This is a genomic window from Kitasatospora sp. NPDC127111 (genome assembly GCF_042677465.1).
In the GTDB taxonomy this organism is placed as follows: Bacteria; Actinomycetota; Actinomycetes; order Streptomycetales; family Streptomycetaceae; genus Kitasatospora.
Genome location: NZ_JBHXTG010000015.1, coordinates 1 through 57281 on the forward strand (window position 1 = coordinate 1; position 57281 = coordinate 57281).

Annotated in this window: 48 protein-coding genes and 1 pseudogene (1 of these 49 running past the window's edge); 21 read left to right on the forward strand and 28 right to left on the reverse strand. The window is 74.8% G+C overall.

Features of this window, described 5'->3' with window-relative positions:
* The 3 genes and pseudogenes from ACFVHB_RS12465 to rpe form a co-directional block, all read right to left on the reverse strand.
* Positions 1-212, reverse strand: a pseudogene (locus tag ACFVHB_RS12465) (pirin family protein); the annotation flags it as partial.
* 169 nt (positions 213-381) lie between these two features.
* Positions 382-1461, reverse strand: coding sequence for an alpha/beta hydrolase (locus ACFVHB_RS12470; RefSeq protein ID WP_380319357.1), 1080 nt, complete (start codon positions 1459-1461; stop codon positions 382-384).
* 244 nt (positions 1462-1705) lie between these two features.
* A complete protein-coding gene (gene rpe / locus ACFVHB_RS12475; RefSeq protein WP_380319360.1) occupies positions 1706-2389 on the reverse strand; it encodes a ribulose-phosphate 3-epimerase in 684 nt (227 codons plus the stop codon).
* A 388-nt stretch (positions 2390-2777) separates the two neighbouring features.
* Here rpe and ACFVHB_RS12480 point away from each other — a divergent pair, with 388 nt between their 5' ends.
* The gene (locus ACFVHB_RS12480) at positions 2778-3635 is read left to right on the forward strand and encodes a hypothetical protein (RefSeq protein WP_380319363.1); all 858 of its coding nucleotides are present in this window, start codon (positions 2778-2780) and stop codon (positions 3633-3635) included.
* Between the two features lie 108 nt (positions 3636-3743).
* Here the strand turns inward: ACFVHB_RS12480 and ACFVHB_RS12485 are convergent, their stop codons facing one another.
* Positions 3744-4424 carry a C39 family peptidase gene (locus tag ACFVHB_RS12485; RefSeq protein WP_380319366.1) on the reverse strand — a complete coding sequence of 227 codons (681 nt, stop codon included), beginning with the start codon at positions 4422-4424 and terminating at the stop codon, positions 3744-3746.
* A 381-nt stretch (positions 4425-4805) separates the two neighbouring features.
* On the opposite strand from ACFVHB_RS12485, the gene ACFVHB_RS12490 reads away from it, so the two are divergent.
* Positions 4806-6023, forward strand: a complete 1218-nt coding sequence (locus ACFVHB_RS12490; RefSeq protein ID WP_380319369.1) for an SUKH-4 family immunity protein — start codon at positions 4806-4808, stop codon at positions 6021-6023.
* Between the two features lie 29 nt (positions 6024-6052).
* On the opposite strand, the gene ACFVHB_RS12495 is transcribed toward ACFVHB_RS12490, so the two are convergent.
* Together ACFVHB_RS12495 and ACFVHB_RS12500 are read right to left on the reverse strand one after the other, a co-directional pair.
* Entirely contained in the window at positions 6053-6622 is a 570-nt protein-coding gene (locus ACFVHB_RS12495; protein ID WP_380319372.1) for a DUF4188 domain-containing protein, read from the reverse strand.
* 98 nt (positions 6623-6720) lie between these two features.
* Entirely contained in the window at positions 6721-7323 is a 603-nt protein-coding gene (locus ACFVHB_RS12500; protein WP_380319375.1) for a TetR/AcrR family transcriptional regulator, read from the reverse strand.
* A 267-nt stretch (positions 7324-7590) separates the two neighbouring features.
* On the opposite strand from ACFVHB_RS12500, the gene ACFVHB_RS12505 reads away from it, so the two are divergent.
* The 3 genes from ACFVHB_RS12505 (at position 7591) to ACFVHB_RS12515 (ending at position 11732) form a co-directional block, all read left to right on the forward strand.
* Entirely contained in the window at positions 7591-9036 is a 1446-nt protein-coding gene (locus ACFVHB_RS12505) for a hypothetical protein (protein WP_380319378.1), read from the forward strand.
* Between the two features lie 81 nt (positions 9037-9117).
* Positions 9118-10413, forward strand: a complete 1296-nt coding sequence (locus ACFVHB_RS12510) for an AAA family ATPase (RefSeq protein ID WP_380319381.1) — start codon at positions 9118-9120, stop codon at positions 10411-10413.
* Positions 10410-11732, forward strand: a complete 1323-nt coding sequence (locus ACFVHB_RS12515; protein ID WP_380319384.1) for a VWA-like domain-containing protein — start codon at positions 10410-10412, stop codon at positions 11730-11732. The genes ACFVHB_RS12510 and ACFVHB_RS12515 overlap by 4 nt, the downstream gene beginning before the upstream one ends.
* A 201-nt stretch (positions 11733-11933) precedes the next feature.
* Here the strand turns inward: ACFVHB_RS12515 and ACFVHB_RS12520 are convergent, their stop codons facing one another.
* Together ACFVHB_RS12520 and ACFVHB_RS12525 are read right to left on the reverse strand one after the other, a co-directional pair.
* Positions 11934-12920: an aldo/keto reductase gene (locus ACFVHB_RS12520; protein ID WP_380319387.1), complete on the reverse strand. Its 987-nt coding sequence runs from the start codon at positions 12918-12920 to the stop codon at positions 11934-11936.
* 234 nt (positions 12921-13154) lie between these two features.
* Positions 13155-14693, reverse strand: coding sequence for a protein kinase (locus ACFVHB_RS12525; RefSeq protein ID WP_380319390.1), 1539 nt, complete (start codon positions 14691-14693; stop codon positions 13155-13157).
* A 175-nt stretch (positions 14694-14868) separates the two neighbouring features.
* On the opposite strand from ACFVHB_RS12525, the gene ACFVHB_RS12530 reads away from it, so the two are divergent.
* On the forward strand, positions 14869-16014 hold the full coding sequence (locus ACFVHB_RS12530; RefSeq protein WP_380319393.1) for a serine hydrolase domain-containing protein: 1146 nt from the start codon (positions 14869-14871) through the stop codon (positions 16012-16014).
* 65 nt (positions 16015-16079) lie between these two features.
* Here ACFVHB_RS12530 and ACFVHB_RS12535 read toward each other — a convergent pair whose 3' ends face one another.
* The gene (locus ACFVHB_RS12535; protein ID WP_380319396.1) at positions 16080-16889 is read right to left on the reverse strand and encodes an alpha/beta fold hydrolase; all 810 of its coding nucleotides are present in this window, start codon (positions 16887-16889) and stop codon (positions 16080-16082) included.
* A 476-nt stretch (positions 16890-17365) separates the two neighbouring features.
* On the opposite strand from ACFVHB_RS12535, the gene ACFVHB_RS12540 reads away from it, so the two are divergent.
* Positions 17366-17869, forward strand: coding sequence for a hypothetical protein (locus tag ACFVHB_RS12540; RefSeq protein ID WP_380319399.1), 504 nt, complete (start codon positions 17366-17368; stop codon positions 17867-17869).
* A 78-nt stretch (positions 17870-17947) separates the two neighbouring features.
* Here the strand turns inward: ACFVHB_RS12540 and ACFVHB_RS12545 are convergent, their stop codons facing one another.
* The gene (locus tag ACFVHB_RS12545) at positions 17948-18823 is read right to left on the reverse strand and encodes a LysR family transcriptional regulator (protein ID WP_380319402.1); all 876 of its coding nucleotides are present in this window, start codon (positions 18821-18823) and stop codon (positions 17948-17950) included.
* 185 nt (positions 18824-19008) lie between these two features.
* On the opposite strand from ACFVHB_RS12545, the gene ACFVHB_RS12550 reads away from it, so the two are divergent.
* Entirely contained in the window at positions 19009-19842 is an 834-nt protein-coding gene (locus ACFVHB_RS12550; RefSeq protein ID WP_380319675.1) for an EamA family transporter, read from the forward strand.
* A gap of 166 nt (positions 19843-20008) precedes the next feature.
* Positions 20009-20242 carry a hypothetical protein gene (locus ACFVHB_RS12555; protein WP_380319405.1) on the forward strand — a complete coding sequence of 78 codons (234 nt, stop codon included), beginning with the start codon at positions 20009-20011 and terminating at the stop codon, positions 20240-20242.
* 141 nt (positions 20243-20383) lie between these two features.
* On the opposite strand, the gene helR is transcribed toward ACFVHB_RS12555, so the two are convergent.
* Positions 20384-22534, reverse strand: coding sequence for an RNA polymerase recycling motor ATPase HelR (helR, locus tag ACFVHB_RS12560; protein WP_380319408.1), 2151 nt, complete (start codon positions 22532-22534; stop codon positions 20384-20386).
* Between the two features lie 1037 nt (positions 22535-23571).
* Here helR and ACFVHB_RS12565 point away from each other — a divergent pair.
* The 9 genes from ACFVHB_RS12565 to fxsT all read left to right on the forward strand — a co-directional run bounded on the left by ACFVHB_RS12565 (position 23572) and on the right by fxsT (position 33378).
* Positions 23572-24699 carry a phytanoyl-CoA dioxygenase family protein gene (locus ACFVHB_RS12565; RefSeq protein ID WP_380319411.1) on the forward strand — a complete coding sequence of 376 codons (1128 nt, stop codon included), beginning with the start codon at positions 23572-23574 and terminating at the stop codon, positions 24697-24699.
* Positions 24700-24713: 14 nt separating this feature from the next.
* Positions 24714-26027, forward strand: coding sequence for a DUF6271 family protein (locus tag ACFVHB_RS12570; protein WP_380319678.1), 1314 nt, complete (start codon positions 24714-24716; stop codon positions 26025-26027).
* Between the two features lie 27 nt (positions 26028-26054).
* Positions 26055-27248, forward strand: coding sequence for a type III PLP-dependent enzyme (locus ACFVHB_RS12575; protein ID WP_380319414.1), 1194 nt, complete (start codon positions 26055-26057; stop codon positions 27246-27248).
* On the forward strand, positions 27249-27842 hold the full coding sequence (locus ACFVHB_RS12580) for a GNAT family N-acetyltransferase (RefSeq protein WP_380319417.1): 594 nt from the start codon (positions 27249-27251) through the stop codon (positions 27840-27842). It abuts the gene before it with no gap.
* Positions 27842-29122 carry an MFS transporter gene (locus tag ACFVHB_RS12585; protein WP_380319420.1) on the forward strand — a complete coding sequence of 427 codons (1281 nt, stop codon included), beginning with the start codon at positions 27842-27844 and terminating at the stop codon, positions 29120-29122. The genes ACFVHB_RS12580 and ACFVHB_RS12585 overlap by 1 nt, the downstream gene beginning before the upstream one ends.
* A 272-nt stretch (positions 29123-29394) precedes the next feature.
* A complete protein-coding gene (locus ACFVHB_RS12590) occupies positions 29395-29979 on the forward strand; it encodes a cysteine hydrolase family protein (RefSeq protein ID WP_380319423.1) in 585 nt (194 codons plus the stop codon).
* Positions 29976-30881 carry a GlxA family transcriptional regulator gene (locus ACFVHB_RS12595; RefSeq protein ID WP_380319426.1) on the forward strand — a complete coding sequence of 302 codons (906 nt, stop codon included), beginning with the start codon at positions 29976-29978 and terminating at the stop codon, positions 30879-30881. Before ACFVHB_RS12590 ends, ACFVHB_RS12595 begins: the two co-directional genes overlap by 4 nt.
* A 98-nt stretch (positions 30882-30979) precedes the next feature.
* Positions 30980-31408 (forward strand): hypothetical protein, encoded by a 429-nt coding sequence (locus ACFVHB_RS12600; protein WP_380319429.1) that lies wholly within the window; start codon positions 30980-30982, stop codon positions 31406-31408.
* Positions 31405-33378, forward strand: coding sequence for an FxSxx-COOH system tetratricopeptide repeat protein (gene fxsT, locus ACFVHB_RS12605; protein ID WP_380319431.1), 1974 nt, complete (start codon positions 31405-31407; stop codon positions 33376-33378). Before ACFVHB_RS12600 ends, fxsT begins: the two co-directional genes overlap by 4 nt.
* On the opposite strand, the gene ACFVHB_RS12610 is transcribed toward fxsT, so the two are convergent.
* Complete coding sequence (locus ACFVHB_RS12610; protein WP_380319434.1) at positions 33359-34627, reverse strand: MFS transporter; 1269 nt, start codon at positions 34625-34627, stop codon at positions 33359-33361. The two genes, fxsT and ACFVHB_RS12610, sit on opposite strands and share 20 nt — an antisense overlap.
* Positions 34628-34683: 56 nt before the next feature.
* Here ACFVHB_RS12610 and ACFVHB_RS12615 point away from each other — a divergent pair, with 56 nt between their 5' ends.
* The gene (locus tag ACFVHB_RS12615; protein WP_380319437.1) at positions 34684-35679 is read left to right on the forward strand and encodes a helix-turn-helix domain-containing protein; all 996 of its coding nucleotides are present in this window, start codon (positions 34684-34686) and stop codon (positions 35677-35679) included.
* Between the two features lie 575 nt (positions 35680-36254).
* On the opposite strand, the gene ACFVHB_RS12620 is transcribed toward ACFVHB_RS12615, so the two are convergent.
* On the reverse strand, positions 36255-37700 hold the full coding sequence (locus tag ACFVHB_RS12620) for an RsmB/NOP family class I SAM-dependent RNA methyltransferase (RefSeq protein ID WP_380319440.1): 1446 nt from the start codon (positions 37698-37700) through the stop codon (positions 36255-36257).
* Positions 37701-37934: 234 nt separating this feature from the next.
* Between ACFVHB_RS12620 and ACFVHB_RS12625 the strand changes: the two genes are divergently transcribed.
* Positions 37935-39197, forward strand: a complete 1263-nt coding sequence (locus ACFVHB_RS12625) for a PQQ-binding-like beta-propeller repeat protein (protein WP_380319443.1) — start codon at positions 37935-37937, stop codon at positions 39195-39197.
* 146 nt (positions 39198-39343) lie between these two features.
* On the opposite strand, the gene fmt is transcribed toward ACFVHB_RS12625, so the two are convergent.
* Together fmt and def are read right to left on the reverse strand one after the other, a co-directional pair.
* Complete coding sequence (gene fmt / locus ACFVHB_RS12630) at positions 39344-40291, reverse strand: methionyl-tRNA formyltransferase (RefSeq protein WP_380319446.1); 948 nt, start codon at positions 40289-40291, stop codon at positions 39344-39346.
* A 60-nt stretch (positions 40292-40351) separates the two neighbouring features.
* Positions 40352-40897: a peptide deformylase gene (gene def, locus ACFVHB_RS12635; protein WP_380319449.1), complete on the reverse strand. Its 546-nt coding sequence runs from the start codon at positions 40895-40897 to the stop codon at positions 40352-40354.
* Positions 40898-41198: 301 nt separating this feature from the next.
* On the opposite strand from def, the gene ACFVHB_RS12640 reads away from it, so the two are divergent.
* Positions 41199-41750, forward strand: coding sequence for a hypothetical protein (locus ACFVHB_RS12640; protein ID WP_380319452.1), 552 nt, complete (start codon positions 41199-41201; stop codon positions 41748-41750).
* A 282-nt stretch (positions 41751-42032) separates the two neighbouring features.
* Here ACFVHB_RS12640 and ACFVHB_RS12645 read toward each other — a convergent pair whose 3' ends face one another.
* The 13 genes from ACFVHB_RS12645 to ACFVHB_RS12705 all read right to left on the reverse strand — a co-directional run.
* Positions 42033-44111 carry a primosomal protein N' gene (locus ACFVHB_RS12645; protein WP_380319455.1) on the reverse strand — a complete coding sequence of 693 codons (2079 nt, stop codon included), beginning with the start codon at positions 44109-44111 and terminating at the stop codon, positions 42033-42035.
* A gap of 119 nt (positions 44112-44230) precedes the next feature.
* On the reverse strand, positions 44231-45439 hold the full coding sequence (gene metK, locus ACFVHB_RS12650) for a methionine adenosyltransferase (protein WP_380319458.1): 1209 nt from the start codon (positions 45437-45439) through the stop codon (positions 44231-44233).
* 150 nt (positions 45440-45589) lie between these two features.
* The gene (gene coaBC, locus ACFVHB_RS12655) at positions 45590-46849 is read right to left on the reverse strand and encodes a bifunctional phosphopantothenoylcysteine decarboxylase/phosphopantothenate--cysteine ligase CoaBC (protein ID WP_380319461.1); all 1260 of its coding nucleotides are present in this window, start codon (positions 46847-46849) and stop codon (positions 45590-45592) included.
* A 173-nt stretch (positions 46850-47022) separates the two neighbouring features.
* The gene (gene rpoZ, locus ACFVHB_RS12660; RefSeq protein ID WP_030056185.1) at positions 47023-47289 is read right to left on the reverse strand and encodes a DNA-directed RNA polymerase subunit omega; all 267 of its coding nucleotides are present in this window, start codon (positions 47287-47289) and stop codon (positions 47023-47025) included.
* Between the two features lie 37 nt (positions 47290-47326).
* Entirely contained in the window at positions 47327-47884 is a 558-nt protein-coding gene (gmk, locus tag ACFVHB_RS12665; protein ID WP_380319466.1) for a guanylate kinase, read from the reverse strand.
* 49 nt (positions 47885-47933) lie between these two features.
* Positions 47934-48260: an integration host factor, actinobacterial type gene (gene mihF, locus ACFVHB_RS12670; RefSeq protein WP_380319469.1), complete on the reverse strand. Its 327-nt coding sequence runs from the start codon at positions 48258-48260 to the stop codon at positions 47934-47936.
* Positions 48261-48669: 409 nt separating this feature from the next.
* Entirely contained in the window at positions 48670-49503 is an 834-nt protein-coding gene (gene pyrF / locus ACFVHB_RS12675) for an orotidine-5'-phosphate decarboxylase (protein ID WP_380319681.1), read from the reverse strand.
* Between the two features lie 29 nt (positions 49504-49532).
* Positions 49533-50645 carry a quinone-dependent dihydroorotate dehydrogenase gene (locus ACFVHB_RS12680; protein ID WP_380319472.1) on the reverse strand — a complete coding sequence of 371 codons (1113 nt, stop codon included), beginning with the start codon at positions 50643-50645 and terminating at the stop codon, positions 49533-49535.
* A gap of 65 nt (positions 50646-50710) precedes the next feature.
* On the reverse strand, positions 50711-54019 hold the full coding sequence (gene carB, locus ACFVHB_RS12685) for a carbamoyl-phosphate synthase large subunit (RefSeq protein ID WP_380319475.1): 3309 nt from the start codon (positions 54017-54019) through the stop codon (positions 50711-50713).
* Positions 54012-55202: a glutamine-hydrolyzing carbamoyl-phosphate synthase small subunit gene (gene carA / locus ACFVHB_RS12690; RefSeq protein WP_380319478.1), complete on the reverse strand. Its 1191-nt coding sequence runs from the start codon at positions 55200-55202 to the stop codon at positions 54012-54014. Before carA ends, carB begins: the two co-directional genes overlap by 8 nt.
* Positions 55199-55762 (reverse strand): hypothetical protein, encoded by a 564-nt coding sequence (locus ACFVHB_RS12695; RefSeq protein ID WP_380319481.1) that lies wholly within the window; start codon positions 55760-55762, stop codon positions 55199-55201. The genes carA and ACFVHB_RS12695 overlap by 4 nt, the downstream gene beginning before the upstream one ends.
* Positions 55759-57063 (reverse strand): dihydroorotase, encoded by a 1305-nt coding sequence (locus ACFVHB_RS12700; protein ID WP_380319484.1) that lies wholly within the window; start codon positions 57061-57063, stop codon positions 55759-55761. Before ACFVHB_RS12700 ends, ACFVHB_RS12695 begins: the two co-directional genes overlap by 4 nt.
* Positions 57060-57281, reverse strand: partial view of an aspartate carbamoyltransferase catalytic subunit gene (locus ACFVHB_RS12705; protein WP_380319487.1) — the final stretch only. 780 nt of this gene lie beyond the right edge of the window; only the last 222 of its 1002 coding nucleotides appear in the window; its start codon lies off the right edge, out of view — the gene reads right to left on this strand; its stop codon occupies positions 57060-57062. Before ACFVHB_RS12705 ends, ACFVHB_RS12700 begins: the two co-directional genes overlap by 4 nt.

Here is a 57281-nt window from a genome sequence, read left to right on the forward strand (position 1 = left end):
ATGCCCGGCTCGTCCGCGATGTCGTCCGGACCGTAGTGGTCCACGAAGCACCACGCCCCCACCATCCGACGCCCCAGGTTCGGCAACAGGCGGCGCACCACCGTGCTCTCGCCGAGCTTGACCTGACGGGGCGTCAGCAGTTCGTGGACCGGGCCGGTGCCGGCCTCGCCGCCGCAGCGGGTCGGTGCGGGCTTGAGATCGAGGTTGCTCATGGCGCGGATCCACCACCGTACGGTCGGGGCCGGGGGCGTCGGTCACGACGGCGGGGGTCGTCGTGACCGGCGGGAGGGCCGTCGGTCACGATCATCCACCACCCCGGCGCGTTCCTCCACCGCAGCGGGCGCGCCCGGGGGGGCCGAGGGCCGCCCCGGGCCGCCGCGGTCAGCCCGTGCCGCGGTTGGCCAGGGCGTGGCCGAGGAAGGAGACCGCGTCCGGCAGGACCTTCTTCCAGTACGCGGCGTCGTGCGCGCCCGGGGTGAAGCGGGCCTGGACGGTGTCGCCGGCCAGCTTGCGGGCGGCGTCGCAGAACGGGTCCTCGGTGCCGCACCAGACGCCGGTGGGGCGGCCGTGCGGCTGGTCCTGGTGGAGCAGCGGCTCGTGTTCGCGCCAGTCGGCCTCGTCCTTGAAGACGCCGACCGCCTTGGCGTCCCCCCAGCTGCGGAACAGTGCCGGGCTGAGGGCGGCCACCGGGCCGAAGGCCGCGCCGCGGTTGCGGGCGTAGCGGAGCGAGCCGAAGCCGCCCATCGAGATGCCCATCGCGGCGTCGGGCGCGCGCAGGCCCTGCTTGGCGAGCCAGCCGGGCAGCTCCTCCAGCAGCATCTTCTGCGGGTCGTCGCCGGACGGCGTGCGCCGCCAGTACGTCGCGTCGCCGCCGTCGACGGCGACCACCGCGAACGGGGGGACGCCGGCCGCGATGGCGGAGACCAGGACCTGCGGCAGGCCGAGGTCGGTCCAGGCCTGGGCGGTGGCGCCGCGGCCGTGCAGGGCGACACAGACCGGCAGGTCGGCCGGCCGGGCGATGCCCTCCGGGATGATCGTGATCATCTTGACGGCGACGCCGCCGCGGGCCGCCGAGTGCTGCTCCTCGTTGCGGAGCGAGGGGACGACGGCGGCGGAGGGGCTCGCCGACGGCGTAGCGGAGGGGGCGGGCGAGGGCGGCGCGGTGGTTGCGCCGGGGCCGGCCGGGGTGGCCGGGTCCGGCGAGCCGCCGCGCAGGGCGACCGCCGCGCCGATGCCGACGGCGGTGAGCCCGCCGAGCCCGAGACCGGCCTTCAGCAGGCCGCGCCGCCCGAGCAGCCCGGACAGTGCCGGCCCGGGCGCGGCCGCGCCGATCACCGGCGGCGTCGCGGGCGGTGGCGGGGCCGAGGGCAGCGGCGGCGCCGCGGGCGGTGGCGGCACCACCACCGCGCGCGGGCCGGCGCCGGCTCCGGTATAGCCACTCCCCTGGTGGTCCAGGTCCACGCTTCTCCCCTCCGAAAGTCAGCGAGCACTGTACGTCGAAACCGCTCGCCACTTCGCACCGCACCCGTCACAGCCGATCGGCAACCGATCACGACCGGTCATCACCGGGCGCGCTCAACCCCGGTCGGCCGTCCCCGTGAGCAGCCGTCCCCCTCGCGGGCGCTCCCGTACGCGGGCGCTCCCGTGCGCAGCCGTAGCCGTACGCGGCCGCCGCCCCTTCCGCGGCGGCCGTCCCCGAACGCGATCAGTGCCGGCAGGCCCACCAGGCGTCCGCCGTCGCCGCGTCGGCGAGCGCGCGCAGCTTGGCGACCGCCTCGCCCGGGTCCTCCGCCCCGTACACGGCCGAACCGGCCACGAAGACGTCCGCGCCGGCCTCGGCGCAGCGCTCGATGGTGCTCGCCGCGACGCCGCCGTCGACCTGCAGCCACAGCTCCAGCCCGTGCTTGTCGATCAGCTCCCGGGTGCGGCGGATCTTCGGCAGCATGATGTCGAGGAAGGCCTGGCCGCCGAAGCCCGGCTCGACCGTCATGATCAGCAGCATGTCCAGCTCGGGCAGCAGGTCCTCGTACGGCTCGATCGGCGTGCCCGGCTTGAGCGCCATGGACGCGCGGGCACCCTTGGCCCGGATCTCGCGGGCGAGCCGGACGGGCGCGGCGGCGGCCTCGACGTGGAAGGTGACGGAGCCGGCACCGGCCTCGACGTACTGGGGAGCCCAGCGGTCCGGGTCCTCGATCATCAGGTGGCAGTCGAGCGGGATGTCGGTGGCGCGGGCCAGCGACTCCACGACCGGGATCCCCAGCGTCAGGTTGGGCACGAAGTGGTTGTCCATCACGTCGACGTGCAGCCAGTCCGAGCCCCTGACGGCCTCGGCCTCGTCGGCGAGCCGGGCGAAGTCCGCGGACAGGATGCTGGGGTTGATCTGCGCCATTACCGATGCCTTCGAACGAGGGTTCCGGTGCCGGGAGGGGGCACCTCGCCCCATCATCTCGCGGGGAACGGGCCGGGCCGAAACCCGGCGGGGCCCGGACCGCGCGACCTCCCCGTGACCCTCATCACACCCCGGGCGGGGTTACCGGGACCGCCGCCGTGGTCATCAGCCCTGTGCGGCGCCGGTGTCGGCCCGTCGTCGCCGCGTCGTCGGCCGGTCGTCGGCCGCCGGTGCGCGGGACGCCGTCCGCACCGCCCGCTCCGCGCACACGCACCACCCACACCCGGCGCCACACAACCCGCACCGCACCTCCGCAGCTCCGAGCTCCGCACCACGCGTCGCTCCCCGCACTCCCCGCACTCCGTGCCCGCCCGAGGAAGGCCCTCCGTTGACCGAACTGGTCCATCCCGCCCGCGCCCTGTGGTGGCTCTTCGAGCCGGTGCACGCCGTCACCTACTTCTCCCCCGAGGGCCGCGCCGCCTTCGAGGCCGCCGGACTGCGCGGCACCTGGCGCGGCTACTTCGGCGGCCGGTCCGCGCCGCTGGGCGCGGTGGACGCGCCACCGGTGATCGCCGCGTTCTTCAACTTCGCCCCCGCCATGGTCGAGCGCGCGCTGCCGGAGCTGTGGAAGCTCGCGGCCCCGGAGACCGCGCTGGCCGCCCGGGTCGACGGCGCCTCGGCGGCCCTCGCCCGGCTGCTGGAGCACGTCGGGCCGGAGCGGGTCGAGCTGGTCGCCGACCTGCTGGAACAGGCCGTCACCCGGCTGGACTGCGCCGGCCGGGTGCTGGCCGCCGCCAACGCCGCGCTCCCCCGCCCGACCGACCCGTACGGGCGGCTCTGGCAGGCCGCCACCGTGATGCGCGAGCACCGGGGCGACGGCCACGTCGCCGCGCTGGTCGCGGCCGGCCTGGACGGCTGCGAGGCGCTGGTGGTGCGCTGCGCGCTGGACGTCCGCCGCGAGGCGCTGCAGCCCTTCCGCGGCTGGACCGACGACGAGTGGGACGCGGCCACCGCCCGCCTGGCGGAACGCGGTTGGCTGACCGAGCGCGGCACGATCACCGAGAGCGGACGGCTGCGTCACCAAGCCCTGGAGGCCGCCACCGACCTGGCCGCGGCCCGCGTCTGGGAGAACCACCCGCGCGCCGAACTCGACCGGCTCGCCGCCGCGCTGAAGCCGATCTCGGCGCTCTGTCGCGGCGCGCTGCCCCCGATCAACCCGATCGGACTGCCCGCCACCACCGCCTGACCCTCGCCGCCGTCCGACCGCGCCGTCGTCCCACCACGCCGCCGCCCGCCCGACCGCGCGACGGGCGGGCGTCGGTCGGACGACGGTCGGGCGGGCGACGGGCCGGGGTCACGCACCGCCGGGGACGGTGCCGCCGCTCCCGGGCGGCCCGAGCACGATCCCCCGGCCGGCGTAGAACCGTTCGAACCGCCCCCACGGCACGTGCGCGTAGGCCTGCGACTCGCCCGCGAAGCCGGACGGGTTGTGGATCACCAGCGCCGTGCCCGTGGTGCCCACGGCCAGCACCAGGTGCCCGCCGCGCCGCTGGGGGTCGGGCCCCTCCGGGTGGCGGATCGCCGGGTGCACCGACAGCATCGCCAGCCGCCCGCCGGCCAGCTCCGCCGCCACCTCCCCGGGCGTCAACTCGCGGGCCCGGGCGGCCAGCCCCCACCGCTCACGGACGTACCCGGCGAACGGCGTGTGGATCAGGCCGCGCAACCGCTCGCCGTCCCGTTCGTACGCACCGGCCTCCAGGCACTCCCCGGCCAGCTGCATCGCGGTCGGCGCCACGCCCCACCAGTGGTCCAGCGCCATCCGCAGGCACGCCACCCCGCACAGCCGCCACGACCAGTACTCGTACTCCTCCGGCGTGGTCGCCCCCGACTCGCTCCAGCGCGGGTCGTCCGCCGCGCTCACCGCGCCGCCCACGATCTCCCGGACCAGCCCGGGCGACTCCCACTGCGCGTAGTACGGCACCTCGTGCACCACGGCCGCCCCGCCGCCGCTCTCCTGCTCCTCCACCGTCCCCATCCCCCGACGCTCTCACGCCCGCGGGCCACAGCCGTCCCACGACACTCCTGTCCCCGCGCCACTTCCCCGGCCCGGTCCCCCTCCGGCGTCGCCCCCGCCCCCCGCCGCCGGATGTCGGACCAGCCCGCGCCCCACCGCCCGCGCCGCCGCACCCCCCGTCCCCGCCGACGAGCGACCCCACCCCCGCCCCCCGCCGTCGGGCTGTCGGGCCCACCCGCGCCCCCACCGCCCTCCACCCCCCTCCCCAGCCCCGCACCCCCGTCCCCGCCGACGAGCGGCGCCCCTCATCCCCACCCCCGCCCCCCGCCGTCGGGCTGTCGGACCCGCCCGCTATGGTCGGTCCGGGTCACCAAGATCAAGGACGTCGACACGGGGGCGGGCATGGGCATCGAGCAGGACTGGGACGCGCGCCTGCAACTCACGCCCGAGCAGTTGCCCGCAGGGCTGTCGCACGGGCCCAGCCGGGAGTTCCTGATCCACGAGGGTCTCCCCGAAGCCGTGGCCTTCCTGGACTTCTACGCCCTCGGCGCGCCCGTACTGGAGCCCTTCACCTCCGAGGACGATGGCGACGGGGAGCGGCTCTTCGTCCTCGGCGAGACCACCTACACCGCCCACACCGCCATCGAGGGCGACGCCGTGGTCCTCGACGGCCTGACCGGCGAGGTCTTCCTCGCCTCCCGCCGCCGCGGGGCGCTCCGCCGGGACCTGCTCGCCACCGGGCTGCCCGCCCTGGTCGAGCTGATGCGCGAGGTCGACGTGGTGGCCCTGGCGGCCGAGGAGCCGGACGCGATCGAGGGGGCACGCGGACCGGCGATCGTCGCGGAGGTGGTCGGGCTGGTCCGGGCGCGGCTGCGCGCGATCGACCCGGCGCTGTTCGAGGGGTACGGCGACGCCGTCCCCCCGCACTGGGAGACGGCGCTGCTGGTCCGCTCGCTCGCCTGGGGCGCGCTGCCCGGCGAGCCGGGCGGGCTCGCGTACCAGGTCGGGCCGGAGCTGGTGGCGGACCTCGCCGCGCTCGCCGCCGACGGTCGGGTCCGCCGCTACCGTCCGGAGGAGCTGCCGGACGGGCTCACCCACGCGCCGACCCGCCGGCTGCTGACGGAGGTCGGCCTGCCGCTCGGCGGTGCCATGCTGGGCGTCCACGCGGACGGGCCGCTGATCACCATGGCCGAGGCCTACCCCGACTACTTCGCCCCCGCCGACGGTCCCGCTCCCGATCCGCAGAAGTGGGAGCGCGACCACCAGCGCCACCACTTCGCCCTGGCCGGCTGGCCGCACGACCTGGAGATAGCCCTCGACGGCGCCACCGGCCGGCTGGAGCTCCCGGCCTGGAACGACCCGGGCATGCCCGAGGCCTACCTCAACCGGGACGTCTCCGCCCTCGTCTACGCCGTCTGGACGTGCGAGCGGCTGCGCGCCGAACGGCGGTGGTGGGACCACGGCCGGGCCAAGGACGTCTGGCACGTGTTCGACCCGTCGTCACTCCTCGACGGCGTGGCCGTGGGCGTGCTCGCGGCGCTCGACCCGGAGGCGTTCGCCGGCCCGGACCACTCCTGGCAACTCCTCGCCGACGACGACCACATGGGCGGCCTGCTCTAACGCACCTCTTCCACCGGCCCCCGCGCCTCCTACGCCGTCCGTCCCGGTTCCGCCGTCTCCGCCGCCTCGGCAGGAGCGCCGGGAGCGTCAGGAGCGGCAGCCGCCTTCGATCGGTAGGCGAACCGGTCCGCCGCCCGGCGCCCGCGGCGCTCGATCGGCAGCGAGCCGGTGGCCGCGGCGAGGCCGAACGGCGGCATGTCGAAGTAGATCGCCTCGTAGGAGCCCTCCGGCACGACGTACGTCTCGTGCCAGAGCCCGACGTGCTGCCGGGTCTTCCCGGCCTTCAGCTTGCGGTTGACGATGCCCCAGGCCTTGCGGTGGAAGGCGTCCGGCGCGGCGGCGTACCGGTAGAGCTTCTCCTTGGACTCCCAGTACTGGACCACGTAGTAGGTGCGCGGCGAGGCGGTCAGCAGGATGCGTCCGCGCAGCCCGCGGGACGGGTCCTTGGCCAGCTCGTGCAGCATCCGGAACATCGCGGCCATCACCGGCGCCCAGTGGTGCGCGGCCCAGAAGCGGTTGATGCGCATCCCGATCAGCAGCACCACGGTGTCGCCGGTGGCGGCCGCGGTGGTGCGGCCCGGAATCGGTTTCGCTGACACGTCGGCCTCCACCTGTCCCCTCGCCCCTATGTAATCGGTGATTACATCAACGGCCGACAGTCCGGTCAAGGCTTCGCGCAAGCCCAAGTACCCATCGGCTAAGGGCGGTTGGCGATCCCCTGACCGAAGGTGTCCAGCACCTGCCCGGCCAGCTCCTCCGCCTTCTCCGGCGGCAGGTACCCGTCGACGATCATCTGCGCGAGCCCGTACACCAGCGCCTGCCCGGCCAGCCCGACCAACGCCGGATCCCCGGGCTTCAGCAGGCCCGCCTCCTGGTCGGCGACGATGACACAGGTGAGCGCCTCGTCGATCCCGGACAGCCGCTCCTGCCACTCCGGCTGCCAGGACGACGGGAACACCCGCGACCGGAGCAGCTCGAACCGGTGCGGGTGGCGCAGCACGTACCGCACCACCCCCAGCCCGATCGCCCGCATCGCCGAACCCTCGCCCCGCTCGGCCGAGGCCACCTGCCACCGCGCGAAGTCGGCCAGCACCCGGTCCGCCAGGGCCGTCAACAGGGCCTGCCGGTCGGCGAAGTGCCGGAACGGCGCCCCGGCCGACACCCCCGCCCGCCGGGCCACCTCCCGCATGCCGACCGCGTCCGGCCCGGCCTCGTCCAGTACCTGGAGCGCCGCCGTGACCAGCGCCTCGGGGAGCGAACCGTGGTGATAACTGCCCCTCCGGGCAGGCCTCTCCGTCATGTCAGCAAGTGCTACCACAGCGCGCCGGGACGGCACCCGTCACGCGACGCGCTTCGCAGGGCCGGGCCGCGCGGAACGTCGGTGCACGGGCGGAATCAACGACGTGGGGCGGCACGGCCGCGACGCCGGCCGCCATCGCGCCGTGCCGCCGGCGGCGGGGCGGGAGAAAACCCCTGGCGGATCACCATCACCGCCGCTACGCTCGCCCGCGATGACGACTCACTCCCTCTCACGATTGGGGGCCCGTTCCGCGCAAGGTGAGTGCTGATGCCCACTCACACCGCGAACGGGGATTCCCGACTGTCCTTCTGGCTGCGCGTGCGCGAGTTCGCCGTGCCGCCCTCCATGATCGAAACCGCGACCGCCCGCCGAACCGTCGGGGACTGGGCGGGGGCGTGCGCCGCCGCGGGCTTCGACGTCGACCTCGATCCGCGTGCCGTGGCGCGCACCCGGGGCCGCGACCTCGCCGCGCGGGTCCGGGCCGATCTGCGCCGGCTGGCTCCCGACCTGCTGCGCTGGCACCTGCCGAGGATCGCCCCCGACGGGCTGCTGCGCCCGGGCCTGACCGTCACGCTCGCGCGCTACGACACCGGCGCGGGCGACCGGGCAGGCCCGCTGCACCTGGTGGCCCGGACGCCGCCGGCCTGGGCGGACGCCGGCCAGCGGGTCAGCCTCGCGCTGTGGGACGGTTCCCGCGGCGACCCGGGCACCCGCCACCACCCGCACCCCCGCCCCCACCGGCGGTTCCGCCTCGACCTGCACCGCCACCTGTGGGACGCGCACCGCTCCGGCGAGCTGCGGGTCCGCTCCGGGGCGGACCGACTGCCCGCCGGTGGAGCCTCGGCGGACGCTCCGGGCGCCCTCGGGACGCTGGCGCAGCGGGGGCCCTGGGCCGTCGGCCGGTGGGCGGCCGAGGCGCGCATCCTGCTCCGGGCCGAGGGCCGGCCCTCCGGTCCCGTCGCCGTCCGGCTGGGCGGCCGGCAGTGGCTGGTGCTGGACCCGGACGTGGGCCCCGACGCGGACGGGAGTCCGGACGGCGGCCTTGACGGCGGCGCCGACGGGCTGCCCGGCCTGCGCAGGGCGCCGGCCGAGGCCGCCGCGCTGCCGGTCCTCCCCGACGCGGCGACCTGGGTGCTGCCCGACCTCGAACTGCTCCGCACCGGCGCGATCGAGGCCGGGCGGCTGCACCCGCTGGTCGCCGCGGCCCTGGCGCCGGACCACCCGCCGGCCGGCCCGTCCGCGGTCCCCGTTCCGGACGCCGCCGGACAACCGCGGTTCGTGGACTGCCGGGGCGCCCGGCACCGGATCGGGCTGGTCGACGGCGTCCTGGCGCCACTGGACCACGATCCGCCCGAGCTCCGCCGCGAGGAGCTGCTGGCCGCCCTGGGCGGCACGCCGCTGCCCTGTCTCCAGGCCGTCGACCAGGCGCACCGCCGGCCGGAATGCCTCAGCGGGGTCCGCGAACGCCTCGACCACGGCGACACCGCCGGTGCGCTCGCCGTCGTCGAGGGCCTGCTCGGCCCGGACGCGGTGCTGCGCGGCGGCGCCCTGCAGGACGAGCTGCGGGTGGCCGCGGAGCGGCGGATCGTGCACGGGCTGTTCCGGGCCGGCCTGATCGATCCCGGCTCCGTCCCCGGCCCGGTCCCGCGGCCGCCGGTGCTCTGGGCCCGCGCCCGCGGCCGGTCCCGTCGGCGCCACGCCACCTTCCGCTGACCCTCCGCGCCCGCGCCGGCGCACCCGCGCACGGCGCGCCGCACCGTCATGCCCGCTCCACGAACCCAAAGGTGATCACCCATGCCCACGACCACCCTGCCCACCACCGCGCCGACGCCCGTCACCGCGCCCGCGCCCGCGCCCGCGCCCGTCACAGCGCCCGCGCCCGCCCAACTCGACGTCGCCGGAGCCCTGCTGGACCTGCTGCGCGACACCGCCACCGAGCCGCGCGCCGACCTCCAACTGGAGGCCCTGACCCTCGCCGTGGCCGCCGACCTGCCGGTCCTGCTCTGGGGCGAACCCGGCATCGGCAAGACCGCGGCGCTCACCCAGCTCGCCGCCTCCCTGGACCTCCCGCTCACCACGGTGATCGCCAGCGTGCACGAGCCGTCCGACTTCTCGGGGCTGCCGGTCCTCGGCGACGATCCGGCCGAACAGGGCGTCCCGATGGCCCCGCCGGACTGGGCGGTCCGGCTGGTCCGGGCCGGCCGGGGGCTGCTGTTCCTGGACGAGTTGTCCACCGCCCCGCCGGCCGTGCAGGCCGCGCTGCTCCGCCTCGTCCTGGAGCGGCGGATCGGCTCCCTGCGACTGCCGCCCGGAGTCCGGATCGTGGCCGCCGCCAACCCGCGCGCTTCGGCGGCGGACGGCTGGGAGCTGAGCCCGCCGCTGGCCAACCGGTTCGTCCACCTGCAGTGGACGCACGACCACGAGGTCGTGGTGCGCGGCCTCGGCGGTACCTGGCCCCGGGCCACGCTGCCCCGGCTGGACCCGGAGCGGCTGCCGGAGGCGGTGGCCTTCGCCCGCCGGGCGGTGTGCGGGCTGCTCACCGCCCGCCCCGCGCTGGTGCACCGGATGCCCGGCAACGAGAGCCGCCGGGGCGGCGCCTGGCCGTCGCCGCGGAGCTGGGACATGACGCTCTCCCTGATCGCCTTCGCGACCGCGGCCGGCTCCTCCCGGGAGGTCCTCTCCCTGCTGGTCCGGGGCACCGTCGGGGACGGCCCGGGGCTGGAACTGCTGGCGAGCCTGGACCGGATGGACCTGCCCGACCCCGAGGCGCTGCTCGCCGACCCGGCGGCCGCCGACCTGCCCGAGCGCGGGGACCTGCGGCAGGCCGTGCTCGACGGTGTGGTGGCCGCGGTCCGCGAACGCCCGGAGCGGGCCCGGTGGGACGCGGCCTGGGCGCTGCTGGTCCGGGCGCTGGAGACGGGCGCCCCGGACCTCGTGGTCGTCCCCGCGACCACGCTCGCCTCGCTGCGGCGGGAGGACTGGGACGTCCCGGCGGCGATCGAGCGGCTCGCCGGGGCGGTGGCCCTGTCCACGCGCGCGGACCGGGCGGCGGCCCGGGTCGAGGCGGCCGCCGCCAAGGCGGGCCGATGAGCCGGCAGGCGGCGGCCGGTCCGGACGCGGCGGTGGTCCCGGACGCGGCGGCCAGCCCCGACGTCGCCGGGTCACCCGCGGGCCCAGGGGCGCCCGACCGGGAGAAGCTCTTCGCCGCCCGGCTGCACGCCGCCCGGGCCCGGCCCTACCTGGCGACCGCGCTGTTCGCCCTGCACCCCGTCGAGTCCCGGCGGGTCCCGACGATGGCCGTCGACCGGCACTGGCGTTGCTACGTCTCGCCGGCGTTCGTCGCGCGGACGCCGGTGGAGGACCTCGCCGGCGTCTGGGTGCACGAGGTGTCGCACCTGCTGCGCGACCACCACGGGCGCAGCGACCGGGTGGCCCGCGAGCGCGGGCTGACCGGCCCGGCGGAACGGCTCCGGATGAACATCGCCGCGGACTTCGAGATCAACGACGACGCGTTCGGCGACGGGCTGGTCACGCCCCAGGACGCCGCCGTACCAGGGCTGTTGGGCCTGCCGGACGGCGAGCTGATGGAGGACTACCTGCGCCGGTTCCGGCTCGGGACCCACACCGAGCCGCTGGCCTGGCTGGACTGCGGCAGCGGCGCCGACGGGCTGGACCGGGAGTGGGACCTCGGCCCGGACGGCGCGCACGGCCTCAGCGCGCAGGAACGGGACGCCGTCCGGTTCCGGGTGGCGCAGGGCATCACCGGCCGCCCGGGGTCGGCCTCGAAGGGGTGGCGGCGCTGGGCCGAGGAGGTGTTCCACCCGCCGCAGCCGTGGCGGGAGTTGCTGGGGGCGGCGGTCCGCTCGGCGGTGTCCGGCTCCGGCGCGGGCGAGGACTACAGCTACGGCCGGCCCGCGCGGCGCTCGGCGGCGGTGCCCGGGGCCGTGCTGCCGAGCCTGCGGCGCAGGCCGCCCCGGGTCGCGGTGGTGGTCGACACCTCGGGCTCGGTCAGCGACGCCGAACTGGGCAGCGCGCTGCTGGAGGTGGCCGCGATCTCCCGGGCCGTGGGCGGCCGTCGCGACCTGGTCACCGTGCTGCCCTGCGACGCGGCGGCCCGGGTCGTGCACCCGCTCTGCCGTGCGGAGGGGATCCCGCTGGTGGGCGGCGGGGGCACCAACCTGCGCGCGGGCTTCACCAGGGCCCTCGGCCTCCGGCCCCGGCCGGACGTCGTGGTGGTGCTGACCGACGGCCAGACCCGCTGGCCGGACTCCCGGCCGCCGTGCCGGACGGTCATCGGCCTGTTCCCGCGGCGGTCCGGAGTCCCGTCCTGGGCCGAGGACGATCCGGACTACCGGCCGGACCTGCCGCCGGAGTGGGCGCGGGTGGTGGAGATCGGGTCGGCCTCCTGACGAGCGCCGCGGGGCGGGCGCCCGCCAGGTGAGCCTGGCCGGGCGGGCGCCGTCACGCAGGCCCGGCAAGGTGGGCGCCCGCCATGCGGGCCCGGCCGGGTGGGGCCCGCCATGTGGGCCCGGCCCCCGCCGGGCGGGGCGGGGGCCAGCGGGAGCCGGGCCTCGCGCGGGCCCGGCCCCGCCGCGGCCGGTCGGGCGGGCCTACCAGGCGTAGTCCTCCGGGGCCGGCTTGTGGCCGGGGAAGAGCTCGTCCAGCCGGTCCAGGGTCTTCTGGTCGAGCTCGACGTCGAGCGCGGCCTCCGCCGTGTCGAGGTGGGCCAGGGTCCGGGGGCCGACGATCGGCGCGGTGACGGCCGGCCGACCGAGCAGCCAGGCGAGGCCGAGGACGGCCGGGTCGAGGCCGAGTTCGTCGGCGAGGTCCTCGTAGGCCTGGATCCGCTCGCGGTTGGCCTCCAGGATCTGGCCGGCGTGGCCGCTGACGCTGCGCACGGCGAGGCCCTCGCGCTCCTTGCGCAGGACGCCGCCGAGCAGCCCGCTGCGGAGCGGGCCCCAGGGCAGCAGGCCCAGGCCGTAGTGCTGGAGCGCGGGGATGACCTCCAGTTCGACGGTGCGGTCGATCAGGTTGTAGAGCGACTGCTCGCTGACCAGCCCGAGGAAGTGCCGGGCGCGGGCGGCCTCCTGGGCCTGGGCGACGTGCCAGCCGGCGAAATTGCTGGAGCCGACGTAGATGACCTTGCCCTGGGCGACCAGGACCTCCATCGCCTGCCAGATCTCCTCCCAGGGCGTGTCCCGGTCGATGTGGTGCATCTGGAGGAGGTCGATGTGGTCGGTGTTGAGGCGGCGCAGGCTCCCTTCCACGGCCCGCCGGACGGCGAGTGCGGAGAGCCGCCCCTCGTTGGGCCAGTCGCCCATCGGCGCGTACGCCTTGGTGGCGAGCACGGTCCGCTCGCGGCGGCCGCCGCCCTGGGCGAACCATCTGCCGATGATCTCCTCGGTGCGGCCCTTCAGGTTGCCCTCGCTGTCGCGGCCGTACGCGTTGGCGGTGTCGAAGAAGTTGATGCCCCGGTCGTGGGCGCTGTCCATGATCAGGTGGGCGTCCGACTCTTCGGTGTGCGGGCCGAAGTTCATGGTGCCCAGGCAGAGTCGGGAGACGGTCAGGCCGGTGCGGCCGAGGTGGGTGAACTCCATGCCGCCCACCTTCGGCCGCCCCGCCGCCGCTGTCCAGCGCATTCCGCCGACCGGACCGGCACCGGGCGAAGATCGTCCGAAACGAGGGACCACGGCGCGAATCCGGCGGGTTCGGCCCCGCCCGAGCACGCCGCACCGCTGAACCCCGGCGCGGCGGACAAGACCACAGCTCGGCACGGCGGTTCGCTCACCACCGCCACATCGGCACCGGCATCGCAGTGAATTGACGATCCGTCAGATCCGCTGAGCCGCAGCCGTCGGGCGACGGCTGCCGGGCACCAGGAGCCAGAGCAACCAGGCGCCGGTACCGAGGATCAGCATGTTGACCGCGATCTGCCACGGAGCTTCGCCGAAGCCCGTGTCCCAGCCACCCAGCCACGCCTCCATCAGCGAGCCGGTCAGGAACCAGAGGCCCAGGTCCGCGATGACCACCGTCGCCCACACCGCCATCGGGTGCCAGCGCGGCCAGGGCACCGCGTGCAGCACGGCGAGCACGGCCGTGGTGCCGAGGGCGATCGGCAGCAGCTCGTCCTGCACCCGGTCCAGGTAGTTCCACGGCAGGACGGTGCCGGTGAGCCAGATCAGTGCGAAGCACCCGAGGAAGCGCACCAGCACGGCAGCCGCCAGCTGCGGCGCCGGCCGCTCGGGGACCGGTGCCACGGCCGGCGCCCCCACCGGAGCCACCGTGGTCGGCACACCGGCCGGCTGCCCGGGAAACGCCCCGGGGTGGCCGGCCGGCCCGGACGACGGAACCGGCGCGAACGACGGCGGCGCGAACGACGGCACCGGCGGGACCGGAGCGGTCTGCGGCAATGGCGACGGCGACGGCGACGGCGTCACGGGCACTCCCGCCCCGCCCTGCGCCGGGACCCACGCCCCGCCGCCACCCGGCACGTCCGGCACCGTCGGCGCCGACGGGCCGAACGCCCCCGCGCCGACCCCCGCCGCGACACCCGTCCGCGCCACCGCGTCCAGCGCCGCCAGCGCCTGCTCCGCCGACGCCCGCTGCGCCGGATCCTTGGCCAGCAGCGCGGCCAGCAGCGGCGCCAGCGCGCCCGCGCGGACCGCCGGTCGCGGATCCTTGGTCACCACGGCCACGCACAGCGCCCCGAAGGTGTCGCCGCTGAACGGCATCTCGCCCTCGACCGCCGCGTACAGCGTCGCGCCGAGCGACCAGAGGTCGTTGGCGGGCGCCGCCGGCCTCCCCTCCAGCTGTTCGGGGGCCATGTACGCGGGCGTGCCGATCACCGTGCCGGTCCGGGTGAGCGCCGTGGTGGCGTCCGCCATGTGCGCGATGCCGAAGTCGGTCAGGATCACCCGCTCGCCCATCAGCAGGACGTTGTCCGGCTTGAGGTCGCGGTGGACGATGCCCGCCGCGTGCGCCTCGCGGAGCGCCTTGACCATCGCCACGCCGATCTCCGCGACCCGCGCCACCGGCAGCGCGCCGTCCCGGGCGACGGCGGCGCCCAGCGAGATCCCGGTGACGAACTCCATCACGATGACCGGCGCCCCCTCGTGCTCGGCCACGTCGTGGACGGTGATGATCCCGGGGTGGTTGAGCCGTGCGGCGGCCCGAGCCTCGCGCAGCACGCGCTGGACGAGCTGCTCGCGCTCGGCCTCGGTGACGCCCTGCGGGACCAGCACCTCCTTCACGGCGACGTCGCGCCCCAGGGTGGTGTCCCGGCCGCGCCAGACCCGCCCCATGCCGCCCTGACCGATCAGCTCCTGGAGCTGGTAACGGCCCCCGATCAGTGCCCCGTTCACCCCTGTCACGGGGCTCACCCTAGCGTCACGGCACCGCGCCGGGACTGGCGCCCCGTCAAATCGGTTCCGCCCCAGGGACGCCACCCCGTACGGTGGGCACGCCAACGATCAAGGTCGCGGCGCAGCCGTGCCGGTCCGAAGCGTCGCACCCGAAGAACCCCACCCCGAGAACAGGACGACTACCGTGAAGCACCTCCACGGCTGGGCCGACGAGCGGTTCGGCGCCGTCGCCGACGCCTTCGCCCGCAACCACGCCGACTTCCCCGAACTCGGCTCCGCCGTCACGGTGTTCGCCGACGGGCGGAAGGTCGCCGAGCTGTGGGGCGGAGTGGCGGACGAACGCACCGGGCGCGCCTGGCAGCAGGACACCCTCGTCCCGGTCTTCTCCTGCGCCAAGGGACTGGTCGCCGTCTGTGCCCACCTGCTGGCCCAGCAGGGCCGGCTGGACCTCGACGCCCCGGTGAGCCGTTACTGGCCGGAGTTCGCGCAGCACGGCAAGGAGGCCGTCACCTGCCGGATGGTGCTCGGCCACCGCGCGGGCATCCCCGCCCTGGACGCGGTGCTCGGCTTCGAGGAGATCGCCGCCTGGACGCCCGTCGTCCGCGCGATCGAGGCGCAGCGACTCCTCTGGGAGCCCGGGACGACGTACGAGTACCACGGCCACGTGCTCGGCTTCCTGGTCGGCGAGGTGATCCGGCGGATCACCGGCCTGACCCCGGGGGCGTTCTTCCGCCGGGAGATCGGCGGGCCGCTGGGCCTGGACGCCTGGATCGGCCTGCCCGGCACCGAGCTCGGCCGACTGGCCCGGCTGGCGGAGGCCGAGGGACGCCGCCCGATGCCCGGCCCCGAGCACCTGCTGACCCGGATCGTCACCATGAACGGCGCCCTGGCCTTCCCCGGCCTGGAGGAGCCGCACGGCTGGAACGACCCCGACCTGCACGCGATCGAGCTGCCCGGCGCGGGTGCCGTCGCCTCCGCGACCGGCCTGGCCGGCGTGTACGCGGCGGCGGTGACCGGAGTGGACGGCGGCGAGCGCCTGCTCTCCCCCGCCACCGTGACCGACGCCGTTCGCGAACTCTCCTCCGGCGCCGGCTTCCTGGGCTTCGACATGGGTGCCCGCTGGGGCTCCGGCGTGCTGCTGGACTCGCCGTCGTTCCGCCCGCTGCTCGGCGCGCGCAGCTTCGGCAACGACGGCGCCGGCGGCCAGTTCGCCTTCGGTGACGACGAGTTCGGCGTCGGCTTCGCCTACGTCGCCAACCGCATGATCGGCCACGGCGACGCCCGCGCCAACCGGCTGATCGACGCGGTCCGCACCTCCCTCGGCGGCTGAGCCCCAGGGCCGGACCGCGAGCACGCCCGACCCACGCCGGACCCGCGCCCGGTGCGCCCCGCGCGTCACCCCAGGATGCGCGGCAGGGTCACCCGCACCCACTCCTCCGGCTGCGACAGGTGCGGAGCGTGACCGCCGCCCTCGTACAGGTGCCGCTCGGCCTTCGGCAGCGCGAGGTCGATCAGGTCGAGCACCTCGCCGTACATCGGCGCGCTGTCGTCGCTCTGGGTGAGCAGGGCGGGCTCGGTGAAGCGGGCGAGCGCGGCGAGGTCGAGGTCCAGCGCGTCCGGGTCCCGCAGCTCGTCCAGGTAGGTCGGCGCGTTGCGGATGTACGTGTGCCGGATCGGTGCGGGCAGCTGGGCCCACGCCCCCGGCCCGTACGCGAGCGTCTCGACGTACGTTTCCGCCGCGGCCGCCGACTCCGCCTGTTCCAGCAGCTCCCGGACGGCGGCGACCCGCGCGGCGTAGGCGGTCCCGATCGGCCGCAGGTCGGGGTCGGCGAGCAGCAGCGACGTCGCCGGCGGCTCGTGCGCCGCGAGGCCGCGCAGCAGGTCCGGCCGGGCGGCGGCCAGCCGGAGCGCGATCAGCGAGCCGTAGGCGTCCCCGCAGACGAAGGCGGGCGCGAGGCCGAGTGCCTGGATCAGGCCGGCCAGGTCGGCCGCGTCCTCGTGCACCGACCCCTGGGTGAGCAGGTCCTCGCTGCGGCTGTGCCCGCGCCGGTCGTACGCGACGACGCCGGCCTGCTCGGCCAGGCCGGGCACCACCCGCGCCCAGCTGTCGGCGTCGCTCCAGGACCCGTGCACCAGCACCACCCCGGGCCCGGACCCCCGGGCCTCGTAGTACAGCGACACCCCGTTCACCCTGATCTCGGCCATCGTGAGCCTCCCGACCTCGGTCGTGCTCCAGCCCCTTCCCCACCAGCCTGACACACGCCCGTGGGGACCGGCCGGATCCGGCGGACCGCGCTCCCGCCCGGCTCTCACGCCCCCGCCACGGGTGGTGACGCAGTGCTGTCCCCCGGCTCGCGGTGGACTCCTCGCAGGACGGCACGGAGGCCGGCGCGAACCGGGTCCTCACCCGCCCGATCCGCCGGCCGAGCACCCGCGGGGGGCGGCGGAGCGTGACGGGGAGGCAGCTGCGCTCACCCCGGGACGGCGGTCGTTCCCCCCAGCGACCCGCCCCTGCGGCCGGGGCCCTGCCGCGCACCGCGCGGCGTCCGGCGTCGGCCGGCCCCGCGCAACCGGGCGCACTGCGAGCGCTTCCCAACCCCACCGGGGGGAAGGTGCATTGACGACAACGGAACGCCGGGACGCCCACCAGGGGCACCGGCGACGGGCGAGGGGGCTGCGAGGTGGCGTCGGAAGCCGAGGGAACCCCGGGGGGAGAGCCGGACGACCGGCGACACGACGAGTGGCTCTCCCCGGCCGAGGTCGAACGGCTGTGGCCGCAGATCTCCCCGGGTTGCGTCAGGAGCGTGGCGCAGGCCAACGGCGTCCGGACCGAGATCGCGTCCGCACACCCGCTCCCGGACGCCCCGCGCTACCGGGCGGACGACGTGCACGCCGTGGCCGCACTGATCGCCGACGGCGACGCCGAGGTGGAGCCGTGGCAGCGCACCGACACCCCGGAGGGCCGCGCCGCCCAGGCCGATCTGGACCGACTGCGGCACGAGGTTCCGCTCCGATGGATGCGGCTCCCGCTCGAAACCCCGGCGCACCCGCTGTTCCTGTTCCTCGCGCTCCTCGGGGTGATGGCCCTGGTGGCCGCCCTGGGCGTGTGGATCCTGGAGCTCGTGGAGGGCCCGGTACCGCCCGCGCCCCCGGGCGCCCCGGACTGCGGGACGTGCGGCAGGTGACGGCGTGCGGAGTCCAGGTCGACAGGGGCCGCCGGCAGGCCCTCGGGCCTGCGCCGACGGTCGGCGCGGGCCCGGGGCTCACCCGCCGTCCGGACCGAGCAGGCCGAGGAAGGCCGCCGCGGCCGGCGTGCTGCCGACGCGGTTCCGGACGACGTACTCGACCCGGGCCGGCGCGTCGGTGACCTCGACGGTGGTCACGCCGGTGAGTTGCGGCACGAAGGCGGCGGGGAGCATCGCGACGCCGAGGCCTTGCGCGACCAGCCGGACGATGAAGTCCGCGGTGCTCACTTCGAACGCGACGTCACGGCCCAGACCGGCGGCCGCGAAGGCCTGGTCGGACTGGACGCGCCCGGCCGTCCCGGCCGGCAGGTCCACGAACACCTCCGTGGACAGCCTGCGGAGGTCGACCGCCGGCTCGCCGGCGAGCGGATGGTCCGGCGCGACCACCGCGACCAGCCGGTCCCGCAGGAGCTCGCGGGCGGCGAGGCCGGGGAGCCGCGCCGTGGTCGGCAGCCCGAGGAAGGCCACGTCGAGGACGCCCTCCCGGACCTGCTCCATGAGCTCGTCGCTCGCCCCGACCCGCAGGCTGACGCGCACGTGCGGGTACCGCGCGCGGAAGTCGCGCAGCGCCCCCGGGACGTCGGCCGCCGTGACCGTCGGGATCAGCCCGACCGCGAGCCGCCCCCGCACCTCGCCCACCGCCGCCGCCACCTCGGCGGCCGCCCGTTCGGCGGCGTCCAGGCACTGCCGGGCGGCCGGGAGGAACGCCGCACCGGCCGGCGTCAGCCGCACCCGCCGGCTGGTGCGCTCGAACAGCCGAGCGCCCAGCTCCCGTTCCAGGCGCGCGATCTGGTGGCTGAGCGCGGACTGGACCACCAGACACCGCTCGGCGGCCCGGGTGAAGCTGTTCGTCTCGGCGACGGCGACGACGTACCGCATCTGCTGAAGCTCCATGGATCCATCGTGGATCGCGATCGATGGACTGACAAACATGTCTTGGACTCATCGATCGCTGCCGGGCGAGACTTCGAGCCATGACGAGTCAGACCGCCCTCAGGGCCTCCGGCGACACCACCGGCATCCGCCCCGGAACCCGCGGCCCCCTCCCCCGCACCGCCCTGACGGCGCTCGCTCCCGCGGTGTGGGGCACGACCTACGTCGTCACCACGGAGTTCCTCCCGCCCGGGCACCCGCTGTTCGCCGGGCTCCTGCGCGCACTGCCCGCCGGCCTGATCGCACTCGCCGTGACCCGGACGCTGCCGCGCGGAGCCTGGTGGGGCAAGGCCGCGGTGCTCGGCGTGCTCAACATCGGTCTGTTCATGCCGCCCCTCTTCCTCGCGGCCGAACGCCTGCCGGGCGGCGTCGCCGCCACCCTGTCCGCGGCCCAGCCCCTCGTCGTCACCCTCCTGGCCGTCACGGTGCTCCACGAACGCCTCTCCGCCCGGCGTCTCGGCTGGGGGCTGACGGGCCTCGTCGGCGTCGGCCTCGTCGTGATCGGACCGAACGCGGCCCTCGACACCGTCGGCATCGCGGCGGGCCTGGCCGGTGCGGTCACGATGGGGCTCGGCGTCACGCTCACCAAGCGCTGGGGACGCCCCGCCGGGGTCGGCCCCCTGGCGTTCGCCGGCTGGCAACTCACCGCCGGAGGCCTCTTCCTGGCCCCGGTCACCGCCCTGGCCGAGGGCGCACCGCCCGCGATCGACTCCCGGGCCGCCCTCGGCTACCTCTGGCTGGGCCTGGTCGGCGGCCTGCTCACCTACCTCCTCTGGTTCCAGGGCATCGCCACCCTGCCGGTGACCTCGGTCGCGGTACTCGGCCTGCTCTCCCCGCTGGTCGCCGCCGCCCTCGGCGCCGTGCTCCTCGGGCAGACGCTCGGCCCGGTCCAGCTGCTGGGCTTCGGCCTCTCACTCGCCGCGATCGTCGCCGGACAGCTCCCTCCCCGCGCTCCCGCCCCGGCAGGCCGCACCGAGTAAATCACCTCACGATGGCGCCAATCTCCATGGTTTCAGAGGCGATTGGCCACAGTGACGCCATATTCCAGAGGGTCGATGGTCATTGACACAAGATCACTTGGGTTAGAGTTACTGACGGGTAGTCAACCGCGGTTGCGCCCGTCCCATCCCTCTTCGAAGGAGAACCATGCTTCGACGCCTTTCGACCGCCGCCGTCGCCGCCACCATCGCGGCCGGCGCCCTGCTGGCCGTCGCCCCCGCGCAGAGCGCCTCCGCCGGGACCGTCACCTGCGACGTCAACGCGATGCGGAACCGCGCCCACCAGCTGCGCAGCCAGGGCTACGACCGGCAGGCCAACATCCTCGACGCCCAGGCCCAGGCCTGCGAGGACGCCGAGAACAACATGCACCGCTGGGGCTGAGCCCACTCGGTCACCGGTGATCCTGGCCGGTCCGCCCTCGGCGGGCCGGCCAGGTCCGCTCACCGCGCCAGGTCCGCTCACCTCGCGCCGGGGCCGGGCCCGCGTCCGTTGCGGGATCGCCCGGCCCGGCCCCGGCGGGCGTCAGGAGCTGGTGAGGACCACGAGCCGCCCGGTCGCCCGGGTCATCGCCACGTAGCGGTCGACCGCCCCCGCGACCCCCGCGCCGAAGTTCTCCGGGTCGACGAGGACGACCAGGTCGAACTCGAGGCCCTTCGACAGCTCCGGAGTCAGCGAGCGCACCCGCGGCGTCGGCCGGAACTCCGCGTCGCCGATGACGCAGGCGACCCCGTCGGCGTGCGCGGCGAGCCAGCCGTCGAGGACGGCGTCCAGCTCGGACACGTCCCCGTGCACGACGGGGAGACCACTGCTGCGGACGGACGTCGGCACGTTGGCGTCCGGGAGCACCGCCCGGATGACCGGCTCGGCCTCCGCCATGACCTCCGCCGGCGTCCGGTAGTTGATGCCCAGCGAGGTCACGGTGATCCGGTCGAGGCCGATCCGCTCCAGGCGTTCCCGCCACGACTCGGTGAACCCGTGCCGGGACTGGGCGCGGTCCCCGACGACGGTGAAGCTCCGGGACGGGCAGCGGAGCAGCAGCATCTGCCACTCGGCGTCGGTCAGTTCCTGTGCCTCGTCCACGACGATGTGCGCGAACGGGCCGGCCAGCCGGTCCGGGTCGACGGTGGGCAGCGCGGTCCCGTCGACCAGACTGTCCCTCAGGTCCTGTCCACGCAGCATCGTGACCGCGCCCTCGCCGTCGTCGTCGGCCTGGAGCAGGTGGTCGATGACGTCGGCCATCCGCGCGCGTTCGGCGGCGACGGCGGCGTCGTGCCGGCGCTTCCGGCGCGCCGCCTCCGGGTCGCCGAGCCGCTGCCGGGCCGCGTCGAGGAGCGGCAGGTCGGACACCGTCCAGGCCTGGGCGTCCGCGCGCCGCAGCTTCCGGACCTCGTCGGGACCGAGCCAGGGCGCGCACAGCCGCAGGTAGGCGGGCACCGTCCACAGGTCGCCGACCAGGTCGGCCGCCTCGATCAGCGGCCACGCGCGGTGGAGGGTCGTGACCAGCTCCTCGTCCCGCATCAGCGCCCGGCGGAACTCCTCGGGCGGGACGTCCTCGTCGTCCTGCTTGTCCATCAGGATGGTGACCAGCTCGTCCCAGATCTGCTCACGCGCCGCGTTGTGCGGGGTGCCGGGTTCCGGGGCGTCGAAGGCCTCGGCCCAGTCCTCGGCGCTCAGCCAGAGGTCGGACCAGTCGGTGGAGACCGTCATCCCCTCGGTGGGCGGCTCCTCGTAGATCCGGACGGCCCGCTCGATCGCCTTCACCATGTCCGCGGTCGACTTCAGGCGGGCGACCTCCGGGTCGCTCTCGACCGCCGCCCCGGCCCCCTCCGCGACGAGGTCCCGCACGGTGCAGGTCTGCACGCCCTCCTCGCCCAGGCTGGGCAGGACGTCGGCGACGTAGGCCAGGTAGGGCTGGTGCGGGCCGACGAACAGCACGCCGCCGCGCCGGTGACCGAGGCGGGGGTCGGAGTAGAGCAGGTGGGCGGAGCGGTGCAGGGCGACGACGGTCTTCCCCGTTCCCGGGCCGCCGTCCACGACGAGGGCGCCGCGCGAGCCCGCCCGGATGATCGCGTCCTGGTCGGCCTGGATGGTGGCGAGCACGTCCCGCATCCGGGTCGACCGGCTGCCGCCCAGGCTGGCGATGAAGGCGGACTGGTCGTCGAGCGCGGCGCGCCCCTCCAGCCCGTCGGCGGTGAACACCTCGTCCCAGTAGTCGCTGATCCGGCCGCGGGTCCAACGGTACCGGCGCCGGCTCGTCAGACCCATCGGGTTGGCGTGGGTGGCCGCGAAGAACGGCTCGGCGGCGGGGGAACGCCAGTCGACCAGCAGTCGGCGGCCCTCACTGTCGGTGAGGCCGAGCCGTCCGATGTACACGGGCTCGGCATCCTCCGCGCCGACGATGTGGCCGAGGCAGAGGTCCAGGCCGAAGCGCCGCAGGGCGCGCAGGCGACCGGTCAGCCGGTGGACCTCCGCGTCCCGGTCCATCGCCTCCCGGCCGGCCCCGCCGGGCGCCCTGCGCACGGCGTCGAGGCGGTCGGACAGGTCGGCGATCGACAGCTCCAGGCTCTCCGCGATGGCCGCGAAGTGCCGCTCGTCGCCGGCGATCAGCAGGGGGTCGGCCTTGGGAGCGAGGCGGTCGGGGAGGTCGAACGCACTGGTGGCCAAGGGGTTCATATCACCGGTTCCGATCTCACAGGTGCGCATGCATGTCGCGAATGCTCATTTTTTTCCGCGGGTTCTGCCGTAGGCCGACGATTCTCCGCCGCCCCTGGGGCCTTGCCGCAAGGCCCCGGGTGCGCTATAGGTTGGTAGTGGCGGGAGATGTGTACGCGCCGTCCCCGCCGACCACGTCGCCGAAGAAGTGCGCCGGTTCACCGCTGAGTTCGCCGCGGTGACCTCGGAGCCCGCGGCAGCCGATCACCTCGAACCCCTGGCCCCGGGCCGACCCCCGCCCCGGCCGCCGTGCCCGAGCGGGCAGCGGGCGCTGCCCTTCCGGGCACACCCGCCGCCGAGCCCCGGGGCCCGGATCCCTTGCGGCGCCTCCGGTGCAGGTCACCACCCTTCCGCACGTCCGTGCCGTCGCCGTCCGGCCTCCGTGGAACAAGGGTTGACACCAGAAGTTGGTCTAGTCCACGGTAGGGGAAAGCAAGTTCGAGAACACCGGAAGTCCTGGCCAGACGCCCTGCCGGGCAGGCGAGTTGGCCACCGTCGCCGCGTGTCCGCCGGGCGCGTCAACGACCCGCGAGGGGCGCGCAGCAGCAGAAGGAGGAAGGAATCCCGGCCCCGGCTCCGGCCCCGGCCCTGGCTCCGGCTCCGGCCCCGGCTCCACGGCGGACCGCACCGATCGCCCGGCCGGGCGAGACCACCGGGAACCGCCGTCACCCGCGACCTCCCTCGTCACCCGGCAGCCCCGCCACCCGCACCGTTCCCCGTTCCCCGTTCCCCTTTCCCCGTCCGGACGATGCCGTTGCCGTCCGGACAGCCCCGGCATCCCTCGTCCGGCGCCCGTTCGGTTCACGACACCAGACCGGAGCGGCCCCCGGACCTCCACGTCACCGATCCGAGCCGCCGCCGCGCCCTGCCCGCACACGCGCCCCCGTCCAGCGGGCGCCGCGCACCGACCCCCGCACCGCCACTGCCCCACCACCCCACCGCCAGGCCGCAGTTGCCCACCTGGCCGCACGAAGTCTTCCGATCCTTGGAGTGATCGCATGCCCGCCCCTGACGGATATCTCTACCGGGCCGCGTCGGAGCGCCCCTACTTCAGCAACGACGGCGAGTCCTACCTCGCCCGGACGCCGCTGAAGGACATCGAGAAGTCACGGCCGCTGCGCGTGCTGTCCGAGGAGGACTTCGCCTTCTGGCAGACGTACGGCTACGTGGTCGTGCCGCAGGCGATCCCCGCCGAGGCGGCCGAGCGGCTGCTCGACTTCGCGTGGGACTTCCAGGGGCTGGACCGGGAGGATCCGGAAACCTGGTACGAGGAGCGCGAGTTCCGCGACGAGCTGGACCAGCACCTGCACGTCTACGGGTTCGTGGAGGCCTACCAGCACCAGCTGATCTGGGACAGCCGGCAGGCGCAGCGGGTCTACGACGCCTTCGTGGACGTCTGGGACTGCGAGGAGCTGTGGGTCACGCTGGACCGGCTCAACCTCAACCCGCCGAACGTCAGGAACCGCGACCGCGCGCTGATCGAGCCGACCGACCGGGGCTTCGACATCGAGCTGCACTGGGACGTCGACACCACGCTCGGCATGCTGCCGCAGCGCGTCCAGGGCATCATCGCGCTCAACGACACCCGGCCGGACCACGGCGGCTTCCAGTGCAACCCGGAGCTGTTCCGGCGGTTCAACGCGTGGCAGGCGGCCCAGCCGGCCGACCGGGACCCGATCCGGCCCGCCGTCGACCGCGCCGAGTTCCCGGTGGTGCGACCCGAGTTGAAGGCGGGCGACCTGCTGATCTGGAACGGCCTGCTGGCCCACGGCGTCGCCCGGAACACCTCGGCGGACGGCGTCCGGGCGGTGCAGTACCTGTCGATGATGCCGGCGCTGGAGGAGCACGAGGAGCTGCGGCGCTCGCGGATCGCGTCCTGGCGCGACCTCTCCACCCCGACCTGGAACAGGACGCTGCTCGGCGACGCGCGCCGGCACGAGTCCCTGCGGTACGGCCGGGCGGAGCTGAACGGGCTCGGCGCGAAGCTGCTCGGTCTGGAGTCGTGGCACGGGCCCGACCGCGAGCACCCGGACGCGCGCCCGGAACAGCGCGCCGACGAACGCACGACTCGGCGCACGGCCCGGCACGCCGACCGGCCCACGGACGAGCAGGACGCCGAACGGTGAACCGGAAGACCGGCATGCGCAAGATCTGCCTGACCCTGCCCACCAACCGGCCCTGCGCCGACACCATCGCGGCGATCGGCGAAGAGGCGGCGTACGCGGCGGGACGGTTCGGCGCCGACGTCCACCTGCTGATCCTGGACTCCTCCGACGCACCGACCTTCGCCGTGCACGCCAAGGCCGCCGCCGCCCTTCCCCCCCAAGCCGGCGTCACCGTCCACCACCTGGACGAGGAGCGGCAGCGCGCCTTCCTCCGCACGGTGATCCGCCGCTCCGGCGCCGCCGGACCGGACGACCTGCTCGACCTGATGCTCCCGGACGCCGTCTCCTACGGCGCCTGCACCAACCGCGCGTTCCTGCTCGCCGCCGCCCTCGGCTGCACCTCCGTCCACCGCCGCGACTCCGACAGCGCCTACCAACTCCTCGACGGCGAACCGGTGTTCCCGATCCACCACGAACTGCTCTCCCTCGGCAGACGCGCCGCCGACGCCGCCGCCGGCGTCACCGAGACGCTGCTCGACCCGGTGCACGCGGAGAAGCCGGTGGCGATGGTCGGCAGCTCCTTCGTCGGTGAACTCTCCGTCGACATCGGCGAGATCCGCGAGCTGGACGAGGAGCTCTACTACAAGGTGGTGGGCCTCTGGGCCCCGGCCGGTGCCTCGGAGGAGGAGCGGCGCGAGCTGGTGGACGACTCCTTCGTCGGCGCGGGCACCGAGCCCTTCACGGCCGACCGTTCCGTCCTGGACCTGCCGGACATCTGGCGGGTGGACATGTGCAACATCGGCCTCGACCACGAGGTCTACGAGCGGATCCCGCTGCCGCCCGCGACCGACACCATCGGCAGCGACTACTTCCTGCTGCACGTGGTCCGCGACGCGACGCTCCCCGGCGTCGTGCACAACCGCAACATCGTGAACTACTACACCCCCGAGCGGCGGACCGGCCCCGGCTTCACCGCCTACCAGCTGCGGTTCACCAAGTTCCTGCTGTCGATGCTCTACCTCTACCCGGTCTACTCCGACCTGGAGGAGGCGCTCGGCGACCTGCTGGACGAGCGGCACCGCGTCCGGGTCGACGCCGTGCTGGACTCGGTGCGGCGCAGCACCGGCGCCGACCGCGCCGAGAACCACCGGCGGCTGGCCGTCCTCGACGACTGCTACCGCCGGCTCGGCGGCAAGTACGCCGAGTTCGCCGACCACCTGGCGCCCCGGCGGGCACGGCTGCTGGACGAGGCGCAGGCGGACGCCGAGTCGTTCGCCCGGCTCATCGAGGCGTGGGGCCCGCTGGTCGCGGCCGCCCGCGACACCGGCCTCGACCGGCCGCAGCGGTAACCGGGCGGGTTCACGACGATGCTGACGATGCGTCACACCACCACGCTGCGGGCCGCCCTGGCCGCCTCCACCCACGACCGGATCGTCTACGACCTCGACGGGATCGAGGGCCAGTACGCCGCGCTGCTGCGCGAACTGCCCGGCGTCTCCGTCCGGTTCGCCATGAAGGCGTGCCCGGTGGACGAGGTGCTCGCCGCCCTGGCGCGGGTCGGCGCCGGCTGCGACGCGGCCAGTCCGCACGAGATCGCCCAGGCGCTGCGCGCGGGCGTCCCGGCCGGGCGGATCCACTACGGCAACACCGTCAAGTCCGACCGGAACATCGCCGAGGCGTACCGGCTCGGCGTCCGGGACTTCGCGACCGACAGCCTGGCGGACGTGGCGGCGCTGGCCGTCCACGCCCCCGGGGCGCGGGTGTTCTGCCGGCTCGCGACCAGCGGCGAGGGGGCGCTCTGGGGCCTCAGCCGGAAGTTCGGCTGCTCGCCGGAGGACGCCGTGCTGGTCCTGGAGGCGGCGCGGGCGGCGGGGCTCACCCCGTCCGGTCTCTCCGTCCACGTCGGCTCGCAGCAGATGACGTCCGAGGCCTGGCAGCGCGCGCTGGACGAACTGGCCGCGGTGACCGAGGCGTTGAACCGGCGGGGGATCCTCCTGGACCACGTCAACCTGGGCGGCGGCCTGCCCGCCCTCGGCGTCCTGGACAAGCGGGGCCGGCCGCTCGACCCGCCGCTGGACAAGATGTTCGCCGTGCTCCGGGCGGGCATGCAACGCCTGCGGGAGGTGTCGGCCTCGCCGCTGGACTTCCTCCTGGAGCCGGGCCGCCACCTGGTGGCCGACCACGGCGCGATCCGGGCCCACGTCTCGCGGCTTTCCGCGCGGCGGCAGCTCTCCGGCGAGCGGCAGCACTGGCTCTACCTGAGCTGCGGCAAGTTCAACGGCCTCTACGAGATGGACGAGCTGCAGTACCGGCTGGAGTTCCCCACCCACCCGGACCCGCCGTACGTGCCGGCCGTCGTCGCCGGTCCGACCTGCGACAGCGACGACGCGTACGCCGACGAGGGCGGCCTGGTCCCGGTGCCGGCCGCCGCCGCCTCCGGGGACCCGGTCTGGATCTTCTCCTGCGGCGCGTACGCCACCGCCTACACGACCCAGGGCTTCAACGGCTTCCAGCCGCTTCCGTACACCTGCATCCGCGGTGGCGGCCTCTCCACGGGAGGTACCGAGTAGATGTCCGACGACATCCGCATCCGCCGGCTGGCCGCCGGCGACTGGGACGACGTGGTCGCGCTGGAGGAGCGCGCCTACGCCGCGAGCGGCCTGTCCGAGGGCCGGGCCGCCCTGGAGTCCCGCGGCCGGGCCTCGCCCGACACCTGCTTCGCGCTGGAGCACCGGGGGCGGTTCGGCGGCTACCTGCTGGCCCTGCCCTACCCGCTGTTCCACTGCCCGGACCTGAGCCGGGCGGAGGCGACCGGGGCGGCACCCGCCGGCCGGGAGAGCAACATGCACGCGCACGACCTCGTCATCGCCGAGGAGCTGCGCGGCCGGGGCCTGGCGCCGGTCATGCTCGCCCACCTGGCCGAGACGGCCCGGGAGCGGGGCTTCGCCACCATCTCGCTGGTGGCCGTCCGCGGCAGCGACGTCCTGTGGACCCCGCTCGGCTACCGAGCCGACCCCGGGGTCGTACTCCCGGCGAGCTACGGCGACCGCGCGGTCTACATGTCGATGCCGCTGCGGCCGAGCGAGCCGCTCCCCCTCGTCCGCGCCGTCGCGGACACCGACGACCCGCTGGCCGGGTCACCACCGAAGGTCGAAGTGGGCTGATGCACCTGTTCCGCGTTCGCGACGACTACCGCCGGGCACAACTGGCCATCGCGGCACTGTTCCTCTTCCTCGGCTTCCAGTACGCGACCTGGGTCTCGCGGCTCCCCGCGCTGCGCACCCGGCTCGGCCTGGGCGAGGCCGAGGTCGGCCTGCTGCTGATGGTCTGCGGCATCGGCGCCGCCGTCTCCTTCCCGCTCGTCGCGGTGCTGATGAAGCGGCTGGGCTCGCGCGTGCTGGCCACCGTCTCGGCGCTCGCGCTGGGCGCCGTCCTGCTCGCGCTCTCCGTGGTGCCGGACTACCCGGTCGCGCTGCTGGTCGTGTTCTGCGACGGCGTCGCGGTCGGCTGCCTGAACGTCGCGATGAACGCGCAGGGCGCCGCGCTGGAGGAGCGGTTCGGGCGGACCGCGATGTCCCGGCTGCACGCGACGTTCAGCGGCGGCTCGCTGCTGGCCGCCCTGCTCGCCTCCGGCGTCACCGCGTTCACCACCACGCTCGCGGTCCACTTCGGCCTCGCCGTCGCGCTGCTGGTGCTGGTGCTCGGCCTCGCCCAGCCGGGGCTGCTGCGGGAGGACCGGGCCGCCGGGGCACCGGCCGAGGGGCCCGCCGAGGCGCCGGCCGGGAGGAAGCGCCGCAGGCTCTCCCTCCCCTCCCGGGTGACGCTCTGGATGGGCCTCGCCATGGTGTTCGGCACCGTGACCGAGGGCGCGATGAACGACTGGTCGGCGCTCTACCTCAAGGACGTCGTGCACGCGGCGCCGTCGTTGGCGCCGATGGGCATCGCGGTCGTGTCGGTCATGATGGTGCTGGCCCGGATCTTCGCCGACGGCTGGCGCAGCCGCCTCGGCGACGGCCTGATCGTCCGGGCCGGCAGCCTGCTGGCGGGCGGCGGCCTGGCGCTCGCCCTGCTCGTCGGCGGCCTGGTGCCGACGCTGCTCGGCTTCGCGTGCGTCGGTGTGGGCGTCGCCGCCGTCACCCCCTGCGTGTACGTGGCCGCGGCCCGGCAGGGCTCCGACGCCCTGTCGCTGGTGGCCGCCATGGGCACCACCGGCCTGCTGGCCGGGCCGGCGGTGATCGGCTTCATCGCCAACGGCAGCAGCCTGACCTGGGGCATGGGCGCGGTGGCCGCCTCGGCGGCGATCGTCTCGCTCTGCGCCACCCGGATCCGCTGGCCCGTCCTCCGGCAGGCACCCGCCGACGAACCGTCCGCCACCGACGCCACCCCCACCGGCCCCGCCCCCGTCGGCTCGGCCCCCGCCGACGCCGCCCTGCACGAGGCCTGAGCCACTCCCCACGGTCCGTGCGTCCCTCCCCCGAGCCGCACGGCCCCGGGCCCCCATCCCGTCCCCCGGGTGGGGGCCCGTCACCCTCCCCCGGCGGGGGCGGCGGACAAGGCGGGTGAAAACCCGGTGCACCCCGCGACCCCACCGGCTCCTCCCGCCTCCCGCCTCCCGCCTCCCGCCTCCCGCCTCCCGCCTCCCGCTGACCGGATCGTTCCGCACCCGGCCCCGATGGTGCCTTCCGGCCACGCCCCCGCGCCGCCCATGATCGAAGCATGAACAGCGCACTCGTCGTCATCGACGTCCAGGAGTCCTTCCGGCAGCGGGCCGACTGGGCGGCCGTCTCCGATCCCGACATCGTCGCCAAGGTGAACCGCCTGGTCGAGCACACCCGCGCCAACGGCGACCTCGTGGTCTGGGTCCTGCACAGCGATCCGGGCACCGGCACCGTCTTCGACCCCGCGAACGGGCACGTCCACCTGATCGAGGGCCTGGAGCCGGCCACCGGCGAGCCCGTCATCACCAAGACCTCGCACAACGCGTTCACCACCACCAACCTGCAGCAGTTGCTCACCGCGCGCGGCATCCGCGAGGTGGTGATCGGCGGCATCCGCACCGAGCAGTGCTGCGAGACCACCACCCGGGTCGCCGCGGACCTCGGCTACGACGTCGTCTTCGTCACCGACGCCACCGCGACCCACCCCATCGAGCACCGCGACGCCCCGCCCGGCCGCAGCCTCGCCGAGATCCTCGCCGACCCGCGCACCCTCTCCACCGACGAGATCATCGCCCGCACCGAGTACGCTCTGGCCGGGCGGTTCGCCCGGATCGCCACCGTCGAGGAGCTGACCGGATCGTGACGCGCGTCGTCTTCCTGCTCGTGCCGCAGCTGCACCTGCTCGACCTCGCCGGGCCCGCCCAGGTGTTCTCCACCGCGGCGGACCAGGGCCTCGGCTACGAGATCCGGTACGTGGCCGAGCAGGAGGACGTCCCCACCGCCCAGGGCCTCGCCCTCCGGGCCGCCACCACGTGGCCCGAGCTGACCGCGGAGGACCTGCTCGTCGTCCCCGGCTGGCGCTCCCGCGTCCTGCGCGCCCACGGCGAGCTCGCCCCGGCCACCCTGGCCCGGCTCGCCGCGCACCACGCGGCCGGCGGCACCGTCGCCAGCGTCTGCGCGGGCGCCGACGCCCTCGGTCGCGCCGGGCTGCTGGACGGCCGCCGCTGCACCACCCACCACGACGTCCAGGAGGAGCTCGCCGCCCGCCACCCGCGCGCGACGGTGGTCCGCGACGTGCTGTACGTGGTGGACGACCGGGTGATCACCTCCGCCGGCATCGCCAGCGGCATCGACCTCGCCCTGCACCTCGTCGCCGTCCGCCACGGACCCGCGGCCGCCGCCCGGATCGCCCGGGAGATGGTCGTCTACGCCCGGCGCAACGGCGACGCCCAGCAGACCAGCGCCATGCTCCGGCACCGCGCCCACCTGGTCGACGCCGTCCACCGGGTGCAGGACCTCATCGACGCCCGCTTCACCACGCGGCTCGGCCTCGCCGACCTCGCCGCGGCCGCCGGCGTCAGCGAACGCACCCTCACCCGCCACTTCACCGAGGCCACCGGGCTCACCCCGCTGCGCTACCAGCAGGAACTCCGGGTCGAGCGCGCCGAACACCTCATCGCCCACGGCGCCACCGCCGAGTCCGCCGCCCGCGCGGTCGGCTTCCAGGACGCCCGCATGCTCCGCCGCCTCCGCGCCCGCGCCTGACCGGCCCGTTCGGCCGCGGCTCCGAGGTGCGGGGTGCGGGGTGCGGGGTGCGAGAATGACGGCCGACATCCGGTCAACTTCTCCTCGGGGTGGATCCGTTGAGCACCGACATCACCGAACTGCTGGCCCAGGCCGGCCCCCTGCTGACGGGCGCCCTGACCACCTACGGCACCGCCGTGCTCACCCGCGCCGAGAACGCCGCACTGGACGCCGCCGCGGACGCCACCGCCGACTCCGGCCGCCGGTTCCTCCAGCGCGTCTGGCGCCGCGGCGACGCCGCCCGGCGCGCCGAGCTGGAGACCGCCGTCGAGGCCGCCGACGAGGACCCGGACGCCGTCGCGGCGGCGCTGCGCCTGCACCTGCGCCGGGCCCTCGCCGAGGACGCCGAGCTCCGCCGCGAGCTCGCCGAGCTCCTCGCCGCCCGGCCCGCACCGTCGATCACCATCACCGCCCACGGCGAGCGTTCCATCGCGGCGTACTCCATCGGCACCGCCATCACCGGCGGCGGGCACCGAACCGACTCGTGACCGCCCCCGACACCGCGGCCACCACCGCGGTCACCGCCGCCAGCGAGCGCTCCATCGCGGCGCACACCATCGGCACCGCCATCACCACCGACCAGGTGGTGATCGCCGCCGACGCCGCCACCTCCGCCCGCGACACCCCGGCCCCGCCCGGCACCCACAACCTGGCCCCGCCCCCGCTCTGCGTCGGCCGCGCGGACGAACTCGTTTGGCTGCGACGGGCGCTGACCGCCGACGGCGGCTCGGCGGTCACCCAGGCGCCGACCGTGCACGGCCTCGGCGGCATCGGCAAGACCACCCTCGCGCTCGCCTACGCCCACCGGCACCTCGCCGATCACACCCTCACCTGGTGGGTCAACGCGGAGTCCCGGGCCCGCGCCGACCAGTCCCTCGCCGCCCTGACCGCCCGGCTCGCCCCCACCTGGGCCGCGCGGGCCGGCGAACCGGAGCGGATCGCCTGGGCGCTCAACTGGCTGCACTGGCACCCGGGTTGGCTGGTCGTCCTGGACAACGCCGAGGATCCGCGCGACCTGCGCCGCTACCTCGGCTCCCTCACCGGCGGCCATCTCCTGATCACCACCCGCCGCGCCACCGGCTGGCCGCGCGGCATCGCCACCCGCGCACTCGGCACCCTCGCACCGGAGGAGTCCGCCGCCCTGCTCTGCGACCACGCCCTGGACGGCGCCGAACCCACCGCGCGCCAACTCCTGGACGCCCGCGCGCTCGCCGCCGACCTCGGCCACCTCCCGCTCGCCCTCGACCAGGCCGGCGCCTACCTCGCGCAGAACCGCACGGTCTCCATCGGGGCCTACCGCCGCAAGCTCACCACCAAGCTCGACCGGGCCGCCGACGGCGTCGACGCCGAGCGCACCATCGCACGCGTCTGGAACCAGACGCTGGCCGTCCTCACCACGCGCAGCCCGCTCGCCATCGAGGTCCTGCGCACCCTCGCCTGGCTCGCCCCCGACGACATCCCGGTCAGCCTGCTCCAGCACCTGGACGACGAGGACGACGCGCTCGGCGAGGCCCTCGGCCACCTGCACGCCTACAGCATGATCACCCTCACCGCGGAGACGGTGAGCATCCACCGCCTCCTCCAGACCGTCCTGCGCACCACCCCGGGCGACCCCGGCCGCGCGGCCGCCGAACACGCCCTCACCAGGGCCTTCGACGCCCTGCCCGAGCCGCCCGAGTACCTCCCCGACACCGCGTGGGACGTCCTCGTCCCCCACCTCATCGCCCTCGCGGCCAGCACCCCGCCCGGCCGGCACCAGGACCGGGTCGTGAGGCACTACTACACCGCCGCCCAGTACCTCTACCGCCGCGGCCACGACGCCCGCGCCGTCCCGCTGCGCGAAATCCACGCCGCCCACTGCGAGCGGACCCTCGGAGCAGCCCATCCGGAGACGCTGACGAGCCGCCACGACCTCGCCCTCGCCCACCAGGAGGCCGGCAACCTCGAACGCGCCATCCCCCTCTACGAAGCCACCCTCACCGAGCGCGAACGGACCCTCGGCCACACCCACGACGCCACCCTGACCACCCGGAGCAACCTCGCCGTCGCCTACCGGGCGGCGGGAGACCTCCAACGCGCCGTCCCGCTCCTCGAAACCACCCTCGCCCAACGCGAGGAGGTCCTCGGCAACGATCACCCCCACACCCTCATCAGCCGCCACACCCTCGCCGTCGCCTACCGGGCGGCCGGAGACCTCCAACGCGCCGTCCCGCTCCTCGAAACCACCCTCGCCCAACGCGAGGAGGTCCTCGGCAACGATCACCACAGCACTCTGACCAGCCGGATCAACCTCGCCGTCGCCTACTGGGCGGGCGGCGACCTCGAACGCGCCGTCCCGCTCCTCGAAACCACCCTCGCCCAGTGCGAGCAGACCCTCGGCGACACCCACCGCCACACCCTCGAGAGCCGCGATGCCCTCGCCCACGCCCGCGCCGAACTCAACGCCGCCCGCCCCTGACCCGCCACACGTGCCACCCCAGCACCACCCCCGCCAGCCCGACCACCAGCCCGCACACGCCCAGCCACCCCGCCCCCACCCCGTACAGCCAGGCCCCGGCCCCCGAACCGACGCTGCCGCCCACGTAGGCGCACGTCATGTACGCCGTGTTCAGCCGGCTCCGCGCCCCGTCGCGCAGCGCGTAGATCCGCACCTGGTTGGCCACCATCCCCGACTGCATCCCGACGTCGAGCAGCAGCGTGCCGGCCACCAGCGCCGCGATCCCCACCGCTCCCCCGACCGCGCCCAGCGCCAGCAGCCCGCCCGCGCCGACCACCGCCCCCAGGCAGACCAGGTTCACCGCGTCCGGCCCCCGCCGGTCCACCCACCGCCCCGCCACCGGCGTGCAGAACATCGTCGCCGCGTTGACGAAGGCGAGTGCCCCCACGGCCCCCGCGCCCAGCCCGTACGCGGGCCCGGTCAGCAGCAGCGCGACGCCCGCCCAGACCGCCGAGAAGCCCGCGAAGACCGCCGCTTGGTAGCCGCACGACCGCCGCAACTCCGGTTCGCGGCGCAGCAGTCGCAGCGGTTCCGCCAGCAGCGCCGGGTAGCACGCGCCGGACGGCGGCACGGTCACCGGCACCACCCGCGCCACCGCGACGCCCGCGATCCCCGTCAGCACCGCCGCCCCGACGTACACCGCCCGCCAGCCCACCCACGCGCCGACCACGCCGCCCAGCACCCGGGAGAGCAGCATCCCGGCGAGCGAACCGCTGAGCAACGTGCCCCCGACCACCCCGCGCCGCCGCTCGTCCACCAGCCCGGCCGCCAGCGGGCCGATCACCGGCGCCGCCACCGTGGTCACGCCCACCACCGCGCCGGCGGCCACCAGCGCCGGCAGCGTCGGCGCCGCGCCCGCCGCCAGCAGTGCGGCGCTGCTCGCGCCGAGCAGCAGCACGAGCAGCCGGCCCGCCCGGACCCGGTCCCCCAGCGGGACCAGCAGGAAGATCCCGGCCGCGTAGCCGACCTGAACCGCCGTCACCACCGCCGACGCCGCGCCCGCCGGCACCCCGAAGCCGGCTCCCACCAGCGGTACCAGCGCCTGCGGGAAGTACACGTTGCCGACGGCCACCCCGCACACGGCCGCCAGCACCCACACCAGCCCCGTCGCCGGCGGCCCCCCTCGTCCCTCGGCGCGCGTCCCCGCCTCCGCCGCCGTCCCCGCGGCCCGCACCGCCCGCCGCCCACGCGCCCGCTCCGCCGTCGTCATGCGCCGAAGTCCACGCCACCGCCCACCGGTTGCCAATCGATGTAGCGTTCCGCTTAATGATCAGCTTTCTCCTGGACGTCGAAGACCTGGCCGACACCCGGTTCGCGATCTCGCCCCTGCAGGAGGCGATGGGCAGCCTCTGGGTGCTGCGCGACCCGGGCCGGTACCCGCTGCACCGGCCGTGGCTGCGCTCGGTGCTCGGCCGGCTCGACCCGCGGGACGTCCGGCTGCTGCTCGCGCTGGTCGGCGAGAGCCTGGCCCTGCCCGACTTCCTGACGCCACGCCCGCGGTCGGCCGCCCCGACCGTCGAGGAGGAGCTCGCGACCGTCCTCCGCACCCCGCCCGCCGTGGTCCGGCGCGATCTGCGGGTCGCGCACGCGCCCGGTCCGGTCCCCGCCGTCCTGCGGGCGGCCATCGACGGCGGCGACCGGCACCTCCCCGGCCTGCTGGAGACGCTCTGCGCGCTGCTCCGACGCTACTGGGACGTCGCGTTCCGCCCGTTCTGGCCCCAGATGCGGCTGGTGCTGGAGGCCGACATCACCTACCGGGCCCGGCAGTTGGCGGGCGGGGGCGCGCGGTTGCTCTTCTCCGACCTGCACCCGAACGTGCGCTGGCACGACGGCGCGCTGCACATCGCCCGGATGAGCCGCCGGCACCAGGTGGCCGCGGCCGGCCGCGGGCTGCCGCTCATGCCGTCGCTGTTCGCGTACAAGCCCGTCTCGCCGATGGACCCGGGCGAGCCGCCCATGCTGGCCTACCCGAGCCGGGGCATCGCGACCCTGTGGACCCCGGCCGGCCCGGAGCCGGACGCCGCCGGCGCGCTCGCCGGCCTGCTCGGCGCCCCGCGGGCCCGGATTCTCCGGGTCCTCGCCGAACCACTGACCACGGCCGACCTCGCGCGCCGCTTCGCCGTGACGCCGAGCGCCGTCTCGCAGCACCTGCGCGCCCTGCACGCGGGCGGCCTGGTCACCCGCACCCGGGACGGCCGGCACGTGCTCTACCACCGCAGCGCACTCGGCGACCGCCTCGTCACCGCCCGCCCCACCGACTGACCCCCCGGCCACCCCGCAGAACCCAGGTCACGATCCAACGATCGCGCCCGCCGCGCCCACGCCGGACGCAGCGTCAGTGCGATCGGCCGACGCCCACCTCACCGCGCCCGCACCGGAAGTCGGCCCGGCCGGCTTCCCAGCACCGACACGGATCCGAGCGACCCTCCCCGGCCGGCGGCCGCACCGGGCGCGACCTCCAGCTCCGCTGCTGCGAGGACACCCGGTCGACCCGCTCCGCACCCGGGCCGCCGCGTTCCTCCCGGCACGCCCCGGATCCCGGCCCAACCCGCCCCCGTCCGGTCACGGAGGCGCGCACCCGGACGCCCGGGCACCGCCCGCCCACCGACCGGCCGCCGGCCGCGGGCAGCCGGGGCCAGAGCGCCGAAGGCCGCCCGAGCGAAGCGGCCGGCCCTCGGGTCCGCCTTCGAACGCCCGCCTGCGGGGCGGCATTCGGGGCACGCACCGCGCCGCGTCGTCGTCGACCGTCGATGACCCCGGCCCTCGGCCGGGCGGCGTCCCCCGGCGAAGGGCCGGGGGCGTGCCCCCAGCCGTAGCGGCGCCCTCCCGGAGGACCGCTACGCGGTGCGCCGCAGCAGCGCCAGGTACATCGCGTCCGTGCCGTGGAGGTGCGGCCAGAGCTGTACGTCCGGGCCGTCACCGAGCGACGGCACGCCCGGCAGCAGCGGGCGCGCGTCGATCCACTCGACCCGCCCGCCCTGCTCGCGCAGCACGTCGTCCACCACCGCCCGGGTCTCCGCCAGGTGCGGCGAGCAGGTCGCGTAGCCGACCACGCCGCCGATCCGGGTGGCGTCGACGGCCGAGCGCAGCAGGTCCCGCTGGAGCGGGCCGAAGGCGGCGACGTCCTGCGGCCGGCGGCGCCAGCGCGCCTCCGGGCGGCGGCGCAGCGCACCGAGGCCGGAGCAGGGGACGTCGACCAGCACGCGGTCGAAGCCGCCGGCCCGCCAGGCGGGGCGCGTGCCGTCGGCGGCGATCACCGTGTACGGGCCGGGGTTGCCCTCCAGCGCCCGCGCGACCAGCCGCGCCCGGTGCGGCTGCTTCTCGCTCGCGACCAGCGCGGCGCCACGCTCCGCGGCGAGCGCGCCGAGCAGCGCGGCCTTGCCGCCCGGGCCGGCGCAGCCGTCCAGCCAGACCCGGTCGGGCCCGTCGAGCGGCGCCGTGGCGAGGGCGAGCGCGACCAGCTGGCTGCCCTCGTCCTGCACGCCGGCCCGGTTCTCCCGGACCGCGGTCAGCGTGCCCGGGTCGCCGCCCTCGGCGAGCCGGAGCGCGTACGGGGACCAACGGCCGGGCTCGGCCTCGGGGAGGGCGTCGGCGAGTTCGCCGACGGTGGCCCGGCCGGGGCGGGCGACCAGGGTGACCTCGGGCCGCTCGTTGTCGGCGCGCAGCAGTTCCTCGACGGCGGTGCGGCCGGAGGCCTGGGGCTGCCAGCGGCCGAGCGAGTCCCAGAGCGCGGCGACGACCCAGCGCGGGTGGGAGTGGACGACGGCGAGGTGGTCCTCGGCGTCCTCGTCGTACGGCGGGGCGACCTGCTCGATCCAGGCGTCCAGGTCGTGGGCGCTGATCCGGCGGAGCACGGCGTTGACGAACTTGGCCTTGCCGTCGCCGAGCACCACCCGGGCCAGCTCCACGGTGGCCGAGACGGCGGCGTGGCTGGGGACGCGGGTGGCGAGCAGCTGGTGGGCGCCGAGCGAGAGCACGTCGAGCACCGGCGGGTCGACCTTGCTGAGCGGGCGGTCGATGCAGGCGGCGATGATCGCATCGTAGGTGCCCTGCAGGCGCAGGGTGCCGTAGACCAGTTCGGTGGCGAGGGCGGCGTCGCGCCGGTCCATGCCCTTCTGCTCGGCCTCGCGGAGGAGGGAGGGCAGGATCAGGTTCGCGTAGGCGTCGCGCTCGTCGACGGCGCGCAGGGCGCGGAACGCGACGATCCGGGCCGGGTCCTTCTTCGGACGGCGGTGCGGCCGGGGTGCGCGCTTGGCGCCGGGGGTGCTGCTGGGCGTGCTCATACCTGTGTGCCTCAAAGTGCTGCGGGGGTTATCAAGGGAACAGTAACGCGAAACCCGGGCCCCGGCTCCCGGCCCGGGGCCTCCCGGCCGTCCGTACTCCGCCGCCACCCGTTCCGTTCGCCCAAGTACAGTGATCATCTGCCCGCCGGGGAGGCGGGCCGTCGACGAGGGGGTTCCACGGGGATGAGTTCACGCCGGGTTTCGGGACGGATGTCAGGACGGATTACGGGACGGATGACGGGACGGGCTTCCGCACGGATCGCGTCCGCCGCCGCGGTGCTGCTGCTGGTCGGCGCCTGCAGCGGCGGCGGCGGCCAGAACGGCGGCACCGACCAGGGCGGCAACGGCGGCACGGGAGGCTCCGGCGGCACCACGGCCACGGCCACGCCCACCGCCTCGGCCACGCCCCGCAAGAGCTTCGACCCGCCGTCCGCGTTCGACCGGGCCAAGGGCGTGCCGCTCCCCGTCGAGGCCAAGGCCTCGGCGGTCCTCCTCGACGGCCTGACCGCCTACCTCCCGGCCAAGGCGGGCCTCGAAGCGGTCGACCTGACCACCGGCAAGGTGGTCGGCACGGCTCCCACCCAGCAGCCCGCCAGCCTCGCCGAGACTCCGGTGCTCGCCGAGGTGGGCGGCAAGCGCCTGGTGATCGGGTCCTTCCCGGAGCTCGTGCGCGGCCAGGGCACCTCCGTGGACCACGGGATCGCCGAGCTGGTGGCCATGGACGCCGGCACCCACGGCCCCGCCTGGTCGCTACCGCTCGACCTGCCCCAGGGCATCGCCGCCGAGTACAAGTACGCGACCCTGCTCGGCGTGCGCGGCACCACGGCCGTGGTCGCCGTCTCGGACTCCGACCACGGCGCCGTCCTCGCCGTGGACCTCGTCGCCAGGAAGACCCTCTGGACGCAGAACGGTTTCTTCGGCGCCGCGCTCACCGAGGGTCAGGTCGTCGGCGTCGTCACCCAGGACGGCGTCCGGCAGAAGCTGTCGGCGATCGACGTCTCCGACGGCAAGACGGCCTGGAACGCGGAGGCCGACTCCTACCAGACGACGGTGCGGCCGGCCGGGCCGGCCACCGTGGTGGTTCAGGGCCGCGACTACGGCTCGGGCAAGAACTTCGCCTGGCTGGTGGACGGCGCGACCGGCAAGCGGACGCTCGACTTCTCCGGCGGGTTCACGCACACCTGCACGTACGACGGACGCTCGGTGACGGTCTGCGCCACCGACTCCTCGGCCTTCGCGGTCGAGCCCGCGACCGGCAAGGTGCTCTGGAAGCTCCCGGACGACGCGAACACCCGCGTCGCGCCGAGGGTCACCGCGGTCCGGCACGGCGTCGTCTACGGGACCACCAAGAACGGCCCGGTCATGCTGGACGCCTCCACCGGCCAGGACCGGCCCGGCAGCCCGCAGCTGGCGCCGGTCGCCGTCAACGAGTACGTCGGCCTCGCCCCGGCCGAGGGCACCGGCCAGGCCCTGACCGCCTACCCCGCCACCGGCTGACGGCGGGCCGGGGGGCGGGCCGGCGCGTCCGGCCCGCCCCCCGGTCGGTCCCCGCCGGCCGAGACCCTCGCCGACTGGTCTCGCCCGACCGGTCCTGGTCGACCGGTCCTGGTCGACCGGTACTCGCCCGACCCGTCCTCGCGCGCTCAGTCCTCGCCGAGGAGGCCGAACCGCTCGCCGGACTCGATCCGCGCGCCCCGCGCCCAGTCGGCGGCCCGCATCGCCTTCTTGCCCTGCGGCCGCACCTCGCCCAGTTCGACCTCGTGGCTGCCGGTGCCGACCCGGACGCTGTTCTTGCCGACCGCCAGTTCCCCGGGCGCCAGCGCCGACGAGTCCGTCACCAGCGTGACCGGCCCGGTGATCTTGAGCCGCTCACCGCGGAACACCGTCCACGCCCCGGGCGCCGGGGCGCAGCCGCGCACCACGCGGTCGACCCGGAGGGCGGGGTGGGTCCAGTCGATCCGGGCGTCCTCGACGGTGATCTTCGGCGCGAGGGTGACGCCCTCGGCGGGCTGCGGGACGGCGTGCAGGGTGCCGTCGGCGATGCCGTCCATGGTGGCGGCGAGCAGCCGGGCGCCGGAGTGGGCGAGCCGCTCCAGCAGTTCGCCGCTGGTGTCGGTGGGGCGGATCTCCTCGGTGAGGACGCCGAAGACCGGCCCGGAGTCCAGGCCCTGCTCGATCAGGAAGGTGGACGCCCCGGTGACCTCGTCGCCGGCCAGCACCGCGTGCTGGACGGGCGCGGCGCCGCGCCAGGCGGGCAGCAGCGAGAAGTGCAGGTTCACCCAGCCGTGCTCGGGGATCTCCAGCGTGCCGGGCCGCAGCAGCGCGCCGTAGGCGACCACCGGGCAGCAGTCCGGGGCGAGTTCGGTGAGCCGGGCGACGAAGTCCGGGTCGCTGGGCTTCGCCGGCTTGAGGACCTCGATCCCGGCCTCCTCGGCGCGCTGGGCGACGGGGCTGGCGACCAGCTTGCGGCCTCGCCCGGCGGGGGCGTCGGGGCGGGTGACCACCGCGACGACCTCGTGCCGGTCGGAGGCGAGCAGGGCGTCCAGGGCGGGAACGGCGACCTCGGGGGTGCCGGCGAACACGAGGCGCATCAAGTGCCTTTCTGGTAGCGGGACTTCACGAAACGAGCGGGTTCGGCAACCCAAACGGGTTCAGCGCGCCGAGCCGAAGGTGCTGTGCGGCGAGATCCGGACGACGGGCGCGGGTCCGCCGCCCCAGTCGGTCTCGCGGATCGCCTTCATCGCGGCCTTGCGCTGCTCGCGGTCGAGCCGGTCGATGAAGATGATGCCGTCGAGGTGGTCGGTCTCGTGCTGGATGCAGCGCGCGAGCAGCTGGGTGCCCTCGATGGTGACCGGGTCGCCGTACATGTTGAAGCCCTTGGCGACCACCCCGTACGCGCGCTTGGTGTCGTAGCGCAGCCCGGGGAGCGAGAGGCAGCCCTCGGGGCCGTCCTGCTCCTCCTCGGTGAGCGACAGGTCGGGGTTGATCAGGTGACCGGTGACGCCGTCCACGTGGTAGGTGAACACCCGTAGCGAGATGCCGAGTTGGGGCGCGGCGAGGCCGGCCCCGGGGGCGTCGAGCATGGTGTCGGTGAGGTCCCGGACGAGGGTGCGCAGCTCCTTGTCGAAGGTGGTCACCGGCTTCGCGGTGGCGCGGAGGACCGGGTCCCCGAAGATGCGGATCGGCTGGATCGCCACGGGCTGCGGGCTCCTGTCGCTCGGACTTCGGACTCTGGCTTCGGACTGCGGACTTCGGACTCGGGACCGCGGATTCCGGGTCGGGATCGTCGGTGTGCGGACGCCGGACCGTCGTCAAGTCTATGCAATCCCACCGGCCCCGTTCGGGCCGCGCCCGGGCATCTGGCATATCCCGACTCGCCCGCGCTGCGTGACCCCGGCCCCCGGTCCGGCGTTGGTCAAGTGAGATTGACCGGGGCCGGAGCGCGCGGGACACCGCGTTCCGGCCGAGCTGAACCGTACGGAAGGTGGCACGTAGGCCATGGCCGAGCAGATCAACCACGACGCACGGGCGCGGGCGAGCCTGCACCTGCTGGTGCGGGACATCGAGCGGGTGAGGCGCCAGGTCGACGCGCTGCGGACCCTCACCGCCCAACTGGGCAACGTCTACCGTCCGCGCCGCCCGAGCACCTCGGCCGGGTTCGTGGTGTACGGACGGGCGCCGGCGCCGACGGTGCGTCTGGCGCAGGAGCTGCGCGAGAGCGTGGAGACGCTGGTCGCGGCGGCGGTCGAGTTCGACCGGGCGCTGGGCTTCTCCTGGGACTCGGTGGGCTCGGCCCTCGGGGTCACCAAGCAGGCGGTGCACCGGCGGTACGGGATGCGCCGGCCGACCAGCGAGCTGCTGGCGGCCGGCGGGGTGCCGGCCTCCGGCGTTCCGGGGCCCGGCCGGCCGGACCGCGCCGAGGAGCTGCCCGCCGCGTCCGCCCCGACCGGGCTGGCCGCGACCGTCCCGGCGGCCCGCCAGGGCGGCCTGGACCGCAGCGCGCTGGACCGCGCGGCGATGGACCGCTCCGGCGTCCCCCTGCGCGGCTGAGCAGCGGCGCGGCCCGGGTGGGGAGCGGCGCACTCAGCCGCCCCTCACCCGGCAGCCGCCCGCCCCTGGCGACGCCCCACCCGGCAGCCGCCCGCCCCTGGCGACGCCCCACCCGGCAGCCGCCCGCCCCTGGCGACGCCCTCACCCGGCAGCCGCCCCTCCGCAGCACCCTCACCCGGCGGCCGGGCACCCCACCGGGCACCTCGCAGCGCCCCACCCGGCACCTCGCAACACCCCTCTCCCGGCAGCCGCCCGCCCCGCACCGCACCCGGCCGCCAAGCCTCACCCGATGTCCGTCGGGTCGATCCGCACCTTCACCGCCTCCGGCGTCCGCAGCGCGATCCGCGCGATCTGCGCCGCCTTGAGCGCCCCCGCCAGCGCCGCCCCCTGCCCCGGCGGCACCCGCAGCAGCGCCCGCTCCTGCTCCTCCCCCCGCAGCGCCGGCACCGGCACCGGGCCGAGCACGTCCGCCTCGGACGGCAGCCGGATCAGCGCGAGCAGGTCCGCGACCGCCGCCGGACTGCCGGTCACCGAGGCCATCCGCGACACCGGCGGGAAGTGCAGCTGCGCCCGCTCGTCCAGCTCCAGCCCGGCGTGCCCGAGCGGGTCCCAGCGGACCAGCGCCTGCACCGGCCGCGCCGTGGGCTCGGCGACCACCACCACCGTGCCGCCCTCGGCCGACGGCTTCACCAGGGCGGCGGCGGCCAGCCAGAGCCGCAGGGTCTCCTCGCCGGCCCGCAGGTCGGGGCGGCTGAGCAGCGCCCAGCCGTCCAGCAGCAGGGCCGCCGCGTACCCGCCGCCGCCCTCGACCACCGGCTCGGCGCCCGGCGTGGAGATCACCAGCGCCGGTTCGTCCGGGACGGTGGCCAGCACGGCGTCCCGCCCCGAGGTCCGCACCGGCACCCGCGGGAACGCCTTGCCCAGCTCCTCCGCCGTGCGCCTGGCCCCGACCACCTGGGCCCGCAGCCGGAACGAGCCGCACTCCTGGCAGTGCCAGTCCTGCTCCGGCTGCCCGCACCACCCGCAGTGCAGCGGCGCGTCCGCGGAGGCGGCCTCCAGCGGGCCCTCGCAGCGCCGGCACCGGGCGGGGGTGCGGCACCGCCCGCAGGCCAGCCGGGGGACGTAGCCGCGGCGCGGCACCTGGATCAGCACCGGCCCGCCGGCCGCCAGCGCCTCCCGCGCGGCCTCCCAGGCCACCGAGGGCAGCCGGGCGGCCTGGGCGGCGGCGTCCCGGTGCTGGTCCTGGTCGGTGACGGTGCGGACCCGCGGCGCCACCTGGCGGACGGTCTCCCGGTCGGCGACGAGCGGCCGCGCCCACCCGGTGCGGACCAGCTGCGCGCCCTCGACGGTCACCGCGTGCCCGCCGAGCAGGACGCCGGCCCCCTCCTCCGCGGCGCGCAGCAGCGCCACCTCGCGCACGTGCGGGTGCGGGGCGCGCGGATCGCTGTGGCTGCTGTCGCCGTCGGACCAGACGACCACCAGCCCGAGGTCCCGGACCGGGGCGAACATCGCGGCGCGGGTGCCGATGGCGGCGCGCACCGAGCCGCGGCTCACCGTCAGCCAGCGCCGGTACCGCTCGCGCGGGCCGAGATCGGCCGCCAGGGTGGCGTGCACGCCCTCGCCGAGCAACGCGGTCAGCGCCTGGTCCACCCGGGCCACCGAGCGGCCGTCCGGCAGGACGACCAGCGCGCCGCGCCCGCCCGCCAGCGTGGCGGCGACGGCCCGGGCGATCTCGTACGGCCAGCCGGGACCGGGCAGCGCCGTCCAGACCGCGCGCGGGGAGCCGCCACCGGCCAGCGCGGCGAGGAAGTCCGGTCCGGCGGCGTACCGCGACCAGCCGCCGGGCGCCGGAGCGGCGGGCCGGGGGCGGGGGGCCGGCGAGGGCTCGGCCTCGGCCTTGGCGTGCCGGGGCGGGACGGCCAGTTGGAGGACGTCCGCCAGGGTGCCCGCGTACCGGTCGGCGACGGTCCGGCACAGCCGCAGCAGCTGGGGGGTGAGCACCGGCTCGGGCGAGAGCACCTGGGCGAGCGGCGCCAGCGGGCCGGCGAAGTCGCTCCGCTCCAGCCGCGCGACGATGAAGCCGTCGTGCAGTTCGCCGCCCTCGCGCTGGCCCTTGACCACCCGCGCGCCGAACCGCACCCGGACCCGCACGCCGGGCTGGGCCTCCTCCGCCATCGCGGCGGGCACCGCGTAGTCGAAGAACTTGTCGATGGTCAGCACGCCCTTGTCGACCACCACCCGGGCGACCGGCAGGTGCTCGGCCAGCTTGGCACCGCGCCACGTCCGGGGCTTGGCCCGGCGGACCGTCTCCCGGATGAACGCCAGCTGCTCCGGGCCCCCGTTCTCCTCTGTGCTGCTCATCGCCCCAAGTAGTACCAGGTCACACCGACAGTGCGGACCGCGCCCGCACCGAAACGCGCAGGCGGTGGCCACCCCCACCGGGGGACCACCGCCTGCGGTCAGACGATCGGATCAGCCGTTCAGTCCTGCACGGCCTTCTTCAGCTCCTCGACCCGGTCGGTCCGCTCCCAGGTGAAGTCCGGCAGCTCGCGGCCGAAGTGGCCGTAGGCGGCGGTCTGGGCGTAGATCGGGCGGAGCAGGTCCAGGTCGCGGATGATCGCGGCCGGACGCAGGTCGAAGACCTCGGTGACGGCCTTCTGGATGGCCAGGACCGGGACGGTCTCGGTGCCGAAGGTCTCCACGAACAGGCCGACGGGCTCGGCCTTGCCGATGGCGTAGGCGACCTGGACCTCGGCGCGGCGGGCCAGACCCGCGGCGACGATGTTCTTGGCGACCCAGCGCATCGCGTAGGCGGCCGAGCGGTCGACCTTGGACGGGTCCTTGCCGGAGAAGGCGCCGCCGCCGTGGCGGGCCATGCCGCCGTAGGTGTCGATGATGATCTTGCGGCCGGTCAGGCCCGCGTCACCCATCGGACCGCCGATCTCGAACCGGCCGGTCGGGTTCACCAGCAGCCGGTAGCCGTCGGTCGCCAGCTTGATGCCCTGCTCGGCCAGCGCCTTCAGCTCCGGCTCCACCACGAACTCGCGGATGTCCGGGGTCAGCAGCGAGTCCAGGTCGATGTCGCTCGCGTGCTGCGAGGAGACCACGACGGTGTCCAGGCGCACGGCCTTGTCGCCGTCGTACTCGATGGTGACCTGGGTCTTGCCGTCCGGGCGCAGGTACGGGATCGTCCCGTTCTTGCGCACCTCGGACAGCCGCTTCGACAGGCGGTGCGCCAGGGTGATCGGCAGCGGCATCAGCTCCGGCGTCTCGTCGGACGCGTAGCCGAACATCAGGCCCTGGTCACCGGCGCCCTGCTTGTCCAGGTCGTCCTCGTCGCCCTCGACCCGGGCCTCGTACGCGGTGTCCACACCCTGCGCGATGTCGGGCGACTGGGCACCGATGGACACCGACACACCGCACGAGGCGCCGTCGAAGCCCTTCTTCGAGCTGTCGTAGCCGATCTCCAGGATCCGCTCGCGGACCAGCTGGGCGATCGGCGCGTACGCCTTGGTCGTCACCTCGCCGGCCACGTGCACCTGGCCGGTGGTGATGAGCGTCTCCACGGCGACCCGGGAGGTCGGGTCCTCCCGCAGGAGAGCGTCGAGGATGGTGTCGCTGATCTGGTCAGCGATCTTGTCGGGGTGTCCCTCGGTCACGGACTCCGAGGTGAACAGGCGGCGAGACACAGCGCTCCCTGGGGTTGCAGCGGCTGCTGACTGAAGGCCCCCGGCGAACCGGGGACATCCGGAAAGACTTGATTCCTGGAGTGTAACGGTCGGCTACCGGCAACCGTCACTCCATTCCGGAATTGAAGACCGAACGACCACCCTTCGAGATCAGTCCACGACCGTTCGGAGCCGTTCCGCGACCAGGTCCCAGACCACGTCGGCGAGCGCCTCCTTGGGGCCCACCGGCACCGCCGTCTCACTGCCGTCCGAGCCCAGCACCACGGCCTCGTTGACGTCCTGGCCGAACGCCTTGCCGTTGCCGACCTCGTTGACCACCAGCAGGTCGCAGCCCTTGCGGGCGAGCTTGGCACGGCCGTTGGCGAGCACGTCGTCGGTCTCCGCCGCGAAACCCACGACCAGTTGGCCCGAACGGGGGCGGTGCCCCGAGAGCTCGGCCAGGACGTCCGGGTTGCGGACCAGCGCGACCGGCGCCGGCTCGACCCCCTCGACCTTCTTGATCTTGCCGGTGGCGTACTCGGCGGGGCGGAAATCGGCCACCGCCGCGGCCATCACCACCGCGTCCGCGTCCTCCGCCGCCTTCAGCGCGGCGTCCCGCAGCTCCAGCGCGGTCGAGACGTGCACCACGTCGACGCCGGCCGGGTCGGGGAGCTCGGCGTTGGCCGAGAGCAGGGTCACCCGGGCGCCGCGCGCGGCGGCGGTCACCGCGAGCGCGTAGCCCTGCTTGCCGGAGGAGCGGTTGCCGAGGAAGCGCACCGGGTCCAGCGGCTCCCGGGTGCCCCCGGCCGAGACGACCACGTGCCGGCCGGCCAGGTCCGAACGGACCCCGCCGTGCCGCAGCACGGCCCGGCAGGCGTCGAAGATCGCGGACGGCTCGGGCAGCCGGCCCTTGCCGGTGTCCTTGCCGGTCAGCCGCCCGACGGCCGGCTCCAGCACGATCACGCCGCGGCGGCGCAGTGTGGCGACGTTCTCCCGGGTGGCCGGGTGCTCCCACATCTCGGTGTGCATCGCGGGGGCCAGCACGACCGGACAGCGCGCGGTGAGCAGCGTGTTGGTGAGCAGGTCGTCGGCGAGCCCGTGCGCGGCCTTGGCCATCAGGTCGGCGGTGGCGGGGGCGACCACGACCAGGTCGGCGTTCTGCCCGATCCGCACGTGCGGCACCTCGTGGACCCGCTCCCAGGTCTCGGTGGCGGCCGGACGGCCGGAGAGCGCGGCCCAGGTGGCCTCGCCGACGAAGTGCAGCGCGGCCTCGGTCGGCACGACGGTGACCTGGTGGCCGGACTCGGTGAACCGCCGCAGCAGCTCGCACGCCTTGTACGCGGCGATGCCGCCGCTGACGCCGAGGACCACGCGCGGGGCGTCCGCGCGGCCGGTGCCTGCCTGGGTGCTCGCGTCCGTGCTCGCGCTCATGCTTCCCATCTCTCCTCGCTCGGGACGTGCCTCACCCTACGACCCCTCAGCAACCGCCCGCACTGTGGCACCCCACACAGCCCCCACCAGCGAGAACGCGCCGAAGGGGCGCCGGGAACGCCGAAGGGCCCGCCGGAACGAGTCCGACGGGCCCTTCGACAGAAGGCACCGGCTCAGGCCGCCTCGACCGCCTCGGCGGTGAGCATGCCCGCGTTGATCTCGCGCAGCGCGATCGACAGCGGCTTCTCGTGCACGTGGGTGTCGACCAGCGGGCCGACGTACTCGAGCAGGCCCTCACCGAGCTGCGAGTAGTAGGCGTTGATCTGGCGCGCGCGCTTGGCGGCGTAGATCACGAGGCTGTACTTGGAGTCGGTGGCCTCGAGCAGCTCGTCGATCGGCGGGTTGATGATGCCCTCGGGCGCGGTCATGGAAGAGGACACGCGAAAACCTTCCGAAAGGGGTGAAAAGACAGACAGGTCAGCCTACACCGAGCAAGGCTAGCAGTTCGGTCGCCACCTGCTCGACGGAGGTGTTCACCAGGGTCGTGTCGAACTCCGGCTCGGCGGCCAGCTCGACCTTGGCGGCCTCCAGCCGCTTCTCGATCACGTCCTGCGGCTCGGTGCCCCGGCCGGTGAGCCGGCGGACCAGCTCGTCCCAGCTCGGCGGAGCCAGGAACACCAGCTGCGCCTCGGGCATCGACTCGCGCACCTGACGGGCGCCCTGCAGGTCGATCTCCAGCAGGACGGGCTCGCCGCGCTCCAGCTTCTCCAGCACCGCCGACCGCGGGGTGCCGTAGCGGTTGCCGGCGAAGACGGCCCACTCCAGCAGCTCGCCGTTGGCGATCAGCTTGTCGAACTCGTCGTTGTCGACGAAGTGGTACTGGACCCCGTGCTGCTCGCCCGGCCTCGGGTGGCGGGTCGTCGCCGACACCGAGAGCCAGACCTCGGGGTGCTGCTTCCTCATATGAGCGACGACCGTGCTCTTGCCGACCCCCGAAGGGCCGGAGAGCACGGTCAGCCGCGGACGCTCACTCATGCACCGATTATCCCGGATCGCGGACGATCCCGGGACCACGGGGGCACGGTCAGGCGGCACCGCCGCCGAACTCCCGCTCCAGGGAGGCGATCTGGTTCGTGCCGAGGCCACGGACGCGACGGCTCTCGCTGATGCCGAGGCGCTCCATGATCTGCTTGGCACGGACCTTGCCGACGCCGGGCAGGGACTCCAGCAGGGCGGAGACCTTCATCTTGCCGATGACGTCGTTGTCGGCCTTGCCGGCCTTGATCACCTCGTGCAGGGAGGCGTTGGAGTGCTTGAGCCGGTTCTTGACCTCGGCGCGCTCCCGGCGAGCCTCGGCGGCCTTGGCGAGCGCGGCGGTGCGCTGTTCAGGGGTAAGGGGCGGAAGAGCCACGCCGTTCACCTCAGGGTGTGGAAGGAAGGATTGAGCTATGACTGGTTTGGTTCCCAGGACACCGGCCGCAAGTGGGAACCGTACGGCTCTGACCTGCGAGAGCAACGGGAATCGCCGCTCTTCGATGACCTATCGCCGGACACTACCCGGATTGCGGCGCCACGTCAGGAAAAGAACACGAAAAGTCCTGGTCAGCCAAGGCCGACCAGGACTTTCCCGGGCAAAATGACCGCGATTGCGGACCTTTGGCTATACCGATGTGACCGCGCTCACGTCAGTCGGTCCGGCGCCGCGCCACCCCGTCACGGCTCGCCGAGGGCCGGCGGACCGCTCCCCCGCGGCTCACGTGGCCCTGCCCGCCGCGTCCTCGTGCGTTCCGCTTCACCGCGCCCTCACCTCACCGCGACGTTCACTTCACCGCGTCCGCGTACTCCCGGACGAAGCGGTCGGCCGCCTCCCGCAGGGCCGGCACCGACGGGCCGTGCTTGAGCACGTCCCGGCTGACGCTCGGCACCACGTTGCGCACCGAGGCGCCGAAGACCCGCGGCAGGTCCGCCATGGTCGCGCCCTGGGCGCCGATCCCGGGGGCGAGCAGCGGACCGTTGATCGCCAGGTCCACGCCCGCGTCCGCCAGGGTCGCGCCGACCACCGCGCCGAAGGAGCCGAGCGGCTCCGCGCCGGCGTTCTCCGCCGCGAGCTGGCGCAGCACCGAGGCGGCCACCGGCTCGCCGTCCGCGCCGACCGCGCGCTGCACCTCGGCGCCCTCCGGGTTGGAGGTGAGCGCCAGCGCGAAGACGCCCGCGCCGTTGGCCGCGGCCAGGTCGAGCGCCGGGCGCAGCGAGCCGAAGCCCAGGTACGGGCTGACCGTGACGGCGTCCGAGAAGAGCGGGCTGCCCGGGGCGAGGAAGGCCTCGGCGTAGGCGGCCATGGTGGAGCCGATGTCGCCGCGCTTGGCGTCCATCAGGACGAGCGCGCCGGCCGCCCGGGCCTGGGCGACGGACTTCTCCAGCACGGCGACGCCCTTGGAGCCGAAGCGCTCGAAGAAGGCGGCCTGCGGCTTGAGCACGGCGACCCGGTCGGCCAGTGCCTCGACCACGGTCCGGCTGAAGGTCTCCAGGCCCGCCACGGAGTCCTCCAGGCCCCAGGCGGCGAGCAGGGAGGCGTGCGGGTCGATGCCGACGCAGAGCTGGCCGCGGGTGTCGAGGGCCTGGCGCAGCCGGGCGCCGAAGGGGGCGAGGGTCATGTCGTCCTTTCCGGGGGTGGTCATGGGGTTCAGGAGGCCTTGCCGGCGGGGACGGCGCTGCCGACGGCGGCGGCCAGGTTGCGGAAGCCGCCGGCCCGGACCTTGGCCGACAGGCCCTTGTGGATGCGGCGGCACCAGAACGGGCCCTGGTAGATGAAGGCGCTGTAGCCCTGCACCAGGTCGGCGCCGTGGACGATGCGCTCCCAGGCGTCCTCGGCGGTCTCGATGCCGCCGACCGAGACCAGGGTGAGCCGGCCCCCGGTGCGGGCGCGCAGGCGCTGCAGCACCTCCAGCGCGCGGGCCTTCAGCGGGGCGCCGGAGAGGCCGCCCATGCCGATCTCCTCGATCCGGGCGGCGGACGCCCGCAGGCCCTCGCGGCCGATCGTGGTGTTGGTGGCGATGATGCCGTCCAGGCCGAGCTCCAGGGCGAGGTCGGCGACCGCGTCGACGTCCTCGTCGGCCAGGTCGGGGGCGATCTTGACCAGCAGCGGCACGTGGTGCGGGGTGGAGCGGTCGGCGGCCTCGCGGACGGCGGCGAGCAGCGGGCCGAGGTGCGAGACGGCCTGCAGGTTGCGCAGCCCGGGGGTGTTCGGCGAGCTGACGTTGACCACCAGGTAGTCGGCGTACTTGGCGAGCCGCTCGGTGGACTTCACGTAGTCGCCGATCGCGTCGGCCTCCTCGACCACCTTGGTCTTGCCGATGTTGACGCCGACCACCGGGGTGGAGCTGGTGTGCGGGCGCTGGGCGAGGCGCGCGGCGACCCGGGCCGAGCCCTGGTTGTTGAAGCCCATCCGGTTGACCAGCGCGCGGTCCTCGACCAGGCGGAAGAGCCGGGGCTGCGGGTTGCCGGGCTGCGGCTCGCCGGTGATGGTGCCGATCTCGACGTAGTCGAAGCCGATCATCGACAGGCCGTCGATGCCGACGCCGTTCTTGTCGAAGCCGGCCGCCAGGCCGAACGGGCCGGGCAGGTCGAGGCCGAGGGCGGTGGTGCGCAGCGCCCGGTCGCGCGGGGCGAGCACCAGCCGGACGAGGGTGCGCAGGCCGGGCACCGAGGAGGCCAGCCGGATCCAGAAGAAGGCGAGGTGGTGGGCCTTCTCCGGGTCCATCTTCTTGAAGACGAGGTCGAACAGGAGCTTGTACATGATGGTCCTCCCGGGGCATGGAAGTGGGGGGCACCCGACGGTCCGGTGCCCCCCACTGCGGGGTACTACTTGCGGCCGGCGTTGATCAGCTCGGCGTGCTCCTGGAGCGACATCACCCCGACCTCGTCGCGCAGCAGCGCGTCGATGCCCTGGACGGCGGCGCCCATGGCCTGGACGGTGGTCAGGCAGGGCACGGCGCGGGCGACGGCGGCGGTGCGGATCTCGTAGCCGTCGAGGCGGCCGCCGGTGCCGTACGGCGTGTTGATGATCAGGTCGACCTCGCCGTCGTGGATCAGCTGGACGATGGTCCTCTCGCCGTTCGGGCCCTCGCCCTCGCTGTGCTTGCGCACCAGCGTGGACGGGATGCCGCCGCGCTGCAGCACCTCGGCGGTGCCGGCGGTGGCGAGCACCTCGAAGCCGAGGCCGACCAGCGCGCGGGCCGGGAAGACCAGGTTGCGCTTGTCCCGGTTGGCCACCGAGACGAAGACCTTGCCCCGGGTCGGCAGCGCGCCGTACGCGCCGGACTGGGCCTTCGCGTACGCCGTGCCGAAGACCTTGTCGATGCCCATGACCTCGCCGGTGGAGCGCATCTCCGGGCCGAGGACGGTGTCCACGCCGCGGCCGTGCACGTCGCGGAAGCGGCTCCACGGCATCACGGCCTCCTTGACGGAGATCGGGCAGTCGGCGGGCAGCGTGCCGCCGTCGCCCTCGGCCGGGAGCAGGCCCTCGGCGCGCAGCTCGGCGATGGTGGCGCCGAGCGAGATCCGGGCGGCGGCCTTGGCCAGCGGCACCGCCGTCGCCTTGGAGGTGAACGGCACGGTGCGGGAGGCGCGCGGGTTGGCCTCCAGCACGTAGAGGATGTCGCCGGAGAGCGCGAACTGGATGTTGATCAGGCCGCGGACGCCGACGCCGCGGGCGATCGCCTCGGTGGAGGCGCGCAGCCGCTTGACGTCGTAGCCGCCGAGGGTGATCGGGGGCAGCGCGCAGGCGGAGTCGCCGGAGTGGATGCCGGCTTCCTCGATGTGCTCCATGACACCGCCGAGGTAGAGCTCGGTGCCGTCGTAGAGCGCGTCGACGTCGATCTCCACCGCGTCGTCGAGGAAGCGGTCGATCAGCACCGGGTGCTCGGAGATCAGGCCGGCGTGGCGCTCCAGGTAGGAGGCGAGGGAGGCCTCGTCGTAGACGATCTCCATGCCGCGGCCGCCGAGCACGTAGGACGGGCGGGCCAGCACGGGGTAGCCGATCTCGTCGGCGATGGCCTTGGCCTCCTCGAAGGAGAAGGCGGTGCCGTGCTTGGGGGCCGGCAGGCCGGCGTCGCGCAGCACGCGGCCGAAGGCGCCGCGCTCCTCGGCGAGGTCGATCGCCTCGGGCTGGGTGCCGACGATCGGCACGCCGTTGTCCTTGAGCGCCTGGGCCAGGCCGAGCGGGGTCTGCCCGCCGAGCTGGACGATGACGCCCGCCAGCGGACCGGCCTGCTGCTCGGCGTGGACGATCTCGAGCACGTCCTCCAGCGTGAGCGGCTCGAAGTAGAGCCGGTCGGAGGTGTCGTAGTCGGTGGAGACGGTCTCCGGGTTGCAGTTGACCATCACGGTCTCGTACCCGGCGTCGGCCAGCGCGAAGGAGGCGTGCACGCAGGAGTAGTCGAACTCGATGCCCTGGCCGATGCGGTTCGGGCCGGAGCCGAGGATGATCACGGCGGGCTTGGTGCGCTGGGCGACCTCGTTCTCCTCGTCGTACGACGAGTAGAAGTACGGGGTCTTGGCGGCGAACTCGGCGGCGCAGGTGTCGACGGTCTTGAAGACCGGACGGATGCCGAGCGCGTGCCGGACCTCGCGGACCACGTCGGGGCGCAGGCCGCGGATCTCGCCGATCTGCTGGTCGGAGAAGCCGTGCCGCTTGGCGTGGCGGAGCAGGTCCGGGGTGAGCTCGGCGGCGTCGGCCAGCTCGCCGGCGATCTCGTCCAGCAGGAAGAGCTGGTCGACGAACCACGGGTCGATCTTGGTGGCCTCGAACACCTCCTCCGGGGTGGCGCCGGCCCGGATGGCGTCCATCACGGTGTTGATCCGGCCGTCGGTCGGCACGACCGCCTTGGCCAGCAGCTCGGCCTTGTCCCCCACCGGGCCGGTCCAGCTGAACTGGGAGCCCTTCTTCTCCAGCGAGCGCAGCGCCTTCTGCAGCGCCTCGGGGAAGTTGCGGCCGAGGGCCATGGCCTCGCCGACCGACTTCATGGTGGTGGTCAGCGTGGCGTCGGCGCTCGGGAACTTCTCGAACGCGAACCGCGGCACCTTGACGACGACGTAGTCGAGGGTCGGCTCGAAGGAGGCCGGGGTCTCCTCGGTGATGTCGTTGGGGATCTCGTCCAGCGTGTAGCCGACGGCCAGCTTGGCGGCGATCTTGGCGATCGGGAAGCCGGTGGCCTTGGAGGCCAGCGCGGACGAGCGGGAGACGCGCGGGTTCATCTCGATGACGATGACCCGGCCGTCCTCGGGGTTGACGGCGAACTGGATGTTGCAGCCGCCGGTGTCGACGCCGACCTCGCGGATGACGGCGATGCCGACGTCGCGCAGGATCTGGTACTCGCGGTCGGTGAGCGTCATCGCCGGGGCGACGGTGATCGAGTCACCGGTGTGCACGCCCATCGGGTCGAAGTTCTCGATGGAGCAGACGACCACGACGTTGTCGTTCTTGTCGCGCATCAGCTCCAGCTCGTACTCCTTCCAGCCGAGAATGGACTCCTCCAGGAGCACCTCGGTGGTCGGCGAGAGGGTCAGGCCCTGGCCGGCGATGCGGCGCAGGTCCTCCTCGTTGTGGGCGAAGCCCGAGCCGGCGCCGCCCATGGTGAAGGAGGGGCGCACGACGACCGGGTAGCCGCCGAGGGTGTCGACGCCGGCCAGCACCTCGTCCATGGTGTGGCAGATGACCGAGCGGGCGGACTCGCCGTGGCCGATCTTGGCGTTGACGGCGTCGACGACGCCCTTGAAGAGGTCGCGGTCCTCGCCCTTGTGGATCGAGTCGACCTTGGCGCCGATCAGCTCGACGTTGTACTTGGCCAGGACGCCGTTGGCGTCCAGCGCGATCGCGGTGTTGAGCGCGGTCTGGCCGCCCAGGGTGGGCAGCAGCGCGTCGGGCCGCTCCTTGGCGATGATCTTCTCGACGAACTCCGGGGTGATCGGCTCGACGTAGGTGGCGTCGGCGATCTCCGGGTCGGTCATGATCGTGGCCGGGTTGGAGTTGACCAGGACGACCCGCAGGCCCTCGGCCTTGAGCACCCGGCAGGCCTGCGTGCCCGAGTAGTCGAACTCGGCGGCCTGGCCGATCACGATCGGGCCGGACCCGATCACCAGGACGGACTTGATGTCAGTGCGCTTAGGCACGCTGGCCCTCCATGAGCTTCACGCTGTCCTTGTCGTCGCCTCGCATGAGCTCGACGAACCGGTCGAAGAGGTAGGCCGCGTCGTGCGGGCCGGCCGCCGCTTCGGGGTGGTACTGCACGCTGAAGGCGGGCACGTCGAGCGCCTGGAGGCCCTCGACCACGTCGTCGTTGAGGCAGACGTGGGAGACCTCGACCCGGCCGTAGGGCGTGTCGCTCACCTTGTCCAGCGGTGCGTTCACGGCGAAGCCGTGGTTGTGCGCGGTGACCTCGACCTTGCCGGTGGTGCGGTCCTGCACCGGCTGGTTGATGCCGCGGTGGCCGTACTTGAGCTTGTAGGTGCCGAAGCCCAGCGCGCGGCCGAGGATCTGGTTGCCGAAGCAGATCCCGAAGAACGGGGTCCTGCGCTCCAGCACGCCCTGCGCCACGGCGACCTGGTGGTCGGCGGTGGCCGGGTCGCCCGGGCCGTTGGAGAAGAAGACGCCGTCCGGGTTGACCGCGTAGACGTCCTCCAGGGTGGCGTTGGCCGGCAGCACGTGCACCTCGATGCCGCGCTCGGCCATCCGCTGCGGGGTCATCGCCTTGATGCCGAGGTCCAGCGCGGCGACGGTGAACTTCTTCTCGCCGATCGCGGGGACCACGTACGGCTCGGTGGTGGCGACCTCGGCGCAGAGGTCGGCGCCCTTCATCTCGGGCGACTGCTGCACCCTGGCCAGCAGCGCGGCGTCGTCCGCCACGGCCGCGCCGGAGAAGATGCCGCAGCGCATCGCGCCGCGCTCGCGCAGGTGGCGGGTGAGCGCCCGGGTGTCGATGCCGCTGATGCCGACGACGCCCTGGTTGGCGAGCTCCTCGTCCAGCGAGCGGCGCGAGCGCCAGTTGGAGGCGACCCGGGCGGGGTCGCGGACGACGTAGCCGGCGACCCAGATCTGCTTGGACTCGTCGTCCTCGTCGTTCCAGCCGGTGTTGCCGATCTGCGGGGCGGTCATCACGACCACCTGGCGGTGGTACGACGGGTCGGTCAGGGTCTCCTGGTAGCCGGACATGCCGGTGTTGAAGACCGCCTCGCCGAAGGTCTCGCCGAGGGCGCCGTAGGCCTGGCCGCGGAAGGTCCGGCCGTCCTCCAGGACGAGCACGGCGGGCACGCGCTCCCGCCGTTGGCGCTGCGTGGTGGGGGCAGGTGCGGTCATCGGTTGGCCTCTTCCGTCTTCGTCTTCGTACGTGTTGCGAGGTGAGCGACCGCCTCGACCCAGGCGGCGTGCTCGTCGGGGTGGTCGGCCCGGAAGCCGGAGTCCAGCGCGGTGCCCTCGTGCGTCCAGGTGACGACGAGCAGTCCGGACGGGACGACCTTGCCGGCGATCCCGGAGTCCGTCCGGGCCCCGGTCAGGTGCTCGGCCGGGATCCAGAAGTCGACGTCACCGGGGCGCCGCACCAGCAGGCCGTGCTCGCCGAGGGTCAGGTCGGCGCGGCTGCGGGTGCCCAGGCCGTGCGCGACGACCCGGTCCAGCCAGTTCCCGGCGGTGGTGGTGCCGTGGTACCGGCCGCTGGTCTCCAGGATGGTCCGGCCGGCCCGCTCCGGCACGGCGGGCAGCGCCGGGATGCCGGACTGCAGGGTGCGCCGCCAGTTCCAGCCCTGCCGCATCAGCCAGTAGACCAGGCCGATCACGATCAGCAGGCCGACCGCCCAGCCGATGTACCCGGGCCAGTTGGTGACCCTGGCCTGCTCCTGGGCGAGCAGCGCCGGGTTCATGCCCGCCCGCCCTGCTCGGTCAGCTCGCCGGCCAGGACGGTGGCGGTGCCGCGCAGGAAGGTGGCGTGCACCCGTCCGGGCAGGTCGAGGCCCCGGTAGGGGGTGTTGCGGGAGCGCGTGGCGAAGCTGTCGGGGTTCACGGCACCACGGTACGCGGGATCGAACAGCACCAGGTTCGCCGGCTCACCCACCGAGATCGGCCGTCCGTGGCCGCTGAGCCGGCCGATCCGGGCCGGGCGGTGCGACATCCGGTCGGCGACGCCCTCCCAGTTCAGCAGGCCGGTGTCGACCATGGTCTGCTGGACCACCGAGAGCGCGGTCTCCAGGCCGACCATGCCCATCGCGGCGACGGCCCACTCGCAGTCCTTGTCCTCGGCCGGGTGCGGCGCGTGGTCGGTGGCGACGGCGTCGATGGTGCCGTCGGCGAGCGCCTTGCGCAGCGCCTGCACGTCGGCGGCGGTGCGCAGCGGCGGGTTCACCTTGTACACCGGGTCGTAGGAGCGGACCAGCTCGTCGGTGAGCAGCAGGTGGTGCGGGGTGACCTCGGCGGTGACGTCCCAGCCCTTGGCCTTGGCCCAGCGGATGATCTCGACCGAGCCGGCCGTGGAGACGTGGCAGACGTGCAGGCGGGAGCCGACGTGCGCGGCGAGCAGCACGTCGCGGGCGATGATCGCCTCCTCGGCGACGGCCGGCCAGCCGCCGAGCCCGAGCTCGCCGGAGACCTGGCCCTCGTTCATCTGGGCGCCCTCGGTGAGCCTCGGCTCCTGGGCGTGCTGGGCGACGACCCCGTCGAAGGCCTTCACGTACTCCAGCGCGCGGCGCATGATCACCGCGTCGTCCACGCACTTGCCGTCGTCGGAGAAGACCCGGACGCCGGCCGCGGACTCGTGCATGGCGCCGAGCTCGGCGAGCTTCTTGCCCTCCAGGCCGACGGTGACGGCGCCGACGGGCTGCACGTCGCAGTAGCCGGACTCCTGGCCGAGCCGCCAGACCTGCTCGACCACGCCGGCGGTGTCGGCCACCGGGAAGGTGTTGGCCATCGCGTGCACGGCGGTGAAGCCGCCCTTGGCGGCGGCCTGGGTGCCGGTGAGCACGGTCTCGGCGTCCTCGCGGCCGGGCTCGCGCAGGTGGGTGTGCAGGTCGACCAGGCCGGGCAGGGCGATCAGGCCGCTGGCGTCGATCTCGATGTCCGCCTCGACGGTGAGGGCGGTGCCGATCTCCTTGACGACACCGTCGGCGAGGTGGAGGTCCTGCGGGGCACCGCCGAGGATCTGGGCGTTGCGGATCAGGTAGGTGGTCACTGAGCGGTCTCCACGGTATCGGTGCGGGGGGTGTCGTTCAGGGTGGCGCCGCCGAGCAGCAGGTAGAGGACGGCCATCCGGATGGAGACGCCGTTGGCGACCTGCTCGACCACGGTGCAGCGCGGCGAGTCGGCGACCTCGGCGGTGATCTCCATGCCGCGGACCATCGGGCCGGGGTGCATCACGATGGCGTGCTCGGGCAGCTGGGCCATCCGGGC

Excerpts from the sequence above, each read along its gene's own strand:
- rpe (WP_380319360.1), bottom strand. The coding sequence starts at position 2,389 with ATGGCGCAGATCAACCCCAGCATCCTGTCCGCGGACTTCGCCCGGCTC.
- ACFVHB_RS12485 (WP_380319366.1), bottom strand. The coding sequence starts at position 4,424 with ATGGGGACGGTGGAGGAGCAGGAGAGCGGCGGCGGGGCGGCCGTGGTG.
- ACFVHB_RS12490 (WP_380319369.1), top strand. The coding sequence starts at position 4,806 with ATGGGCATCGAGCAGGACTGGGACGCGCGCCTGCAACTCACGCCCGAG.
- ACFVHB_RS12500 (WP_380319375.1), bottom strand. The coding sequence starts at position 7,323 with ATGACGGAGAGGCCTGCCCGGAGGGGCAGTTATCACCACGGTTCGCTC.
- ACFVHB_RS12505 (WP_380319378.1), top strand. The coding sequence starts at position 7,591 with ATGCCCACTCACACCGCGAACGGGGATTCCCGACTGTCCTTCTGGCTG.
- ACFVHB_RS12510 (WP_380319381.1), top strand. The coding sequence starts at position 9,118 with ATGCCCACGACCACCCTGCCCACCACCGCGCCGACGCCCGTCACCGCG.
- ACFVHB_RS12515 (WP_380319384.1), top strand. The coding sequence starts at position 10,410 with ATGAGCCGGCAGGCGGCGGCCGGTCCGGACGCGGCGGTGGTCCCGGAC.
- ACFVHB_RS12520 (WP_380319387.1), bottom strand. The coding sequence starts at position 12,920 with ATGGAGTTCACCCACCTCGGCCGCACCGGCCTGACCGTCTCCCGACTC.
- ACFVHB_RS12535 (WP_380319396.1), bottom strand. The coding sequence starts at position 16,889 with ATGGCCGAGATCAGGGTGAACGGGGTGTCGCTGTACTACGAGGCCCGG.
- ACFVHB_RS12545 (WP_380319402.1), bottom strand. The coding sequence starts at position 18,823 with ATGGAGCTTCAGCAGATGCGGTACGTCGTCGCCGTCGCCGAGACGAAC.
- ACFVHB_RS12555 (WP_380319405.1), top strand. The coding sequence starts at position 20,009 with ATGCTTCGACGCCTTTCGACCGCCGCCGTCGCCGCCACCATCGCGGCC.
- helR (WP_380319408.1), bottom strand. The coding sequence starts at position 22,534 with ATGAACCCCTTGGCCACCAGTGCGTTCGACCTCCCCGACCGCCTCGCT.
- ACFVHB_RS12565 (WP_380319411.1), top strand. The coding sequence starts at position 23,572 with ATGCCCGCCCCTGACGGATATCTCTACCGGGCCGCGTCGGAGCGCCCC.
- ACFVHB_RS12570 (WP_380319678.1), top strand. The coding sequence starts at position 24,714 with ATGCGCAAGATCTGCCTGACCCTGCCCACCAACCGGCCCTGCGCCGAC.
- ACFVHB_RS12575 (WP_380319414.1), top strand. The coding sequence starts at position 26,055 with ATGCGTCACACCACCACGCTGCGGGCCGCCCTGGCCGCCTCCACCCAC.
- ACFVHB_RS12580 (WP_380319417.1), top strand. The coding sequence starts at position 27,249 with ATGTCCGACGACATCCGCATCCGCCGGCTGGCCGCCGGCGACTGGGAC.
- ACFVHB_RS12585 (WP_380319420.1), top strand. The coding sequence starts at position 27,842 with ATGCACCTGTTCCGCGTTCGCGACGACTACCGCCGGGCACAACTGGCC.
- ACFVHB_RS12590 (WP_380319423.1), top strand. The coding sequence starts at position 29,395 with ATGAACAGCGCACTCGTCGTCATCGACGTCCAGGAGTCCTTCCGGCAG.
- ACFVHB_RS12610 (WP_380319434.1), bottom strand. The coding sequence starts at position 34,627 with ATGACGACGGCGGAGCGGGCGCGTGGGCGGCGGGCGGTGCGGGCCGCG.
- ACFVHB_RS12615 (WP_380319437.1), top strand. The coding sequence starts at position 34,684 with ATGATCAGCTTTCTCCTGGACGTCGAAGACCTGGCCGACACCCGGTTC.
- ACFVHB_RS12620 (WP_380319440.1), bottom strand. The coding sequence starts at position 37,700 with ATGAGCACGCCCAGCAGCACCCCCGGCGCCAAGCGCGCACCCCGGCCG.
- ACFVHB_RS12625 (WP_380319443.1), top strand. The coding sequence starts at position 37,935 with ATGACGGGACGGGCTTCCGCACGGATCGCGTCCGCCGCCGCGGTGCTG.
- fmt (WP_380319446.1), bottom strand. The coding sequence starts at position 40,291 with ATGCGCCTCGTGTTCGCCGGCACCCCCGAGGTCGCCGTTCCCGCCCTG.
- ACFVHB_RS12640 (WP_380319452.1), top strand. The coding sequence starts at position 41,199 with ATGGCCGAGCAGATCAACCACGACGCACGGGCGCGGGCGAGCCTGCAC.
- ACFVHB_RS12645 (WP_380319455.1), bottom strand. The coding sequence starts at position 44,111 with ATGAGCAGCACAGAGGAGAACGGGGGCCCGGAGCAGCTGGCGTTCATC.
- coaBC (WP_380319461.1), bottom strand. The coding sequence starts at position 46,849 with ATGAGCGCGAGCACGGACGCGAGCACCCAGGCAGGCACCGGCCGCGCG.
- gmk (WP_380319466.1), bottom strand. The coding sequence starts at position 47,884 with ATGAGTGAGCGTCCGCGGCTGACCGTGCTCTCCGGCCCTTCGGGGGTC.
- pyrF (WP_380319681.1), bottom strand. The coding sequence starts at position 49,503 with ATGACCCTCGCCCCCTTCGGCGCCCGGCTGCGCCAGGCCCTCGACACC.
- ACFVHB_RS12680 (WP_380319472.1), bottom strand. The coding sequence starts at position 50,645 with ATGTACAAGCTCCTGTTCGACCTCGTCTTCAAGAAGATGGACCCGGAG.
- carA (WP_380319478.1), bottom strand. The coding sequence starts at position 55,202 with ATGACCGCACCTGCCCCCACCACGCAGCGCCAACGGCGGGAGCGCGTG.
- ACFVHB_RS12695 (WP_380319481.1), bottom strand. The coding sequence starts at position 55,762 with ATGAACCCGGCGCTGCTCGCCCAGGAGCAGGCCAGGGTCACCAACTGG.